The organism is Rhodococcus sp. NPDC059968 (assembly GCF_042738615.1).
Taxonomy (GTDB): domain Bacteria; phylum Actinomycetota; class Actinomycetes; order Mycobacteriales; family Mycobacteriaceae; genus Rhodococcus_F.
The window spans coordinates 1-57064 of sequence record NZ_JBHWUE010000006.1 but is presented as its reverse complement, the minus strand read 5'-3'; the positions used below and the strand labels follow the sequence as shown (position 1 = coordinate 57064).

Genomic DNA, 57064 nt, shown 5'->3' with positions numbered 1-57064 from the left:
TCTGTGACTTTGTTTCCCGACTCACGCGGGTGGTCGACTGGCAGCACGCGTCACCCGGTTCCCCGGCGGCGTCGACGAGTCATCGAGGAGCGTGATGTGAGCGGTCTGCATCTTCCCCAGCGCGTACGGCACCATGCCGTAGAACGGCCCGGAGCACCGGCAGTGACGTGTGGTGACACCACGCTGACGTACGCGGAGCTCGACTGGCGGACCAACCGGATCGCAACCGCGCTGTCGGCGTTGACATCCGACGGCGGCCGGGTCGGGGCACTGCTCCGGATGCGCACCGAGGGTGTCGAGACGTTCGTGGCCGCCGCCAAATCGGGGCTGGTGTTCGTCCCGCTCAACTGGCGCCTCCCCGCCGCCGAGGCCGCCGCGATCGCGGTCGATGCCGAGCTCCAGGTGCTGATCGTCGAATCCGAATTCGCTGCCGCCGCGGACGCCGTCCGCGACGCGCTCCCGAGTGTGGTCGTGGTGGTCGTCGACGCTGCCGGCGGCGACGTTCTTCCGCCTGGGACCTGGACGTGGGACCGGCTGGTCACGTCGGGCACCGCCACCGATCCGGGTCTCGGGGACGGCCCCGACGCCGAGGTGCTGCAGCTCTACACATCGGGCACGACAGGCTTCCCGAAGGGCGTGGTGGCGACGCATCGCAACCTGCACAACGAGCCGGAGGGCCTGCTGATCTACCGTTGGAAGCCGGGCTCGGTGGCCCTCGATGCCATGCCGCTGTTCCACATCGCGGGGGCCGGCTGGTTGAGCACCGGTCTGTCGGCCGGCGTCCACGTGGTGCTGCTCGGCGCGTTCGACGCCGGGCAGGTCGCCGAACTCGTCGAACGGCACCGGATCACCCATGCCTTCCTGGTTCCGTCGACCATTCAAATGCTCCTCGACGTGCCCGACCTCGACCGCTACGACGTGTCGAGCCTCGAACTGGTCGCGTACGGTTCGGCGCCGATCACCACCACTCTGCTCCGGCGAGCGATCGATCGCCTCGGCTGCGGATTCGTGCAGCGCTACGGAATGACGGAGACGACGGGCTCGGTCACCGCGCTCGCCGTCGAGGACCACGACCCGTCCGGGCACCGCGCTCACCTGCTGCGTTCCGCCGGGAAACCCATGCCGGGTGTGGAGGTCGAGATCCGGGACGTGGTGACCGGTGCCCGGCTCCCGGTGGGCGAGTCCGGGGAGATCGTGTGCCGCTCACGCAACAACGTCGCGGGCTACTGGCGACGGCCGGATGAGACCGCGCAACTCCTCACCCACGACGGTTTCCTGCGCACCGGTGACGCCGGGCACATCGACGAGGAGGGCTATCTGTTCGTCACCGACCGGGTGAAGGACATGATCATCACCGGAGGCGAGAACGTGTACCCGATCGAGGTCGAATCGGTGCTCGCCGAGCATCCGGCGGTGGCCGAGGTGGCGGTGGTCGGCGTGCCGCACCGGACGTGGGGTGAGTCCGTGACGGCGGTCGTCCGGCTCGTCGATCCGTCGAACCAGCCGGACGAGCAGGACCTGATCGCGTTCACCGCCGCCCGGCTCGCGTCGTACAAGAAGCCGCGGGAGATCGTCTACGTCGCCGAGCTTCCGCGCGGAGCGAGCGGCAAGATCCTCAAACGCACCCTGCGCGAAGGTCTCAGAGCCACGGCGGTGTCGTCGTGATCGTCACCGAAGACGTCGGTACCGTCCAGCGCGAGGCGTGGGCCCGCGGCGTCCTGCCACCGGTCGAACAGGTGCGCCCCGGACTGTGGTCGATCCCGGTGCCGATGCCGCGAAACCCGTTGCGCTACGTCCTGATCTACGCGCTCGCGCTGCCCGACGGCCTCGCCCTGATCGACGTCGGCTGGGATTCCGAGGAGTCGTGGCGGGCCCTCGTCGACGGCATCGCCGAGACCGGGCACCACGTCACCGACGTCCGGTACGCCGCCGTCACCCATCTCCATCCCGACCACTTCGGTCTCGCGCCCCGGCTGCGGGAGGTCAGCGGGGCCGCGCTCGCGATGCACGGCGCGGATGCCGCACTGCTCGGACACCATTCGCCGGAGGACGCCGCCGACGACGAAAAACTGTGGAACACCCAGCTCGCCCAACTCGGGGCCCCCACCGACATCCTCGCGGCCGCCCGCGTCGACCTCGTTCGGTTGGGGGCGGGCGAGTCCATGGACGTCGTGCTCGGTGACGGCACTCCCCTGGACCTGCCCGGCTGGGATCTGCGGGCGGTCTGGACCCCGGGGCACACTCCCGGTCATCTGACCTTCGTCGACGACACCCACGGGCTGATGTTCAGCGGCGACCACATGCTGCCCCGCATCAGTCCCAATATCTCCACGGTCCCGGGCGAGCTGGAGAACCCGCTGCACCGCTACCTGCTGTCGCTGCACGCCACCACGTCGATGCCCGACGGTGAGGTGCTGCCGGCCCACGAGTACCGCTTCCGGGGGATCGCCGACCGGGCCCGGCAGCTGATGGGTCATCACGAGGAACGCTTCGCCGAGATCGTCGAAGCTCTGGGCGTGCGCCCCGAATCGACGGCGTGGGAGATCTCGCAACACATCTCGTGGTCGCGTCCGTTCGAATCCATGTCCGACCGCCTGCTCCGCCTCGCGGTCCGCGAAACCCATGCCCACCTGCTCGTTCTGGCCGACCGCGGGAGCATCCACTCACTCGGCGGCCGCCCCGAACGCTGGACCCCGACACCGTAAGGAAGACACCCCCATGAGCGTGGTTCTCACCGAATTCTCCGACGGCGTCGCCGTCATCACCCTGAACCGGCCGGAGGCGAAGAACGCCGTCGACCTCGAGGTCGCCAAGGCGCTCGCCGCCGCGATCGACGAGTTCGAGGCGCGGCCCGACCTGACGATCGCGATCCTCACCGGCGCCGGGGGAACGTTCTGCGCGGGCATGGATCTGAAGGCGTTCACCCGCGGGGAGCGGCCGTCGCTGCCCGGCCGCGGCTTCGGCGGGATCACGGAGGCCCCGCCGACGAAGCCGCTCATCGCCGCGGTCGAGGGCTGGGCGCTGGCCGGCGGCTGCGAATTGGCACTGTCCGCCGATCTGATCGTCGCCGCCCGCGACGCCAAGTTCGGCATCCCCGAGGTCAAGCGGGGGCTCGCCGCCGCAGCAGGCGGTCTGCTGCGACTGCCGAAGGTGCTGCCGTACCCGATCGCGATGGAGATGGCGATCACCGGCGATCCCCTCACCGCCGAGGTGGCGCACGCGCACGGACTCGTCAACCGGCTCACCGAGCCCGGACAGGCCCTCGGCGCCGCCCGCGAACTAGCGGCACGGGTCGCCGCCAACGGTCCCCTCGCCGTGCGCGCCACCAAGCAGGTCGTCGCGATGTCCGCCAACTACACCGACCCCGACGCGTTCGCCGGGCAACGCCGCTTCCTCGATCCCGTGTTCGCTTCCGACGACGCCCAGGAGGGTGCGCGCGCCTTCGCGGAGAAGCGCCCGCCGGTGTGGCGTGGCCGCTAGCCGCATGATCGGCACAGCCCGCATCACGGCTTCCGTACGATGACCGCGTGGACCTGCATCTCGTCACCTACTTCGTCGCGGTAGTCGATCACGGCGGGATCACCAGGGCCGCGCAGTCCCTCTACATCTCGCAACCGTCGCTTTCGCAGGCGATCCGCACACTCGAACGCCGCCTCGGTGTCACCTTGTTCGACCGCACCGGGCGGCGTCTCGAGCTGACCGAGGACGGCCGCACCCTCGACGTCGCCGCTCGGCGCATCCTCGCCGACGTCGAGCGGGCCAAGGCCAAGGTCGCCGCCGTGCGCGAGCTCGTGTCCGGCCGCGTCGACGTCGTCACCTACGCGGCGTTCTCGATCGATCCGATCGTCGACCTGGTGCGCCGGTTCCGGGAGCAGTACCCCCGCGTCACGGTCCGCATCATCGACGCCGACGGCCCCACCGGCGTTCTCGGCGCCCTGCGCCGCGGCGAGGCCGAACTGGGGGTGATCGACCTGTCCGTGGACCACAGTGCGCTGAGCTCGGTCCCCATCGGCGACCAGGAGCTGGTGCTCGCCCTGCCCGACGCACTCGCCGAGACCCTGCCCGATCCGGTGCCCCGCTCGGCCGTCCGCGACATTCCGCTCGTCCAGGATCTCGGGGACAAGAGCGACGCGGCGCTGATCACCGATCTCGTCGGCGAGCCCGCGAACGTGGTCATCGACTGCGCACATCCGGGCGCCACGTGGGAGCTGGTGATGCGTGGCGCGGGGGCCACCGTCCTCCCCCGCCAGGTCGCCGAGGAACAGTTGCGCGGGGTCTCGATCCGGTCGATGACGCCGAAGCTGACCCGCCCCGTCGGCCTCGTCCAGCGGTCCGGGCCGGGATCGCCGGCGGCCTCGGCGTTCGTCGCGGTCGCGCAGGCCACCCGAACACCGGCACCCGAGTGAGGAACTGAGCACATGGAGTTGCGTCAGGTCGAGTACTTTCTCGCCGTCGTGGAACACGAAGGCATCAACGGAGCCGCCGCGTCGCTCGGCGTCGCACAGCCCACCATCTCGCAGGCATTGCGCGGGCTCGAGCGGGAACTGGGCGTGCAGCTGTTCCACCGCATCGGCCGGGGCATGGTGCTCAGCGCCGCCGGGCGCAGCATGGTCGGGCCGAGCAGGCAGATCCTGCGCGACGTCACCGCCGTCGAGGACCTCCTCGCCACCTCCGACGGGGCACTCGCCGGCCGACTGGACATCATGGCCTTTCCGGCGTTGGCGATCGGGCCCCTCGTCGACCTCGTCACCGAATTCCGGCGGGCCCACCCGAATGTGATGGTCCGGTTGGGTGAATTGAAAGACGAGGCGCAGGCCGGGTCGCTGATCGAGGACGGCCACTGCGAATTCGTGGTGGCGCACCTTCCGCTCGACGACGCCCACCTGGACGTCGTCGAACTCGGCGAGCAGGAGTACTGGCTCGTATATCCGCCGGGCACCGACCTGCCGGAAGGGCCCGTTCCGCTCGCCGACCTCCCCGACATCCCGATGGTCTTCGTCCCCCGCGGCCACTCCGTCGCCAACGAGATCGAGGAGTCGATCCGTCACGCCGGGGCACGCCCAACTATCGCGGCGCTGTCCGATCACCGCGAGGCGCGACTTCCCCTGGTACTCGCGGGAATCGGCGGAACCCTCCTCGAACGGTCGATCGCGGAGGCGGCCCAGGACCGCGCGGTGGTCCGCCGCGCGGAGCCGACGATTGCCCGCACCTTCGGGATCGCATTCGATCCCGATATGCTCTCCCCCGTCGGCCACGCGTTCGTCGAACTCGTGCGGGCGGAAGGTTACAGCGCGAGCAGGTAGTTCTTGGCCGCGGCGTACTCGGAGACAAGCCGGTCGACGAGTTCCGCCGTCAGTTGCACGGAGCGCACGGTGCCGATCCCCTGTCCGGATCCCCAGATGTCGCGCCATGCCTTCGTTTTGGCGGTTCCGTCGCGGAAGCTCATGGCGGATGGTCGGATTGGGCGAGGTCGGCTCCTGCGGCCTGCGCGGCGAGGACCGAGCAGCCGTGGGCGATGGAGCCCGACAGCAGGACCGGCCCGTCGAACCACTCGCGGATCTCCTGGATCAACGCGAACGGTGACAGGGTGCCCGCGTGTCCGCCGGCGCCGGCCGCGACGGCGATGAGACCGTCGGCGCCCTTCGCCACGGCCTTCTTCGCGAACGTGTTGTTGATGACGTCGTGCAGGACCATGCCGCCGTAGCTGTGAATGGCCTCATTGACGTCGGCGCGAGCGCCGAGGGAAGTGATGACGATCGGGACCTGGAACTCGACGATGGTGGCGAGGTCCTCGTCGAGACGGTCGTTGCTCTTGTGGATGATCAGGTTGACCGCGTACGGGGCGGAGGGTGTCTCGGGGTTGTTGGCGTCGTGCTTGGCGAGGGCTTCGGTGATGCGGGTGAGCCATTCGCGCAACACCGGCTGCGGGCGGGCGTTCAGGGAGGGGAGCGATCCGACGATTCCGACGTCGACTGGGCGATCACCAACTCTGGACCCGAGACGATGAACATCGGGGAGGCGACAGCCGGCAGGCGCAGGCGATCGGACAGCACGGAGGGTAGAGACATCGGTTCTCCTGATGAGGGGGAGTCTTCTGATGCAAGCACTTTCAGGTACCGACCAGTTCAGCACGCAGTCCAGGCGGGGACAAAGACACATGGCTGATGGTCCGGTTAATCGGAGCCTATGATTCTCGGCGGTAACCATAGGTTTCACCTCATCCGGTGTATCCCAGAACGACATTGCGGCGGAACGTCCCCGGTGATCGACTGACTGGGCGGCACGGCGTCGACCACTCCGGCGTGCGCCGAGAACCGCGCCGACGTCTGGAGCCGCGTATGAGCATCGAAACCGTCACCTCGACCACGGACACCGAATCCCCCGAACACGACGTTCTGGTCAGCCGGGACGGCGCGGTCGCGACGATCACCCTGAACCGGCCCGCACGGCGCAACGCCATGACCCTCGACTCGTGGATCGCGTTGCGCGAGGCGCTCGGCGAACTCGCCCTCGACGACGCCACCCGCGTCGTGGTCCTCACCGGCGCAGGCAACGACTTCTGCACCGGAGCAGACCTCGACAAACGCACACCCATGCACCCGCTGAACCGCATGCGTCAGATCAATGCGACGGCACTGACAGTCGCCGAGTTCCCCAAGCCGCTGATAGCGAAGGTTCGCGGCTACGCCGTGGGAGCCGGCTGGAACCTGGCGCTGCTGTGCGACCTGCTCATCGCCTCGCGCGACGCGCAGTTCAGCCAGATCTTCGCCAAGCGCGGCCTGTCGGTGGATTTCGGCGGCTCGTGGCTCCTGCCGCGCATGGTGGGACTACACCGCGCGAAACGTCTGGTCATGCTCGCCGAGATGATCGACGCCGAGCAGGCGGATGCGCTGGGACTGGTCAACGAGCTCGTCGAGCCGGACGAACTGGACGCCACAGTCGCCCGGTTCGCCACCCGTCTCGCGGCGGCGCCGACGGTGGCCGTCATGCAGTCGACGCGACTGATCGAGGAGAGCACGACGTCGTCGCTGCGGGACGCACTCGAGAACGAGGCGCGTTCGCAAGCGGTAAATTTTGCAACCGACGCTCCGGCCGCGCTTCGCGCATTCATCGAGAAGCGTCCCCCTGCGTTCACCGGGGAGTGGCAGGTGCAGCAACCGTGATGGTCGGGCCGTCGATCGCACAGAAGCTGTGGCACAGCCGGGTGACGATCCGCGGCCCGCGTTCGGGATCGAACCACCGGTCGATGTGCGCCCAGTGATAGGGATGTGTCATATACGGCCCGAGCAGCCCGTCCAGGTTCGCGTACTCCTGCTCCCAGACATGGGTCCACCGCGCGGAACCGGCCGATTCGTGCACCCGGCTCAGCTGCGAGGTCCCGATCGTGCGGATATGGTTCGGCATCGCCCGCGTCTCGGATTCGAACCGCTCCACCACCGCCGGGTCGACCGAATCATCCACTGAGACAAGTAGCGTCCGGTAGACGGTCGGCTCGAAATGACCGCGGGCGGGAGTGGGCACCCCCGTGTAGCAGACGCTGTCGATGTGCCCGATCTCGGGGATACGCAGCTGTGCGGTAATGTCGGGTTCGACGGCGCGCCAGTGGGATTCGTCGTCGAAGTGGAGGTGCGCGATCACGTCGCCCCCGTTGATTCCTCCGGGCAGGGTCGGTGTCACGAGAACGCGCCGAGCCCGCGGAGCAGCGACCTCGTGCAGCCTGCCGGCCAGCACCGCACCGGTGGTGGCATCCGCGTCGGCGACGAGGTGAACGAGCGTGGTCACCTTAAACATCGGTCATCGCCACCACATCCGCGGGCGAGCAGGAGATGGTGCGTCGCCGACTGAGGAGAACCTCGTCGGCGTCGGCCCACCAGCGAAGCACCTCCGCATCGTGGCGTGCGAGAAGGCTCTGTCGCCACCACGCGCCGGCACCCCGCAGCGTCCAGCTGACGGTCAGGGTGTTCGACTGATCCTCCAGCCATACCGGCGGGGAGACGAGCACGCGGTCCAGCGTCAGGCCACGCGCACTCGCGCCGGGCACATAGCGCTCCAGATAGTCGGCGAGAAACGCGCGAGCCCGCCCGGATTCGACCACCATCTCGTCGACGATGTACACGATCGACTCGGCCGATGCCATCTGCGCTCCCTTCTTCCCCCGACCATGACGGTAGGGGGAAGAAGACGCGCCTCACAGAGTTGCGTCCACCCAGCGGGAGGAAGACGCTAGGTCGTCGCGGCGGCGAGTTGCTCCCGCAGCTTCGTCTTGAGGATCTTCCCGGCCGCCGACGTCGGCAGCTGCTCGACCACCACGACGTCGCGTACCTTCTTGTACGGCAGCACCCGCTCGGCGACGAACGCGGACACCACATCCGGATCGATCGTCACGTCCGGCATCGGCACGACGAACGCCACCGGCTCCTGACCGACGCTGCCGGCCTCCCTCCCGACGACGGCGGCCGAGTACACGTCCGGGTGCGAGACCAGAATCTCCTCGAGCTCACGCGGATACACGTTGTAGCCCTTGTAGATCAGCATGTCCTTGGTGCGGTCGCAGATGAACAGGTACCCGTCCTCGTCCAGGTAGGCGATGTCGCCGGTGTCGAGCCAGCCGTCGACGTACTGCTGCGCCGTGATCTCCGGATGGTTCAGGTAGCCGTCCGTGACCTGCGGGCCCCGGACCCACAACTTGCCGCGGGTGCCGGCCACCAGTACGGCACCGGAGTCGTCCTGGGCACGGATCTGCACCTCGGTGTCGAACACCGGCAGCCCCACGCTGCCGAGCCTGTACGCGACGGAGCCGGTCAATGGTGCGGAGGCGACCAGGCAGGTGCCCTCGGTCAGCCCGTACCCCTCGACCACGCTCGCCGACGGGAAGGCCCGGCCCAGCGCCTCGAGTGTCACGTGATCGATCGGCGCGGCACCCGACGACACGACCCGCACCGAGTCGGTGTCGCGAACTGCGGCGTCGGGGTGGGTGGCGACGGCATGCCACATCGCCGGACTGCCGGTGATGTATGTGGCGCGGTGCGTCTCGATCAACTCCAGCATGCGGCCGGGCTCGAATCGTCCGGCGAACACCTGCGTCGCCCCGCACAGCAGGAGGAACGACATGTTGATCAGCGCGTGGGCGTGGAACAGCGGCGACACGACGACGGTCGCTCCGACGCCGGGAACCACACCGCGGTCGCCGAGACTTTCGACGGGCCGCAATTCGATTCCGCCGCCGTCGGCGGCGCGCACCTCGTGGCCCGCCCGCCAGGCGATCATCTGGGTCACGTTGGCGAGGACGTTGCGGTGCAGCACCCGCACACCCTTCGACAAGCCGGTGGTGCCGCCCGTGTAGGCGAGGTGGGCCACGTCGTCACCGGACACCTTCGGGGCGAACGGTGCGGCGGCGTACCCGCGGACGAACTCCTCGAACCCGAACTGGCCGCGACCGACGCCCGCGGGGAGTCCGGCCACCACGATCGTGCGGACGGTGGTGCCGCTCGCCGCCTCGGTGAGGGTGTCCAGCTGTCCGGGCTGGGTGACGGCGGCGACCGCCGCCGTGTCGACGATCTGCGAGCGGAGGCCGGGGCCGGGTTGTAGCGGGTTGACCAGGGTGACGGTCGCGCCGGCCCGCAGTGCACCGTAGTAGGCCACGACGAATTCGATGCAGTTGCCGAGGTGCAGGAGCACCACGTCGCGTTCGGTCACCCCCGCGTCCCGCAGCGCGGCGGCGAACGCGCCCGACCGCTGGTCGAGCTCGCGGTAGGTGCACACCGTGTCTCCGTCGACCACCGCGGCCTTGTCTCCGTACAGGACCGCCATGCCGGACGGGAACGCCGCCAACGTCAGGTCGGGGTAATGCAGTACCGGTGCAGCAGAATTCACGTTCGGTCCCTTACTCGTCAGCGAGGTGCCATGCGGATGGCACCGTCCAGGCGGATGGTCTCGCCGTTGAGGTAGCCGTTCTCGAGGATCTGGCAGGCCAGCTGCCCGAACTCGCTGGGCTTGCCCAGACGCGACGGGTTGGGCACGGACTTCTCCAGCGACGCGCGCACGTCCTCGCGCAGCCGGGCGAGGAGCGGGGTGTCCATGATCCCCGGGGCGATGGTACACACCCGGATGTTGCGGCTGGCGAGGTCGCGGGCCGCGGTGACCGTCATGCCCACGATGCCGGCCTTCGACGCGGTGTAGTTGATCTGGCCGATCTGGCCCTCGAATGCGGCGACGGACGCCGTCAGCACGACTGCGCCGCGCTCGCCGTCGATCTCCTCCTGCCGCGCGATCCGTTCCGCCCCGAGGCGCAGGGCGTTGAACGAGCCGACGAGGTTGAGCCGGATCACGAACTCGAAGTCCTCGACCGAACCGGCCTTGCCGTCGGAGTCGAGGATGCGCATCCGGCGTCCCGCCCCGGCGCAGTGCACGATGCCGCGCAGGCCGCCGCGGTCGTCGGCGACGTCGAGGGCGGCGGCGAACTGCTCGGAATCGGTGACGTCGGCGGGAGCGAACCGGGCGGCGCTGCCCAGTTCCTTCGCCGCCGCCTCACCGTCGGAGTTCGGGAGGTCGATGAGCGTGACCTGAGCGCCTGCGTCGACGAGACGGCGTGCCGTCGCGAGACCGAGACCGGACGCGCCGCCGGTGACCGCGGTCGAGATTCCCTTGAGTTCCATCGTGCGGGTGTTCCCTTCGAAAAGTGTTGTCGAATCAGAGAAGTTCGAGAATGGTGGCGTTGGCGAGGCCGCCCGCCTCGCACATGGTCTGCAGTCCGTATCGAATGCCGTTGTCCCGCATATGGTGGACGAGTCGGGTCATGAGGATCGCGCCGGAACCGCCGAGCGGGTGACCGACTGCGATGGCGCCGCCGAGCGGGTTCAGCCGGTCCGTCGCGGCGCCGGTCTCCGCCTGCCACGCCAGCGGGACGGGAGCGAAGGCCTCGTTCACCTCGAACGCACCGATGTCGTCGATTTTCAGCCCCGACCGGGTCAGTGCCTTCTCCGTCGCGGCGATGGGTCCGGTCAGCATGATCACCGGGTCGTCGCCGGCGACGGCGCAGGTGTGGATGCGGGCCATCGGGGTCAGACCCAGTTGCGCGGCCTTCTCGCTCGTCGTGACGAGCAGCGCACCGGCGCCGTCGGAGATCTGCGAGGAGTTGCCGGCATGGATCACGCCGTCCTCCTTGAACACGGTCTTCAGCTTGCCGAGAGACTCGAGCGTGCCGCCGCGGCGGATCCCCTCGTCGCCGGCGAGGACGTCGGAGAGCGGTGCGAGTTGCCCGTCGAACGCGCCCCGGTCCGCGGCGTGCGCCGCGAGTTCGTGGGATCGCAGCGAGTACTCGTCCAGCACCTGACGGGAGAGCCCCCACTTCGCGGCCATCATCTCGGCGCCGGTGCCCTGGCTGAACCCGTCGACGCCGTACCGGTCGAGGACGGCCGCCGGGAAGTGCGCGCCGTTCTTGCTCGCACTGCCCATGGGAATCCGGCTCATGGACTCCACACCACCGGCGACGACGACGTCCTCGTGGCCGGCGATGACGGCGGCGGCGGCGAAGCTCACGGCCTGCTGGCTCGATCCGCACGCCCGGGTGAGCGTGGTGCCGGGAACCGTCTCCGGCCAGCCGGCGGCGAGCACGGCGGTGCGGGCGACGTTGCCTGCCTGCTCCCCCACCTGACTGACACAGCCCCAGACGACGTCGCCGATCTCCTCCGGGGAGAGACCGGTACGCGCCCCGAGGGCCTCGAGGACGTGCGCCGACAGATTTGCGGGGTGGATTCCGGACAGGGAACCGCCACGCCGCCCGATGGGCGTGCGGACGGCGTCGACGATCACTGCATCGCGCATGATGTGTTCCTTCGATCTGAGGGGGTCACTCGAATCAATCACGGGCGATGTCGTCAGCACAACGACTTTCGGCCGATCACAGGGTTAGTTCGTGCCTATGTCCGCAGCGTCGCCCCGGACGAGTTTCTTGTCGCGTTCGGGGTTCGCGAAGACCAGCGCGCCGACGGCGCACACGGCGGCGACGAGTCCGAGCGCCTGGAACGCGGTGGCGTAACCCTCGGCGGGCGAGGCCGCCGCGTCGACGATCAGACCCGTCGCGTAGGGGGCGATGAGGCCGCCGATCGCCATGACGGCGAGGAAGACGCCCAGGGTGCCCGCGGTCTGGCGGGGCGGGCAGATCTCCGAGATCGCCGCGTTGAGCAGCGGGAACACCGACGCGGCGAAGCCGTAGCCGACGGAGACGACGAGGACGGCGAGAGCGGGTGCTGTGATGGACGGGAGTGCCAGCAGGATCGCTCCGCAGATCAGCACCCCGACGGCGGGGACGATGACGCGGACGACGCGAGAGGTCGAGCCGCGTGCGAGCAGGCGGTCGCCGATCACGGACGAGAGGAGCATCAGGATCAGCCCGGCGATGCTCGGGAACGCGAACATGGAGCCCGCCTGCAGACGGCTGTAGCCGAGGCCCACCTCGAAGTACGAGGGCAGCCAGGTCAGAACCACGGCGACCAGCGCGTACACGCTCATCACGAGAAGCGCGCCGCTGATGAACGTCCGGGTCCGGAAGATGCGACCCCACGGCACCGCCGGTTCCCCCGCATCACCGGCGGCCGCGGAATCGGCGCCCTTGCCGCTGCGAATGTACGGGCCCTCGCTCCAGACGGTCAGCCACACGACGCACCACAGCACTCCGATGACGGACAGGGCGACCAGCGCGTAGCGCCACCCGAACGTGACCGACACGAATGCGAGAGCGGGCGCGACCGCGATCTTGGCGATGGACGCGGCGCCGGCGAGCAGGGCGCTCGGCAGTCCACGTTTGGCGGGTGCGTGCCACGAGTACGCCGCCGTGTGGAGCAGAGCGGAACTCGGACCCTCCGCGAGCCCGAGCAGCAAGCGGCTGACCAGCAGCACCGCGAAAGACGCGACGACCACGAGCGGGAGTATCGCGACGGACCAGGCGATCGCGAGCAGCAGCAGCGCCCACCGCAGCGACATCCAGCGGTTCAGCGCGCCGGCGAAGAACCCGCCGACGGTGAAGGTCAGGAAGAAGAGGCTCCCCACCAGCCCGATCTGCGAGGCGCTCAGTCCCAGCTCGTGGGCGAGGGGTTGGGCGATGATGCCGAGGACGGCCTTGTCGGCGTAGTTGACGACGTAGAGCAGCACGAGGAGCGCGGTCAGGCCCCAAGCGCGGCTGCGGGACTCGGAACCGATGGCGACGGTCCGGTCGAGGATGGCAGTGGAGCGGGTCACGTGGTGATCCCTTCGGAAGCGTGGTGGCGTGGGTCACAGTGTCACGGTTCATTCAACGGACCGGGATGCCCGCGAGCAATACGCACTCGGCGAAGACACCGGCTACGTCTGCCTATGAGTCGACAGTATCGAGGAGCCTCGCGTGCATTGGAGTCCGCTATCCGACCGATAGCCGAAGGCCCCTAGCCGGGCCCCCGGGAATCGGGCATTCTCATCCCATGAGCCGCCTCGCCCAGACTCTCGATCTGACCGAGTTCCAGACCGAGATCGTCGACACCGTGCGCACCTTCGTCGACCGCGAAATAATTCCGGCCGCACAGGAACTCGAACACTCCGACACCTACCCGCAGGCCATCGTCGACAAGATGCGCGACATGGGACTGTTCGGGCTGATGATCCCCGAGGAGTACGGCGGCCTCGGGGAATCCCTGCTCACGTACGCGCTCTGCGTCGAGGAACTCGCCCGCGGCTGGATGAGTGTGTCGGGTGTGATCAACACCCACTTCATCGTCGCGTACATGATCCGTCAGCACGGCACCGACGCCCAGAAGACCCACTACCTGCCGCGGATGGCGACCGGTGAGGTGCGCGGCGCATTCTCGATGTCCGAGCCCGAGCTCGGGTCCGACGTCGCCGCGATCCGCACCAAGGCCAAGCGCGACGCCGACGGCGACTACGTGATCGACGGGCAGAAGATGTGGCTCACCAACGGCGGCAGCTCGACGCTCGTCGCCGCACTGGTGCGCACCGAGGAGGGCGCCGCCAAGCCGCACGACAACCTGACCACCTTCCTGATCGAGAAACCCGCCGGTTTCGGTGAGGTCCTCCCCGGCCTGACCATCCCGGGGAAGATCGACAAGATGGGCTACAAGGGCATCGACACCACCGAGCTCCTGTTCGACAACTATCGAGCGGCCGCCGGTGACGTCCTCGGCGGAACCCCCGGTCGCGGGTTCTCCCAGATGATGGACGGCGTCGAGGTCGGCCGGGTCAACGTCTCCGCCCGCGCGTGCGGTGTGGCGATCCGGGCGTTCGAGCTGGCCGCCCGATACGCGCAGCAACGCAGCACGTTCGGCAAGCCGATCGCCGAACACCAGGCGGTCGCGTTCAGCCTCGCCGAGATGGCGACGAAAGTGGAAGCCGCGCACCTGATGATGGTCAACGCGGCCCGACTCAAGGACTCCGGTGAACGCAACGATGTGGCCGCGGGCATGGCCAAGTACCTCACCAGCGAGTACTGCTCCGAGGTGACGCAGGCCAGTTTCCGCATCCACGGCGGCTACGGCTACTCGAAGGAGTACGAGATCGAGCGCCTGATGCGCGAGGCGCCGTTCCTCCTCATCGGCGAGGGCACCAGCGAGATTCAGAAGATGATCATCAGCAAGGGCGTACTACGCAGTTACGCACTGTAATTCGAAGGAGAAAACCCGTGCAGCGTACGGTGTTCAACGAAGATCACGACGCGTTCCGGAAGACGATCCGCGACTTCATCGCCAAGGAAGTCGCTCCCGTCCACCACGAGTGGGAGGGCGAAGGCCATCCCCCGCGCGACTTCTACCGCCGTCTCGGGGAGCTCGGCGTGCTCGGCATCCAGGTGCCGGAGGAGTTCGGCGGCGGCGGTGAGAAGAGTTTCAAGTTCGCCGCGGTGGTCGGCGAGGAGACGGCGGCCGCCGGAGTCACGTTCGGCAGCTATTCCGTCCACACCAACCTGATCCTGCCGTACCTGCTCGAGTACGCGAACGACGAGCAGAAGCAGCGGTGGCTCCCCGGGTTCGCATCCGGTGACATCATGTTCGCCATCGCGATGACCGAGCCGGGCACCGGTTCGGACCTCGCGAACATCGCGACGTCGGCCAAGCTGTCCGAGAACGGGTCGCACTACGTCCTGAACGGCGCGAAGACGTTCATCACCGGTGGCGCGCTCGCCGACCGGATCCTCGTGGTGTGCCGCACCGCGCCCAGCACCCCCGAGGACCGCCGTGCCGGGCTCACCATTCTGGTCGTCGACACCACGTCCGAGGGTTTCGCGGTGGGTCGCAAGATCGAGAAGATCGGCTTGAAGGCCTCGGACACCGCCGAACTGTCGTTCACCGACATGCAGGTACCCGTGGCGGACCGCCTCGGCGACGAGGGTGCCGGTTTCAGCTACCTCACCCACAACCTCGCCCAGGAACGCCTCTCCATCGCGCTCGGCGGGTCGGCCACCGCGGCCGCCGCGCTGCAGCACGCGATCGCGTACGTCAAGGAGCGCAAGGTGTTCGGCAAGCCCGTCGCCGCATTCCAGAACACCAAGTTCGTGCTCGCCGAGTGCGCCACCGAGGTCGAGGCGATCCAGCTGATGGCCGACCGCGCGCTCGAACTGCACGACGCCGGCGAACTCACGGTCGCCGATGCCGCGAAGGCGAAGCTGTTCTGCACCGAGGCCGCGGGCCGGGTCATCGACAAGTGCCTGCAACTGCACGGCGGGTACGGCTACATCCTCGAGTACCCCATCGCGCGGCTGTACGCGGACACCCGCGTCTCCCGCATCTACGGCGGCACGAGCGAGGTCATGAAGACGATCATCGCGAAGGATCTCGGCCTCTGACCCCACCCACCAACAGTATGGGCGTACTGTTTCAGGCGAGGAGGATTACATGTGGGATCCGGACAAGTACCTCGCCTTCGCGGACCATCGCGGGCGCCCGTTCTACGAGTTGCTGTCGCGAGTCGACGCGCGGTCACCGCGCCGCGTCGTCGACCTCGGCTGCGGCCCGGGAAACCTGACCGTCAGCCTGGCCGAGCGATGGCCGGACGCCGTCCTCGAGGCCTCCGACAGCTCACCCGAGATGGTCGAGGCCGCGCGTGAACGCGGCCTCGACGCCAGCCGGCAGGACGTGCGCGACTGGACGCCGAAGCCCGACACGGACGTCGTCGTCTCCAACGCCGCTCTTCAGTGGGTGCCCGAACACCGGGAGTTGCTACGTCGCTGGCCGACTCGGCTGCCGTCCGGGGCGTGGATCGCGGTGCAGGTTCCCGGCAACTTCGACGCACCCTCACATGCGATCGTCCGGGACCTCGCCGGGAGCGAGCGGTGGTCGCGGTCGCTGCCGGACGTGCCGTTCCGCGAGAGCAAGGTCGTCGACGATCCCACCGGCTACGCGGGTCTGCTCGCCGACGCCGGGTGCGCCGTCGACGCGTGGGAGACCACGTACGTGCAGCAGCTGACCGGGGAGAACCCGGTTCTGGAGTGGATCACCGGAACTGCGCTCCGCCCGGTCAAGGACGCCCTCTCGGCGCCGGAGTGGGACCGGTTCCGCGAAGAGCTCGTCCCGCTCCTCGACGAGGCGTACCCCCGGCGACCGGACGGCAGCACGTTCTTCCCGTTCCGGCGCATCTTCGTCGTCGCCCAGGTGCAGTGATCGACCGGGTGCAGTGATCGACCGGGTGCATTGATCGACCGGCTCAGCCGTGGTGCCTCCGGTACGCCGCGGCCGCTCCGGGGTGCAGCGGCACCCCCGCGGTGACGATCAGCGACTGCCGGTCCAGGAACTGGCTGCCCGTCGCCTGATCCGGCACCAGTTCCGCAGCGTGGTCGATGAGCACCTCGACGATGGCGCCGGCGGCACTGTCCGAGACGGTGGGATCGGCGAGCAGCAGGTTCACGAGACCGATCGTCGCGACCGACGTCTGCTGTCCGTACGTGCCGGGCGGAATCAGCACCGGCTCGTAGCGCGGGCCGAACCGCTCCCGCAGCAACTCCAGTTCGGCCGACAGGTCGAGTAGTCGCAGCGGGATCCCGAGATTCGCGAACGACGGGGTGGGCACCCCGCCGGCCCACAGAACCGCGTCGACGGTGCCGTCACGCAGTGCCTGCCCCGCATCGGTCATCGACAGGTGCAGACGCGTCACGTCTCCCGGACCCGCCAGACCCAGCACCTCGAGGATACGTTCGCCTGTCAGTTCCGCGCCGGAGCCTGTGGCACCAAGACTGATTCGGGCGCCTCTCAGCTGCGAGGTGTCCGCGATCCCGGAGTCGGCGCGCACCGCGAGCTGCATGTAGTTCTCGTACACCTTGCCGATGGCGGTGAATTCGGCGCCGGCCTCCAGAGCCGACACAGCGGCGTCGGCGAGGCTCAGTGCCAGTTCCGCGTCTCCGGACGCCAGCGCCGCCAGATTGTCCATCGACCCCGCGGTGCGGACGGGGACGATGCTTACCGGCAGCGCGGCACGCTCTGCGGCCTCGGCCGTCAATTGGGCGAACTCCCAGAAGAATCCGCCCTCCTCACCGGCGGCGAGTCGCAGCGGATCGCGGCCGCTGTCCGAGCACGCGGCGAGCACCGAACCCGTGGCTGCGGTCGCTCCCGCGGCGACGACGCCGCGCAGAAGTGCACGTCGCGTGATCACGGCGACACCGCCGGCAGTGTCAGCGTCACCCGGAGTCCGTGTGGCTGCTCCGCGGCGATCGTCAGCGCCCCACCGCCGCCCTCGACGAGTGCGGTCGCGATGGACAGCCCGAGCCCGGTGCCCTGCTGCGCCGCCCCGGATCCGCGGAAGAAGCGTGCCGACAGTTTGCCGATCTCGTCCTCGCTCACCCCGACACCGTCGTCGCTCACCCGGATCTCGATTCCCGCGGCGGACCGTCCCGTCTCGATCCGGACCGTCGAACCGCGACCGGCGTACGCGTGTGCGTTGCTGAGCAGGACGTCCAGGACCTGCGCCAGGTGACTGGACCGGAAGTCGGCGACCAACGGTTCGGCCGGTTCCCGGAGCACGAGGTTCATCCCCGATTCCCCGAGGGCCTCCGTCCAGGCGTCGGCACGATCCGCGAGGACGGCACCGACGTCGCATCCGCCGTGCGCGGTCTCGTCGTCGGCGGATTCCGCGGGCGATTCGGCGACAGCCAGCGCCAGCAGTCCGTCGAGGATGCCGCCGAGCCGATCGACCTCCATCCCCGTGCGGCGGTACGTTTCGGCCCCGGCCTCGGAGACGTGCGGGCCGAGGGAATCCAACCGGATGTGCAGGGCCGCGAGGGGGTTTCGGAGCTGATGCGCGGTGTCGGCGATCAGCTGCCGCTGCGCCTGACCGGACGCCTGGACTGCTCCCGACATGGTGTCGAACGCCTTCGCGAGTTCCTGGACCTCGGGCGGCCCGCTGTACCGGCCGGACGGCCGCCCGGTGCTGCGACGCACCCGCGGACGCGGCGACGGGACCGCGTCGGTGAGGGCACCGACCCTGGCGGTGAGCGCCCCGAGCGGACGAACGGTCCACCGGGACAGCGCGATAGCGACCGCGGTGACCGCCGCCAGCGCGACGAGCGCCCCCGTGACGATCACCAGCCACGACGTCCGGATGGACGCACGTGCGGCGCGGGTGGACACGTCCAGGACGACGGCACCGTCCACCTGCGCTCCCGTGCCGACGGGCACCGCCGACAGAACACGGTCCGCCGACCACGGGGTCAGCGAACCGCTGATCCCCTGCTTCTGGTTGCGCAGTCCCGCCGTGATCGCCGCGGCGACGTCGGAGTCGTCCGGCGACAGTCCGGCCCCCGCGCGGAGGTTGCCCCGGGCGTCGACGATGAGGACGCCCTCGCCGTACAACTCGTGGTAACGGGCCACCTCCTCCCGCAGCAGGGTGGTACTCCCGGGCGCCTGGGTCTGCCCGGCGAGGCTGGCGAAATGCGTCGCGTCCGCCTCCCTGCTCAGCCGCAGAGCCTGGGTTCTCCCGGCGCTGGTGGCCAGCGCCAATGGGACGGCGAATGCCACCACCGCGACGGCCGCGAACACGAGCAGAACGGCGAGCACACGGCGGCGCACGTCACGTACCCCAGCGGTAGCCGTACCCGCGGATGGTCGAGATGAGTCCCGGGCGGCCCAGTTTCGCGCGCAACCCGGTCATGTGCACGTCGAGGGTGCGTGAGATGGCCACGTACGCGTCGCCCCACACCGCATCCATCAGTTGCTGGCGACTCACGGCGGCGCCGGGACGGGTGACCAGTACCTCGAGAAGCTCGAACTCCTTGGCTGTCAACGCCACCGGAGCGCCGCCGACCTCCACCTCGCGTGCCGCCAGATCGACCACCACGTCACCTTCGGTGATCGTCTGCGCGGCCGAGGGTCCGGTCGCGCGGCGACGCTGGGTCACGACGTCGAGCCGCGCCAGCAATTCCGCGAGCCGCGCCGGCTTGACGAGGTAGTCGTCCGCGCCGCCGCGTAGCCCCCGCACCACCGACCGTTCGTCGTCGCGGGCGGTGAGGATCACCACCGGAACGTCGCTGACGGCCCGCAGCTGCCGGAGCACCTGCAGGCCGTCCGCGTCGGGGAGACCGAGGTCGAGGATCACCGCGTCCATACCGCGATGGCCGAGAAGGAGATCGGAGCCGCGGCGCATGCGCACCGCCTCGTGGCCGTGGGTGGCCAGTGCTTCCACGAGTGCGTCGCCGACTCCGTCGTCGTCCTCGACCACCGCGATCTGCACTTCTCTTCCCTTCGATCAGCTCCGCGAGTCGACCAGCTCGACGTCGTCGTCCGGGGTGTCCTCCCGGCTGGTCGTCCGGTCGAGCGGCGAACCGTCCGAAGTCTCACGCATGAAGAAGTAGACGACGAGCGAGATGGCGATACACCCGGTCACGTAGTAGAAGAATAGCGATTCGTGGCCGGCCCGCTTCAGGGCGAGGGCGACGGTCTCGACCGTTCCGCCGAAGATCGCCAGTGTGAGGGCGTACGGCAGCCCGACCCCGAGCGCGCGAACCTTCGTCGGGAACAGCTCGGTCTTCACGATCGCGTTCACCGACGTGTATCCGGTGACGACGATCAGTCCCAGCATCATCAGCGCGAACGCGGCGATGGGGTTCGTCGTGGTCCCGAGCACGGTCATCAGGGGCACGGTGAGGACTGTTCCGCCGATCCCGAAGAAGATGAGCAGCTTCCGGCGGCCGATGCGGTCGGACAGTGCGCCACCGATCGGCTGCAACACGATGAACACCAGCAGGGCTGCGAAGTTGATCCACGCCACCGTGTCCTTGGAGATGCCCGACGTGTTGATCATGTACTTCTGCATGTACGTGGTGTACGTGTAGAACGCCACGCAACCACCGAGCGTCAGAGCGCACACCAGCAGGCATTCGCGGGGGTACTGCAGCAGCATCCGGAGCGAACCTTCCTCCGGCCCACCGTCCGAGGTATCGGCGTCCCGCTTCGCCTCCACCTCGTCGGTGAACGCCTCCGACTCGTCCATCGTGCGACGGAGCCACATCACCGCGACGGCACCGGCGGCGCCGATCAGGAACGGGATCCGCCAGCCCCACGACTGCATGGCCTCCGCAGGCAGCGTCAGCTGCAGGATGATCTGCACACCCAGTGCGATCAGCTGCCCGGCGACCAGCGTGACGTACTGGAAGCTCGAGTAGAACCCGCGCCGGCCCGGGGACGCGACCTCCGCCAGGTACGTGGCGCTGGTGGCGTACTCGCCGCCCACCGACAGTCCCTGCAGCATCCGGGCGATCACCAGAAGGACCGGTGCCACGATCCCGATGCTCGCGTAGGACGGCGTGACGGCGATGACGAGGGAACCCGCCGCCATCACGGTCACCGACAGGGTGAGCGCCGATCGGCGCCCGTGCCGGTCGGCGTACCGTCCCATGATCCAGCCGCCGATCGGCCGCATCAGGAACCCGACCGCGAAAACGGCTGCCGTGGAAAGCAGCTGGGCGGTGGTGTCACCCTCCGGGAAGAACTCCTTCGCGAAGTACACACTGAACGCCGCGTAGACGTACCAGTCGTACCATTCGATCAGGTTGCCGACCGAACCTTTCAAAACATTGCCGATGACTCGGCGCTCACCCGTCGATGTCGTGCTCACGCGGGACTCCTCTCGATGCCCTGGATCTCTGCGTTCACACCACAGTGGGTCACGTCACATCGATACGGAAGGGTCGCGGGGGCTTCCTAACACTCCCTTAGGGAAGAGCCCCCGTGAGTACTTGTTAACCGCGGGCGGTTAACAAGTACTCACGGCTGGGGTGTCCTCGCCGAGCCGCGGCGGCGCGCTGCGATAGCTCGCCGGCGTGGCGCTGAGCCGGATCGGGTTCGCCACCTGCCGTACGGGCCGGTCCCTGCGGGGATCGTCGATCTCGACAACCGGATGCAGCCCGAGCCGCTCGGCGAGCGCCACGGCGTCGGCGATGTCGTTGAGCGGACCGCACGGGACACCCTGCGCGGTCAGCTTCTCGAACCACTCGTCCGCCGAGCCCGCGGACAGCGCCGCGGTGATGTCCCGGACCAGTTGCTCGCGATGCGCCACCCGTTGCGTGTTGGTCGCGTACCGCTCGTCGTCGGCGAGTTCGGGCACACCGACAACCTCGACGAGAGAGGCGAACTGACGGTTGTTCCCCACCGCCAGCACCAGCGGACGGTCGCCGGTCCGAAAGACCTCGTACGGCGCGATGCTGGGGTGCCGGTTGCCCATGGCCTGCGGGACGACACCGGCGCCCACATACCCCGACGTCTGGTTCGCGAGGGCGGACAGCAGCGACGACAGCAGGTTCACCTCGACCCGCTGCCCCTCCCCACTCCGGTCGCGGTGACGCAGCGCAGCCAGGATCCCGACCGCGGCGTGCAGTCCGGTGATGATGTCGACGACGGCCACCCCGACCTTCGTCGGAACGCCGGGTTCGGGACCGGTGATGCTCATCAACCCGCCGACGGCCTGGATGAGCAGGTCGTACCCGGGCAGGTTGTTCTCGCCGCCGAACCCGGTCACGGAGCAGTAGACGACGTCGGGATTGATCTCCCGCACGGCGTCGTAGCCGAGCCCGAGCCGGTCCATCGTGCCGGGAAGAAAGTTCTCCACCACCACGTCGGCCCGGGCGACCAGATCCCGCGCCTGCTGCAGGTCGGCGGGGTCGCGCAGATCCCAGGCGAAGGACCGCTTGTTGCGGTTGACGGACTGGAAGTAGGTGGACTCGTCGCCCACCCACGGCGGCCCCCACTGCCGGGTGTCGTCCCCGACGCCGGCGCGCTCGATCTTGACGACGTCGGCACCGAGATCGGCGAGCAGCATCGTGGCGTACGGCCCGGCGAGCACCCGTCCGAAGTCGGCGATCAACAGGCCGTCCAGGGATGCATTTCTCACCGGAACGCTGCCTCGCCCGTCAGCGCCTTGCCGATCACGAGCTGGTGCACCTCGGACGTCCCCTCGTAGGTGAGCACGGACTCGAGGTTGTTGGCGTGGCGGATCACGGGGTATTCCAGCGTGATTCCGTTGGCACCGAGGATGGTGCGGCACTCGCGGGCGATGGCGATGGCCTCGCGGACGTTGTTCAGCTTGCCCGTGCTGACCTGCTCGGGGCGTGCCTCGCCGCGATCCTTGAGACGTCCGAGGTGGTACGCCAGCAGGTGGCCCTTGCCGACCTCGAGGGCCATGTCGGCGATCTTGACCTGCGTGATCTGGTAGGCGGCGAGCGACTTGTCGAAGACCTGACGGTCCTGCGCGTAGGAGATGGCGGATTCGAGGCAGTCGCGGGCGGCGCCCATCGCACCGAAGATGATGCCGAACCGGGCCTCGTTGAGGCAGCCGAGCGGACCGGACAGTCCCGTGGCCTCCGGCAGCATCGCGGATTCGGGCAGCCGGACGTCCTCGAGCACGAGCTCCGAGGTGACGGACGCCCGCAGCGACATCTTGTGCTTGATCTCGGGAGCCGAGAAGCCGGGGGTGTCGGTGGGCACGACGAATCCGCGGATGCCGTCGTCGGTGCGCGCCCACACGACCGCGACGTCGGCGACGGATCCGTTGGTGATCCACATCTTCGTGCCGTTGAGGATCCAGTCGTCACCGTCCCGCTTGGCGTTGGTGCGCATCCCTGCGGGGTTGGAGCCGAAGTCGGGCTCGGTCAGGCCGAAGCAGCCGATCGCCTTGCCCGCCGCCATGCGGGGCAGCCATTCCTGCTTCTGGTCTTCGCTGCCGTAGTGGTGGATCGCGTACATGGCCAGCGAGCCCTGGACGGACACGAGGCTGCGGATTCCGGAGTCGACGGCCTCGAGTTCGAGACAGGCCAGGCCGTAGGCGGTGGCGCTCATGCCGGCGCAGCCGTATCCCTCGAGGTGCATGCCGAGCACGCCGAGTTCGCCCAGACCTTCCGCCAGTTCGCGCACCGGCAGTGCCGCCGCTTCGAACCATTCGCCGATGTGGGGCCGGATCCTGTCGTCCGCGAATCGGCGCACGGTGTCGCGGATCGCGATCTCCTCGGTGTCGAGCAGCGAGTCGAGGGCGAACAGCTGGGACAGGGTCTGCGGGTCGGACATTGTTCCTCCACGGGGCCGGTGGGGCTGATGTGCAAACGTTCGCGAGAACGATTGCACGAACGATTTCGTCACGTAGACTAAGGCGCGTTCCAGCGGCCGTCAACCACGACGCCCGCCGGCCCCCGTCCCCGAGCGCGAGGATTGCCCGTGAACCTGCCGGATCGCCCGACACGCACCTCCGGGCGTCCGCCTACCCTCCGCGAGATCGCCGAACGCGCCGGCGTCCACGTGTCGACGGCATCCCGAGTGCTTCGCCAGCCCGAACCCGCCGACGGCTGGTCCGAGGCCGCGCTGCGGGTTCGTGAGGTGGCGGTGGAACTCGGCTACCAACCCAACCTGTGGGCTGCGAGCCTGCGGACCCGCAAGACCACCACCCTCGGCGTCGTCATGCCGCGACTGACCGACGGGGTGGTCGCAACCATGTTCCAGGGCATCGAGGAGACGGCCACGCAGGCGGGCTACTCGGTGCTGCTGTCGAGCCCACCCGACGACCTCGACGCCCAGCGCCGCGCCATCGAGTTCCTGGTCAGCAGGCAGGTGGACGGCCTGCTGCTGAGCAGCCTGCACAGCCCCGGCCGCGAGTTCGTCGACTCGCTGTCGGTGGGGGCGCTGCCGATGCTGCAGCTCAACCGGCACGCCGACGTGGGTCTGCCGTTCGTGTCCGGCGACGACCACCGGGGCGGTTACCTCGCCGGACGCCATCTCCTCGACCGCGGCTTCACCGAGGTTGCCGTCATCGCAGGCCCCGACCATGCGAGCACCTCCCGCGACCGCCTCGCCGGATTCCGCGACGCGCTGGCCGAGGACGGCATCGAACTCCGGCCGGATCGCATCGTCCGCTCCGACTTCGACGTGTCCGGCGGTGTCGCCGCGGCCACCGTTCTCCTCGAGTCGGATTCGCGTCCCGAGGCGATCTTCACCGTCAGCGACACCATCGCGATCGGCGTCCTCGGCGTCGCCCGCGACCTCGGACTGCGGATCCCCGAAGATCTCGCGCTCGTCGGGTACAACGACATTCCGGTGGTCGCCCAGCTGCCGGTGCCGCTGACGACCGTCCGGTCACCCGCGCGCCTGATCGGCGCGACAGGTGTGCGTCATCTCCTGTCGATCATCGCGGGCAACGACGTGGAATCGGTGAAGCTCCCGGTCGAGCTGATCGAGCGGGCATCGACACGGAAGTAGTCAGAGCGTCGCCCGCAGTTCCCGTTTGAGCAGCTTCCCGCTCTGGTTGCGGGGCAGCTCGTCCACGAACACCACCTGCTTGGGCACCTTGAACGGCGCGATACGCTCCTTGACGTGGGCGATCAACCCGTCCGGTGTCACGCCGGCCGCGTCCTCCCGCAGCACCACCACCGCGGTGATCGCCTCGATCCACTTGTCGTCGGGCGTCCCGATGACCGCGACCTCGGCCACGTCCGGATGCGTGTAGACGGCGTCCTCGACCTCCCGCGACGCCACCAGGATGCCGCCGGTGTTGATGACGTCCTTGATGCGGTCGACGACGGTGATGTACCCCTCCGGGTCCCGCGTCACCAGATCGCCCGAGTGGAACCAGCCGTCACGGAACGCCTCCGCGGTGGCGTCGGGGTTGTCCCAGTACCCCAGACACAGCTGGGGCGAACGGTAGAGCACCTCACCGGGCGTGTCATCCGGAACGTCGTTGCCGTCGGGGTCCACCACCCGCGTCTCGACGAAGAACACGGCCTTCCCGCACGACGACGGCCGGTCCTCGTGTTCCTCCGGCTGCAGCACCGTAGCGAGCGGACCGATCTCGGACTGCCCGAAGCAGTTGTAGAAGCCGAGGTCGGGGTAGCGTTCGCGCAGCCTGTTCAGCACTGTCACCGGCATGATCGACGCGCCGTACTGGGCCTTCTTCAACGACGACAGGTCGCGGGTCTCGAGATCGGGGTGCCCGGCGAGCGGCACCCACACCGTCGGCGCCAGGAACAGCGAGCCGATGCGATCCGCCTCGATGCGCCGCAGGATCTCCGGAATGTCCGGGGTCTGCATCAGATTCACCGAGGCGCCCACCGACAGGTACGGCATCATGAACACGTGCATGCCGGCCGAGTGGTAGAGCGGCATGCAGATCAACGGATTGTCCCCCTCGCTCAGCGCGAGGGCGATCACGGAAGACACGTACTCGTGCACGAGGCCGCCGTGAGTCATCATGGCGCCCTTCGGCTTCGACGTCGTCCCGGACGTGTACAGCAACTGCGCCACATCGGTGGACGCGACCGGCTCCGCGAGCACGGGGACGTCGCCGGAGCCGCTGTGGGCGAGCAGCGAATCTTCGGCGTCGCGCAGGGGAACCACGTGACGCAGGTCGAGGGCGCCGCGGACCGAGTCGAGCGTGCCCCTCAGCGCCGGGTCGACCAGCACGGCCGCGCTTCCGGACTGCGACACCAGATAGGTCAGCTCGTCGCCCTTGAGCGCATAGTTGACGGGGACGTGCACGAGACCCGCACGCGCGCAGGCCAGAAACCCGATCGTGTACGCGTCCGAGTTGGTGCCGTACGCGGCGACGCGCTCACCGGACGACAGTCCGAGCGACTGCAGGTAGGCGGCCGCTCGGCTGACCGCGTCGTCGAGTTCACGGTACGTCCACGTGCGGTCCTCGAACGTCAGCGCCCTGCGGTCGGGGAACTTGGCGGCCGAGCGCCGCAGCACTCCGTCGACGGTATCGGTACGCGCATCCAGACTCATGCACGAAGGTTATAGGACGTCCAAGTACCTTGCCAGAGGGTTCGTGCTACCGCCCTGCAGGCACCAGCATCGGCGAATGCATGTCGTAGTACGTCACGTCGTCGGTCAGCCGGCCCTCCTCCTCGAACAGCGATCTCAGATCGTCCGGCACCTCCAACTTCTCGTGGGAACGGGCCTCCGCCTCGGACGTGAAGTACACCGCCTCGACGTACCCGCCGTCGCCGTACGTGCACAACGTTCCACCGAGGATCTCCGGACGCAGCTCATGAAGCTGGGGTTCGGCCTGTTCCAGCAACTCCCGCATCCGACTCGCGTCGGTGGTGTGCCCTTCCATGACCTGAACGAATGTCGCGTCGTCCGAACCGCCACCCATCCACTCCATCACGTCTGGGCAGTCCATGAACGACACGGCACCCTCGAAGCACCGCTCGGTCTCCGCCCACCACGCGCCCTGCTCCGGACGCTCGCTGTTACGCCGGGCGGCTTCGGCCGATTCGAACCGCGCGAGTGCGATGAACGTTCCGTCGTCGCACAATCCCTGGGTGCAGCCCAGGAAGCCCGTCGCTCCCGGGCGCACATCCTCCGTCCAGCGGTCCATGCACCGGCGTAGGCCGGCCTCGTCGGACACCTTTCCTTGAATAACCTGGATGAACATCGATAGTCACCTCCCGCGGGACGGTCGCCCCGCAGTGAGAACGATCTCGGTGACCGACCCGTCGCGGTCCACCGTCAGCGGGCACCGACGGCCCGCGGCCGCAGCCACTGCACACTTGATCCTTCGCCGGTTCGCTGGACCGCGCAATGCAGACAGCGTGCGCTATTTCCCCTGCCATTGCGGAGTGCGCTTCTCGACGAACGCCTGCATGCCCTCCTGGGCGTCGCACGTGATCGCATTCGTGGCCATCGTCTCCGCCATCGCCGCGTAGGCCTCGTCCTGAGGGAGCTCGATCTGCCGGTAGAACGCCTGCTTGCCGATCTTCACCGTGAGCGGGCTGGCCTTCGTGATCTTCGCGGCGAGCGCCCGGGTCTGCGCATCGAGCTCCTCGGGCGCGACGACCAGGTTCACCAGCCCCCAGTCCGCGGCGGTCTCCGCCCCGATCGTCTCCCCCGTGAGCAGCATCTGCAGCGCGCGCTTACGTCCGATCGCGCGGCTGAGGGCCACCATCGGGGTGGAGCAGAACAGTCCGATCTTCACCCCCGGCGTCCCGAACACGGCGTTCGACGACGCGACGACGAGATCGCACGAGGCGGCGAGCTGACAGCCCGCCGCGACGGCCGCGCCCTGGACGGACGCGATGACCGGCTGCGGGATGTCCTGCACCGCCTGCATCATCTCGACGCAGGTGTCGAAGATGGCCTGCTCGTCCTCGAGTGTGCGGCCGATCATCTCCTTCAGGTCGTGGCCCGCGGAGAACACCGGTCCTGCAGCCCTGATGACGACGACGCGGGTGGTGTCGTCGTCGCCCAGCTTCCGGAGCGCCGCGGTGACGTCCCGCATGGCCTCGGACGACAGCGGATTGCGCTGTTCGGGGCGGTTCAGGGTGAGGAACGCGACGCCGGTGTCCGGCTCGGCAGTGATCTCGACGAAGTTCTCGGCAGTGGTCTCGACTAAGTTCTCGGTCATGACTACTGCCTACCACCCGTGAGTACTTGTTAACCGCCCGCGGTTAACAAGTACTCACGGGCGGAGCAATGCGGGCCCGCACCTCACCGAAGCCGATGCGGGTGCCGTTCGGGCCCGGTGCGGTGGCGGAGATGGCGATCTCGTCGCCGTCCTCGAGGAACGTGCGCTTCTCGTCCCCCACGACGACGGGCTCCTGACCACCCCACGTCAGTTCGATGAACGCGCCGCGCTGGTCCTTCTCGGGTCCGGAGATGGTGCCCGACGCGAACAGGTCGCCCGTGCTGGCGGCGGCGCCGTTGACCGTGGTGTGCGCGAGCATCTGCGCCGGCGACCAGTACATCTGCGCGTACGGCGGACGCGACACGACGTGCCCGTTCCACTCGACGGCCAGGTCGATGTCCAGGCCCCACTTCTCCTCGCCGCGCAGGTACGGCAGCGGCTGCGGATCCTGCATCGGGGTGTCGATGCGGGCCGCCTGGAGAGCGTCGAGGGGAACCACCCACGGAGAAATGGACGTGGCGAAGCTCTTCCCGAGGAACGGGCCGAGCGGTACGTACTCCCAGGCCTGGATGTCGCGGGCGGACCAGTCGTTCACGACGACCGCACCGAACACATGCTCCGCGAACTGATCCGGGGTGATGGTCTCCCCCAGCTTCGTCGGGACGCCGACGAGGAAGCCCATCTCGGCCTCGATGTCGAGGCGGCGGGACGGCCCGAAGTCGGGGGCGTCCTGAGCCGGGGTCTTGCGCTGCCCGCACGGCCGGATGACGTCGGTGCCCGACACGATGACGGTGCTCGACCGCGCGTGGTATCCGACCGGCAGGTGCTTCCAGTTGGGCATGAGCGGCTCGGAGTCGGGGCGGAACAGTCGTCCGAGGTTGGTGGCGTGATTCTCGGACGCGTAGAAGTCGACGTAGTCGGCGACGGCCACCGGCAGGTGCATCGTGACGTCGTCGACCGCGAACACCGCGGTGTCGGCGACGTCGCCCTGCACGAGTTCGGTGATCTGACTGCGGACCTCGGTCCAGCGGGCCCGGCCCTGCGCCATGAACGCGTTGAGGGTGGGCTGCGCGAAGACGTCGTCACCCAGTGTGGCGGCGAGATCCACGACGGAATCTCCCACCCGCACTCCGACCCGTGGGGCCGAGTCGGCGGTCGAGAACACGCCGTACGGCAGGTTCTCGATCCCGAAGAGGGAATCGGCGGGGATGTCGAGGGCGGTCATGCGTGGGCTCCTTGATCTGCGGAGGCGAGGGCGGAAGACGGCACAAGGTGCAGTGCGACGAGATCCTCGAGCGGCTCGATGATGCTGCACGTGCCGAAGGATCGGAAGGCGGTGCGAACGGCGCCGACGACGTCGACCGGGAGGTCCCCCAGTTCGCGGGCGAGCAGTGCGCCGTCACGTTGGGCGAGAGTGGCGGCCACTCGGTCGGCGCCGGCGCCGCCGAGTGCGTGCCGGGTGGCGAGCAGCACGTTGAGGAAACCGTGCTGTTCGAATCCCGTGTGCGGATCGGTGTTGCGGACGGCGTGGTGCAGTCCGGCCGTGGCCTTGAACGGAACGCCCGACGCGACGACGGTGACCAGGGCGGACGCGAGTTCGGTCTCGTCCGGGTAGGCCTCGGCGGCAACGCCTCCCGTGCGGAATTTGGCCGCGAACGGGCTACCGACGAGTGAGGCGAGGAAGTCGGGCCGGCGCTCGCCGCGCGGCACCTCGACGAACACGTCGAGTCCGGCGGTCAGCGTCTCGACGGCGTCCATCGCGGCGAAGAACTCCGCGGCCGTCTGTTCGGCGGGCACCGCGATCTCGAGTGCCACCGCGGTGGCACCGTCGATCTGTGCGAGGCGGTCGAGTGCGGGTTCGAGCGTGGCCGGGCCGCCGGGCAGCGTCAGGCTCAGCTCGAGCGCACCGGGTGTCAGTTCGCCCAGCCGGGCGACCGGAAAGACGAAGGGACCGACCAGGTCCGCGTACGGCGCCGACCGGTGCCTGGCGTGCGCGGGGAGCGCGTCGGGCAGGGCTGCGTTCCCGGGCGGGAATACGGCGGCGTCGTCGCAGAGGCCGGCGAACAGGGCGGGGATCACTGCTTCGGCCCCCGCCCTGCCCACGTCCACGCGTAGCCCGAGTCCTCGCAGGCCACTGCGCCCTCGCCGAGTTCGAGCGGACGGAACGTGTCGACCATGACGGCGAGTTCGTCGAAGAACTCGGCCCCGATGCTGCGTTCGTACGCGCCCGGCTGCGGACCGTGTGCATGGCCGCCGGGATGAATCGAGATCGAACCCTGGCCGATGCCGGAACCCTTGCGCGCCTCGTAGTCTCCGCCGACGTAGAACATGATCTCGTCGGAGTCGACGTTCGAGTGGTAATACGGCACCGGAATCGACAGCGGGTGGTAGTCGACCTTGCGGGGCACGAAGTTGCAGATGACGAAGTTGTTGCCCTCGAACGCCTGATGCGCCGGCGGCGGCTGGTGCACACGCCCGGTGATGGGCTCGTAGTCGGAGATGTTGAACGTGTAGGGGTAGAGGCACCCGTCCCAGCCCACGACGTCGAAGGGATGCTGCGGGTACACCATTCGCGTGCCGACGATCCCGTGCGACGTTCGGTGTTTGACGAGCACCACGACGTCCGTGCCCTCGACCTGGAGCGTGTCGGACGGCCCGTGCAGGTCGCGCTCGCAGTAGGGCGCGTTCTCGAGCAACTGACCGAACCGGGACAGGTAGCGCTTCGGCGGGACGATGTGGCTGTTGGCCTCCATCGCGTAGGCGCGCAACGGTTCCGGGCCCTGCGGGATCCAGCGGTGGGTCGTCGACATCGGGATCAGGACGTAGTCGCCCTGCTTCGCCTCGAGCGCGCCGAACACGGTTTCGACGGTGGCGGCACCGGATTCGACGTACACCATCTCGTCGCCGATCGCGTTGCGATACAGCGGCGACTCCTTGGCAGCGACCACGTAGGAGATGCGGACGTCCGCGTTGCCGAGGATCAACCGGCGTCCGGTGACCACGTCGGTGTCGGCCCAGACCGTGTCCGGGAACAGCTCGTGCAACTTCAGGTGCCGCGGCTTGAGCGGATGATTGGGAGTCGTGCTCTGGTCGGGCACCTCCCACACGGTGGCATCGACGATCGCCGACGGGATGTGGCGATGGTAGAGCAGTGAGGAATCGGAGGAGAAGCCCTCTTCTCCCATCAATTCCTCGAAGTAGAGCTGACCGTTGTCGTCACGGTGCTGGGTGTGCCGCTTGGGCGGGATGTTGCCCACGTGCCGATAGAACGCCATGACCGGCCTCCCTAGAAGTGCGTGTTCGTAGTAGTAAACACATTAACTAAATTGTAGGCGTGATGGCAAGCACAGATTTTCAGGGAGGCACAGCTGGGTCAGTTACGCCCGCGCACGTCGAACTGGCTGCGATTGGTGATCAGCTTGTCGAGCAGCATGACGAGAATGCGCTGCTCCGGTTCGGTGAGAACACTCGCCCAGGCATGTTCCCGCTCGTTCTGCTCACGGTAGATCTCACTGATCTCACTCCGGCCCTTCTCGGTGAGCGACAACTGGACGGACCGGCCGTCCCGCTCGTCCGGGGTCCGTTCCATCAGACCACCACCGACCAGCGTCTTCGTCAGATTCGAGACGGCAGCCCTGCTCATACCGGTGAGCCTGGCCGCAGTCTTCGACTCGACGGGTCCGGCCAGCCACGTCACGAACATCAGCCGGAACGCCGACCACGACAGGCCACGCGGACGGTGGATCGACGATTCCAGGTCGTATGTCACCACGTTCGACGCGCGGTTCAACGTCAGGAGGACCTGGGTGGCGAGTTCGTGCGTCGAGCCGTATTCCGTGCTCAGGCGCCTGTTCGCCAGTTCGATGAACGACCAGAAGTCGAGGCTGTCGGGCACCTCGACGGGCGCCGGCACTGCGTCATCGGTCATGGAGGAACCCTATCGCCAGCGGGCGGCGGGCCCAGCGCCCGCCACCTCCGCTTTTAGTATATCTATGAACTAGATGATGCAGTTGCTTCTTCCAGTTCGACCGGTTCCTTCTTCGGGATCTTCAGGAACGCGAGCATGACGGCACAGATCAGCAGGCACCCGATCGGGAAGTTCAGGCCGATGGTGACGTTGTCGGCGGTGGCGTTCTTTCCGATGACGTACGGGCCGAAGAATCCGCCCATCGCGGCGATCGTGTTGATGGCCGCGAGACCGACGGCCGTCTCCGCCCGGGTGAGCACCTGCGCCGCCATCGCCCAGTACGGCGCCATGTATCCGAGCACACCGACCGCCACCATCGACAGCGACGTCAACGCCAGCACCGGCGAGTGCCGGAAGAGGATGGTACCGAACAACCCGACAGCGGCCAGGATCATCAGCCCGATGACGACGAGCTTCCGCTCGCCCGTTCGATCCGAGTAACGGCTGATCAGCAGCATTCCGGCAGCACCGACCACGAACGGGATCGCGCCGAGGAATCCGATGTTGGTGGCAGAGTAGCTCGGATCCATCTGCTTGACGATCTGCGGCAGGAAGAACGTGAAACCGTACAGCCCGCATGCTGCGAACAGGTTCGCGACGGCGTTCAGCGGTCGTCGACGCCGCCCGCGCGCTCGGCAATCTGCTGCGCTGACCCGTGAGTACTTATTAACGCCCGGCGGTTAATAAGTACTCACGGGCGCGTCAGCGCTCGTAGCCCTTCCGCATGTCGTCGACGATGCGCGGGCGGTCGAGGGACGAGGGCTCGAGTTCGCGGCGGGGACGGTCGCGCGGGAAGATCGCGGACGCGGCGAGGGTCGGCTCGTCGAGGAAGCGCAGTTCGGGGACGTCACGGGGTAGGCGCAGGGCCGGTGGTTCGGGTCCGCGCCGGGCGAGGACGTAACCCCAGTCCCCGAAGCTCGGCACCAGCACGTGATACGGGGTGACGGCCAGACCCGCGGACGCGACCGTCGACGTGGTGCGCCAGTACGCGTCCGGCGTCGAATAGGGGCTTCCCGACTGCACCACCATCAGTCCGCCGGGGTTCAGTGCGGCGGCGGCGAGACCGTAGAACTCGGTGGAGTACAGGCGCCCGAGCGCCGGGGTGTCCGGGTCGGGGAGGTCCACGATGACGGCGTCGAATCCGGATTCGGGTGCGTCGCGTAGCCACCGGAACGCGTCGTCGAGGACTACGTGCACGCGCGGGTCCTGCAATGCTCCCTGATTCAGCCCCGACAGCCGGGTGTTCGCGAGTTCGATGACCGCTGGATCGAGTTCCACCTGCACGATCTCCTGGACCCCGGGAAGTCGCAGGACCTCTCGTGCGGCGAGGCCGTCGCCTCCGCCGAGGATGAGTACCCGCTTCGGGTCGTCCGCCATCGCTGGGTACACCAGCGATTCGGTGTACCGATGTTCGTCGACGCTGGAGAACTGGAGGTCGCCGTCGAGGAAGAGCCGCACGTCTCCCCCACGCTCGGTGACCACGATCTCCTGGTACTGCGACCTTTCCGCGGCAATCACCGGATCGGTGTAGAGACGTTGCCGCGACGTGGTCTCGATGCCGTCGGCGCGCACCAGGAGCACCGCGATGCACGCGGCGGCGACGAGTAGCGCCACGACGGCGAGCAATCGGGTGCGCAGACTCAGCTGCCACCGCAGCAGGATCAGCGCCACGACCGCGGCGGCAACGAGATTGACGATGCCGGTGATTGCGGCGCCGCGGATCATTCCGGCGATCGGCAGCAGGACGAACGGCCAGAGCAGGCCCCCGACCAGGGCGCCTGCGTAGTCGGCGGCGTTGAGGTTTGCCAGGACCTTTCCGGTGCTCTCGGCGTCGGTGTCGCTGCGGCCCGATTGCAGCAGCGTCATCAGCAACGGCACCTCGGCGCCGACCAGCACACCGATCAGTGCGGTGGCGAGCACCAGAACGATTGCGCTGGAACCGAAGAACGTGAACGTCACGTACAGCGTCACCGCACTGAACCCGCCGACGAGTCCGAGGACGATCTCGACGACCACGAACGACGCGGCCGCGGTGGAGAGCAGCGGCTTGGCGGCGAGGGCACCCACCCCGAGTGCGGCCACGAACCCCGCGACGATCAGCGACGTCTGGGTGATCCCGCCGCCGGTCAGACTGACCGACAGTGTCAGCAGGGCCAGTTCGTAGATCAGCCCGCACGCAGCACACGCGGCCACCGCGGCGAGCAGGAACGCCCTGGCCCGCCCGCCGAGCGCTCGGGTGGTGGAGGTATTCGGCTCTGCCGCTGTGGTCGTCACGAGATCAGGTGAGTGCGGCGGCGTTCACGAGGCCGATGGCGAAGAGGCTCGCACCGACCGCCCATGCGGCACCGCACATCTGCGGGTTCCCGACCAGGCCGACGAGTTGCCCGGGAAGCAGCACATTCATGAGCCGCAGCGCGATGACCTGCAGCAGTACACCGAAGAGGCCGTAGACCGCGGAGTCGGCGAGTCCCTGCGCGAATCCGTCGGAGCTGGTGAGGATCGCAGTGACCACGACGACGGCGAGGGCGAGATGGTTCGACGCCAGCAGGATTGCCGCGTTGGGGTTCTTGTCGACGTACACCTGGTGCCGGAGATTTCCGGGGGTGGCGAGGTCGAGTACCGCGAAGCCGACTCCGAGGACGGCAATGCCGATGACGAAATACGCCAGGGTGCCGAGCATGCCGACGGCGAGCATTCCGACGTCGACGCTGCCGATTTCCGTTGCTGCCGCCGTGTAGGTGGTGTTCACGCGCTTCTCCCGAGTCGAGTGTTCTCTGTCATTTCGCGCTCCCGGATCCGCCGCTGCCGCTGGCGCCGCCCGCCGGTGAACCGGGGTTGAAACCGGGCCCCAGATAGGCGAACCCGCCGCTTCGGTAGCGTCCGTCGATGTCTTCGACGCGGACGAGGCTGCCGCCACCCGGTCCGGCGCTGACCGTGACGATGTCGTCGTCGTAGCGTAGGTATTCGCTGCCGCCGTCGGCCTTCCGCGCCGCCGGTTCCTCCTCGGCTACGATGTTCGAGACGGTCGTCCCCACTGGATCGGTGGACGTGTACGTCTTCGCCTCGCCTGCGGTGTTCTGCAGGGCGTAGGTGTCGGCGATGTAGTCGCGGACGCCGCCGCCGCACGCGGTCGCGACAAAAACGAGGAGCAGCATCGGGGCGAGCCGCACGCGCGCACTGAACGGGGTCACGGCTGCCACCTGCTTCGAGTTTTCACGATCACCCCACCCTTGTCTCCCGGGTACAGATGCCAGGTCTGCCAGGCCCATCCGCCCGTATCCTCACGCGTTGCCGTGAGCGCTGTCAGTGCGGTGTGGTCGCCGGGGAACGCCCCGCAGATCCACCCGACCACTTCGGTGGCCTGGCGCCGCAGCCAGTCGGCGGTCTGCTCCAGGTGGATGCGGTCGACGGTGTCGGTGGTCGAGTCGAACCGGTACCCGCTCGCGCTGTCGGATACCGGCAGTGGCCTGCCGCCGGCCCGGACCGCGTCGCACGACACCTGTTCGGTGATCCGGCTGCCCGCAGCGGATGCCGTCACCGCATGCGATGCCCCGAGAACTGCGAGTGTCACTCGGTCGTCACCGTGCGTGATGGTGAGTTCGGCAAGCGGAAGGGGTGTTTCGGCGTTCACGACGAGACCGAGCGCCTCGGCAGACACATCGCGCGACTCGATGTCGAGAACGTGCAGTGTCACTGCGACGGACCGGAATGGATCACGGTGAGTTCACCGCGCGTGACGGCGCGCCCCGTGGAGACCTCCCACGACTGCGTCCGCGCCCAGCGCTCGAAGGACAGCAGGCCGGTCTTGTCGGCCGTCTCGTAGTCGGCGTAGTCGACGACGCCCTGGGGTGCGGTTCCGGTGGTTCCTTCGGCGGTGAACGAGGCGGTGCCGCGCTCGATCTGCCGGTGCACCCTGTCGTCGAGGATCACATCACCGTTCGGTTCGAGCCCCGTGCCCTCGCGGCGCATCCACAGCGTCATCTCGAGGTTGCCCTCGTCGTTCTCGACGGTCAGCCATCGCTGACCGGTCGACCCGTCGAGGAGGTGTTCGTGCCAGATGTACCCCTCTTCGTCGAGGGTGATGGTTCCGCGCACGACGTGGTCGATTCCCGCGTACGTGATGATGTCGCCGACCCCGATCTTGTACGGGTCATAGACCTCCGGGTAGTCGGCGAGCGGATCGACCCTGGCAGCACGAGCGGAGTTCTTCCCGCCCCGATTCCGCAGGATCAGAACGATGCCCACGATCACGACGACGATCAGCAGCAGCACTAGCAGCGTGGTCAACAGTCTCTCCTGGTCAGCGGCTCCGGCACGGGAGACCGGCACCTGGCCCCCACCAGTCAGTCACCTTACTGTGCGCCGCAGACCCGCACACCTGGCGATTGCAGACGCAGGTAGCAAAGGCTAGCCTAACCGAATGCGCGAGAGCTGGGGGACGCGGAACGCTGTCGTTCACCGAGATCCGTGCGGCACACGTCCAGGCGTCGACAAGACCGACAGTGAGGAACCATATGGCCATCCCGTCCATTTCGACCTACTCGATCCCGGAGATCCACGAGGTCCCCGAATCGAAGGTGACCTGGCGCCTCGACCCACGACGTTCCGCACTGCTGGTCCACGACATGCAGAATTACTTCATCGACGCATACGACGTGCAGTCGGAGCCGATGTCGACCGCGATGGCAAACATGGTCCGGATCCGCGAACTCTGCACTGACGCCGGGATTCCCGTGATCTACACGATGCAGCCGGGCGACCAGCATCCGTCGCGTCGCGGCATCCTCGCCGACTTCTGGGGCCCCGGACTGACTTCGGGTCGCGACACCGAAGTGGTCGAACCGCTCGCCCCCCGCGAGGGCGACATACAGGTGACCAAGTGGCGGTACTCGGCCTTCCAGCGCACCGACCTCCGGCAGTTGCTCGGCCACCACGGTCGTGACCAGCTGATCGTGACGGGCGTCTACACGCACATGGGCTGCATGCTGAGCGCCGCCGAGGCGTTCATGTCGGACGTTCAGCCGTTCCTGGTCTCCGACGCGACTACGGATTTCAGCCGCGACGAGCATCTCATGGCGCTCACCTACGCGGCGAAGCGCTGCGGTTCGGTGACCACCACGGATGCGCTGGTCTCCGCGCTCTCCCCGCTCGAAGTCGGCTGACCCCACCACTGGGTATGTGGTTAGGCTAACCTGACACGTCGAGTAGCTGCATGCCCGAGCACGCCCGCACGACGACAGCATCAGGAGCGCTTGTTAGATGTCCCTTTCGATTTCGTCACCGTCCGCCGCGGCCACCGGCGAGGACACGGCCGACGCCTGCTTGACCGCTGCCCAGCGCGAGCTGTGGGCCGGGCACCATCTCGACCCGACCCGGTCGGCCTTCAGCACGGCCGAATACGTGGAGGTCGCCGCCCCCGTCGACATCGAAGCTCTCGCCGCGGCAGTACGCACGGTGACCGAGGAAGCCGAGGTGCTCTCGGTCCGCTTCGAGGCCGAACCCGGTGCCGATTCGGCCGACGTCGTCCAGGTGCACGACCGTCGCCACGCACCCGATCTCGAACGTCTCCAACTGGACCGGGCTGCTGCCGTGGAGTGGATGCGCGAGGACGTGCGCCGACCACTCGACTTCGACTCCGCTCCCCTCGTGCGCACGGCACTGATCACGACCGAATCCGGTGTGCTCTGGTATCTCCGCGCCCCGCACGTGTTGCTCGACGCGTACGGGTATTCGCTGCTCACCCGCCGCGTGGCGGCGCTGTACGCGGCCCGGCTCGCGGGCACCGAACCCCGGCCGGCCAAGTTCCCGCCGTTGCGGGCGCACGTCCGGGCCGCACGGGAATTCGATGCGGCGGCCCCGGACACCGGCGCGCCGCAGTCCGCCTCGCGTCCGGTCGGCTTCAGCGACACGGTGCGCCGGGCCGCCCCCGACCCCCATCGGCACACGATCCCGATCGAACCCGGAGTGGCGAGGACTCTGCGCGAGGCCGCCACCGCGCAGGCGACCACGTGGGCGGAAACGGTCTATGCGGCCGCTGCCGCATACCTGGGCGCCCACACTGGGGCCGAGAACATTCAGCTCCGCGTTCCGGTTCTGGCACGTCAGGGCATCGAGCTGGCGTCGCCCGTGACGGCCACGAACATTGTGCCGCTCCGGATTCCGCTCGACGCACGACCGACGTTCGGCGACGTGATCGGCCGGGTGGCCACCGCGCTGTCCGAGACGCGACCGTTCCACCGCGTCCGGGACGCCGGTAGCCGCGCCACCGGCGGAGCGGTGGTGAACGTCAAACCGTTCGCCGCCAGAATCGCTTTCGGTCCCACGTTCGGGGCGGTGCATCAGCTTGCCACCGGTCCGGTGGAGGACGTGGTGATCTCCGTCTCGGGCGCCGGGGACGAGCTCACGCTCGAATGGGCCGGAAATCCCGAGGTCTATACGGACGACGAGATCCGGGAGCACGCAATCCGATTCGCGCACTACCTCCGAACCATCTCCGTGGCAGCAGAACCCGTCTCCGTGGTGGACGTCTGCGCTCCCGACGAACTGCACCTGTGGCGGTCGGCGGCCGGCCTCGACCGGACCCCCGGCATGGCAGCGGTGCTTCCGGACAGCATCGTCACCGCCTTCCTCGCCCAGGTGTGCACCCACCCGGACCGCGTCGCGGTGAACGATCTGTCGTATCGGGAACTCTCGAACCGCAGCGCCGCCCTGGCCCGGCAGCTGAGGTCGGCCGGCGCCGGGCGCGGCGCGGTCGTGGCCGTGAGCCTGCCCCGCGGCACCGATCTGATCGTCGCCATCCTCGCGATTCTCCGCAGTGGCGCGACCTACCTGCCGATCGATCCGTCGTCCCCGGCCGAGCGCGCCCGGTTCATCCTGCGGGATGCGCAGCCGTCGCTGGGAATCGGATCCGCCGATCTGCTCGGCGACCTCCCCCGAGTCGAGGAGGACGCGGAACCGTCGGTCGTCACCGACCTCGAGAATTCGGTGCGCGCGGACGACATCGCGTACATCATCTACACGTCCGGATCCACCGGTGTGCCCAAGGGCGTGCCGATTCCGCACCGTAACGTGATGCGGCTGTTCGACGTGTCCCGCGAATGGTTCACGTTCACCGAGGACGACTGCTGGCCCCTTCTGCACTCGTATGCGTTCGACTTCTCCGTCTGGGAGATCTGGGGTGCGCTGCTGCACGGCGGCCGCCTCGTCACGGTCGACGAGGCCACCCTGACGTCACCGTCCGACCTCGCCGCCCTTCTCGTCGACGAGGGTGTCACGGTGCTGAACCAGACGCCGTCCGCGTTCGGGCATCTCGTCGACGCTCTCGTCCGCGCGGACTCGTTCGACCGGCTGCGACTGCGGTACGTCGTGTTCGGCGGTGAGGCTCTCGATCCTGCCGTCCTGCGAGCCTGGTTCGCCGCGACCGGTCCGGAGGCGGGAACCGAGCTGGTCAACATGTACGGGATCACCGAGACCACCGTGCACGTCACCGCCACGAAGGTCACCGCCGCCGACGTGGTCGACATCGGGGTTCCGCTCGGCGACCTCCGCACGTACGTCCTCGGACCGGGACTGCGTCCAGTGCCGTCCGGCGTCACCGGCGAGATCTACGTGTCCGGTCCCGGACTGTCCCCGGGCTACCTCGGGCGTCCCGACCTGACGTCGGGACGGTTCGTCGCCGACCCGTTCGCACCGGACGGGACGCGCATGTACCGGACCGGCGACCTCGCACGGTACGACGCGACCGGCGCTCTCCACTACCACGGCCGCGTCGACGACCAGATCCAATTGCGCGGTTACCGTGTCGAACTCGGCGAGATCGCCGCCGCCATGACTGCGGTGCCCAACGTGCAGGCGGCGGTGGCCACGGTGCACGAGCAGGCCGGCGGCGACCAGCGGATCGTCGGGTACGTCGTGCCCCGGCCGGGTGCCGAGCACGACGCCGTCGAGGAGCAGGTGCGCGCGCACCTCGTCCGGTCCCTTCCCGGGTACATGACGCCGTCCGCACTGGTGACGCTCGACCGGTTGCCGTTGACCCACAACGGCAAGGTCGACAAGGACGCGCTGCCCGCCCCCCGTTGGCTCGGACAAGTCGGCGACACACCGCGGACCGACACCGAGGCCCGGATCCTTCCGCTGTTCACCTCCGTGCTCGGCGCCGAGCAGGTCGGCGTCCACGACGACTTCTTCGCGCTCGGCGGCAACTCGCTCCTCGCCGCCGCCCTCGTGTCGGCGATCACCGCGGAACTGGGTGTCTCGCTGCGGGTCACGACGATCTTCGAGAATCCGACCGTGGCCGCTGTGGCCGCCCAGTTGGAGGACGCCGGAGAGCGGGTGGCGGCCAGCAGGCCGTCCCCGCGGGACCTCCCCGAGGGAACGCCGGTGCCGTTGTCACCGGCGCAGGAACGCCTGTGGTTCCTCGACAGCGCGGCCGGTGGCGGAACGTACCTGCTGGCGTTGGCCGTCGACTTCGGGGAGGGCATCGAACCCGACGCCCTGTCCGCGGCGCTCGCGGACGTCGTGACCCGGCACCAGTCGCTGCGGACGGTGTTCCCCCTCGTCGACTCGATTCCGCACCAGGTCGTGCTGCCCGCCGCCGATGCGAAGGTCCGGCTCGAACGTGTCGACAACGTCGGCAACATCGAGGGACACATCGCGGCGATGACCACGGTGGGTCTCGGGCTCACCGATCAGCCGCCGCTGCGGGCGGTGCTGTACGAACCGCAGCACACGCTGGTGTTGTTGATGCACCACATCATCGGCGACGAATGGTCGCAGTCGAAGCTCCTCGACGATCTCGCGTTCGCCTACAACGCGCGACGCGCCGGCCGGGAACCGGGGTTCACGCCGCTGCCGTTGCAGTACCCCGACGTCGCCGTGTGGCAACGCGAGCGCATCGGCGCGGGCCCGGACGACGCGACGCGGTTGCTGACCGGCCAACTCGACTACTGGCGTGAGCAACTCGCCGGTCTGCCGCTCGAACTGGGCTGGCGCACCGACCGCCCCCGACCGGCCCTGCCCACCAACCGCGGTGCGAGCGTCCACCGCACGCTGTCGCCGGCGCTGCACGCGGCCGTCGAGTCGCTCGCCGCCGAGCGGCGCGCGAGCTTCTTCATGATCGTGCACGCCGCCGTGGCCGTGCTGCTCGAAAGGCTGGGCGCCGGCGAGGACATCGCCCTCGGCGTGCCCGTCGCGGGTCGCAGTCATCCCGACCTCGACGCCATGGTGGGTTGCTTCATCAACACGGTGGTCCTGCGGACCGACGTGTCGGGCGACCCGACGTTCGACGAACTGCTGGACCGGGTCAGGGCCGTCGACCTCGACGCCGTCGACCACGCCGACGTGCCGTTCAACCGCATCGTCGAACTCGTCAATCCCCCACGCTCATCGGCCCGCCACCCCCTGTTCCAGGTGATGCTGTCGCACTGGAAGCAGGGCGGCGCGGCGGAGCGATTCGACGGGACCACCGCCGCCGTGCGGATGCTCGACGCGACGTCCGCGAAATTCGATCTTGCGCTGCGCTTCCAGGAACGTCCGGACAGCGGCGGGGTCGACGTGACGTTCGAGTACTCCACCGAACTCTTCGATGCCGCGACCGTCGAATCCCTCGCCGACCGCCTCGCCGTGGTGATCGAGCGCCTCGTCGAGCACCACGAGCAGCGGATCGCCCGGCTCGACATCCTGACCCCGCAGGAGCGGGGCCGGGTACTCGGCGAATGGTCCCACGCGGAGCACTCCATCCCGGCCCGCACCTTCGACGAGTACTTCTCGGCGCAGGTAGCGGAGACACCCGACGCCGAGGCCCTCGCCGTCGGCGCGAGTGTGCGGCCCGCGGTCTCCCTCACCTACCGGCGGCTCGACGAGCGAGCGAACCGGATTGCCCACCTGCTGATCTCGCGTGGCGCCGGCCCCGGCGACGTGGTCGCGATCGCCCTCGACCGTTCCGCCGAACTGATCGTCAGTGTTCTCGCGGTGCTGAAGAGCGGTGCCGCGTACCTTCCGGTCGACCCGACGTACCCGGTCGACCGGATCGCGCACATGCTCGCCGACGGCGCACCGGTCGCGATTCTCACCTCCTCCGTCGGTGTGCCCGACCGCACCCCGCTGGGCACCGACGTGCCGCTCCTCGACCTGGACGATCCGGACCTGCAGGCCCTGCTCGACGCCCAGCCGGTCACGGCTCCCACGGACGCCGACCGGAGCAGGTCGCTGCAACTCGACGACGCCGCGTATCTCATCTACACGTCCGGTTCGACGGGCGTGCCCAAGGGCGTCGTCGTCCCCCACCGGGGCATCGCGGACCTGTTGTCGCTGCAGTCGGACGTGATCGGCATGGACCACAGCACCCGTGCGCTCCACTTCTCGTCCATCAGCTTCGACCTCGCGTTCTGGCAGATCATGTGGGGTGTGCTCTCGGGCGGAACGCTGGTGGTCGCGACGGACGCCGACCGTGTCCCCGGTGAACCGCTCGCCCGCGTCATCAACGAACACGACGTGAACTTCGTCGGCGTGCCACCGTCTTTCGCCGCCGCGTTCCCGCCGGAGCATCCCATCCCGGACGGCGTCGACCTGATGCTCGGCGCCGAGAAGCTCACACCTCAGCTGATCGAGCGGTACGCACCCGGACGCCGGCTGTTCAACGCGTACGGACCCACCGAGTGCACGGTCAACGCCACCCTGGCCCTCGTCGAACCGGGACACGAAGGTCCCGTCCCCATCGGCGTCGTCGATCCGGGCAAGCACGCCTACGTCCTGGACCACGCGCTGCGGCCGGTGCCACCGGGCGTGTCCGGCGAGCTGTATCTCGCGGGCGACAGCGTCACCCGGGGATACCGCAACCAGAGCCCCAAGACGGCGGAACGCTTCATCGCCGACCCATTCGCCGAGTCGGGCGGTCGCATGTACCGGACGTCGGATGTGGTGTGGTGGGGCCGGGACGGTCAGATCTACTTCACCGGCCGCGCCGACTCGCAGGTCAAGGTGCGCGGATTCCGCATCGAACTCAACGAGATCGAGGCCGTGCTGTCCGGCGATCCGGACGTCGAGCACATCGTCGTCGTGGTCCGCGAGGACCGCCCGGGCGATCAGCGGCTGGTCGCGTACGCCACGTCGGTGCCGGGCGGGCGGATCGACCCCGACCAGTTGCACCGCCGTGCCGCAAGCCGGTTGCCGGACTACATGATCCCGGCCGCGTTCATCGCCGTCGACGAGTTCCCCACCCTTCCCAACGGCAAGCTCGACCAGTCGTCGCTTCCCGTGCCGCACCTCTCGCTGCAGGTGTCCGAGCGCGGGCCCCGCACGGCGCGCGAAGAGGTGCTGTGCCAGCTGTTCGCGGAGGCGCTCGGTATCGAGCGGGTCGGCATCGACGACAGCTTCTTCGACCTCGGTGGCCACTCGCTGATGGCGGCCGGGCTGATGAGCGCGATCTCGAAGCGGTTGTCCGTGACCGCGACGGTGGCCTCGCTGTTCGCGGCGCCGACCGTGGCCCAGCTGGCCGGCCGGCTCGACGACGATCACGACGCCGACGCGCTGGCCGTCCTGTTGCCGTTCCGCACTGAGGGGTCGAAGCCACCGGTGTTCTGCTTCCACCCGGCCGGCGGAATCAGCTGGGGCTATTCGGGCCTGCTGCGGCACATCGACGACGACTACCCGCTGTACGGCGTGCAGGCCTCCAACCTGTCGACGTCCAAGCGGCCGCCGGAAACGCTCGAGGACATGGCCGCCGAATACATCGAGCACATGCGGACTGTGCAGCCAGAGGGCCCGTACCACCTCCTCGGGTGGTCGCTGGGCGGCGTCGTCGCGCACGCCATCGCCGGTGCCCTGCAGAACCAGGGTGAGGAACTGGGCATGCTCGTCCTGCTCGACTCCTTCCCGTCCGACGCGTGGGCCTCGATGCCGACAGAGCAGGACGCGCTCGCCGCGCTGCTCTACATGGTCGGCTACGACCCGGAACCGCTCCTCGCCTCCAACACCGAGCCGCACCGCGGCGGTGGCCTCGACCGGCAGCAGGTAATCGACATCCTGCGCGGCGAGGGCAGCGCCCTCGCCGGGATCAACGAGCACACACCAGCCGCGATGATCGACAACTTCGCGAACGCCGTGCGCCTCGAATCCGAACCCTCACAGATCGTCGTGGACTCCGACATGCTCTTCTTCACTGCGGCCAGGAATCCTGCCACCGCGGCGACGTACGACTTGTGGCAGCCATTCCTGAACGGCACCATCGTCAACCACGACCTCGACTGCGAGCACAAGGACATGACTCAGCCTCGCTGGATCGGCGAAGTCGGCTCCGTCGTGAACGAGGCTCTCGCCTCGTTCGGCTCGCGCATGAACCCCATCAACAGAGAACAGGGAGATCGATGAAAACGTCCGGAAGATACTGGCGTAGAGCCGGAATCGTGATGATGGCGGCAACCGCGTTGTTCGCGGGTGCCTGCAGCGAGTCGAATTCCGACTCGACCGACGCGGCGGGATCCGCCACCGGACAGGCCGACGCCTCGGCCTTCCCCGTGTCGATTCCGTCGGCGCTCGGCACCGCCGAGATCACGGAGGCTCCGCAGCGAGTCGTCACGCTCGGCTGGGGCAGCGAGGACGCGGCACTGTCGCTCGGCGTCGTGCCCGTCGCCGTGCAGAACATGAAGTCGGACACGGGAACCGACGACGGCCTGCTGCCGTGGTCGCGGGCGAAGCTCGAAGAGCTCGACCCGAACGCGGAACCCACGTTGCTGACGGCGTCGAGCAAGGAGATGCCGTACGAGCAGATCGCGGCACTCGACCCCGACGTGATCCTGGCCGTGCACTCGGGCGTGAACCAGGAGCAGTTCGACAAGCTGTCGGCGATCGCCCCCACCGTGGCGTACCCGGAGCGTCGCTGGGCGACCAGCTGGGAAGACCAGATCACGACCGTCGGCAAGGCCCTCGGCCGGTCGGCACAGGCCGAGGCACTGGTGACCCAGACGCAGGACACCCTCGCGCAGGCGAAGTCGCAGCACCCCGAGTTCGCCGGGAAGACGGTGGCATTCGGTAGCGGCACCGAGCCGGGATCGTACAACTTCTACTTCGACACCGATCCTCGCCTGAAGATGCTGGCAAGCCTCGGTTTCACGGTCGATCCGCTCGCCCAGCAGCTGCGGGAGAGCAGTGACCAGACCAAGTTCGCGGCTCCCGTCAGCCTGGAACTGCTGCCGACGTACAAGCCGGACGTGCTGCTCGCCTGGTACCTGTCGCCCGAGTTGCAGAACGAGGTGCAGTCGAACCCGCTGTTCGCCGGGGTCAAGGCCGTGCGCGACAACGCCTACGTCGGTCTGACCGATCCGCCGCTGGTGTTCGCGTCGAGTTCGCCGAACGTGCTCAGCGTGCCGTGGCTGCTGGACAAGCTGCTCCCGCAGCTGTCGCAGGCCGCGAACAACGCTCAGGCCAGCTAGTTCCCAACTGACCGCGTCACTGTGCCGCTGCCGAGAGGTCGTCCTCTTCGGCAGCGGCACTGCTGTAGGTGCGCAACCCCTTCAACGTCAGCGCGAGCACCGCCAGCACCACGAGGCCGCCCGCCCCGTAGAGGAGGAACGCCTCACGCGGCCCCACGGCGGCGCCGACGGCGCCGGCGACGAGCGCTCCGGCGGCCGAGCCCGTGGAGATCTGGGCACCCCACACGCCGGCGACGCGTCCGCGGTACTCCTCGGGGGTCTCGGTCTGGATGACCGCATACCGGAGGATGTCGCCGAGCACGCGGCCGAAGCCGTGCGCGGCGAGTCCAAGGAACGTGACCGCGATCATCGGGACGGCGCCGACGCCGATCAGCCCGGCCGACGCGATCATGGCCGCGAGGAACACGACCAGGCCACCGCGACGAGCCGTTCCCGTCCAGCCGCTCGTGAGTGATCCGGTGAGGGCGCCGACGGCGGGGGCGCTGTAGAGCAGTCCGGTGGCCGCCGGTCCGGCGTGGAGGACCTGGCTCGCGTAGGCGGGCAGCAGCACGTTCCAGCCGGTCAGCATCATGGCGCAGAATCCGACCAGGAGCGTCCCGCCGACCACGGAGTCCTTGGCGGCATAGGTGAATCCGCTGGCGATCGACCGCAGCGGACTCTCGGTGTTCTTGACCGGTGGCGGCAGCGATGGCAGCCGGGCGATGCAGTATGCGGTGATTCCCGAGGACACCGCGGCCAGAACGTAGTTGGTGCCCACAGATGTCGCCGCGATGATCACACCACCGATGGCAGGCGACGCGACCGTGCCGAGGTCGGCCATCACGGTCATCAGGGCACCGGCGGCGGCCATCTTGTCCTTGGGGAGCAGCGACGGGATCACCGCCATCAGCGCGGTCGCGGAGATACCGCCCGCCAGGCCCTCGATCACGCCACACAGGTAGATGATCCACAACTGGGGTGTGGGGAGGAACGCATTGACCGCGAGGATCGCGAACGCCACGCCCGCCGCGGCACGGGCGAGGGAGATGACCGGTCTGCGGTCGTACCGGTCGGCGATCACGCCGCCGAACAGGGTGCCGATGAACACCGAGGAGCCCACGACGATGCTCGCCGCGCCCACTGCCAGTGTGGAATTCGTCATGTCGTACACCTGCAGCGGCACCGCCACCAGCAGCAGGCCCAGACCGAAGATGGAAATCGTGCGGGCAATGAAGATGTATCGGAACTCGCGACTCGTCCGTAGAGGGGTCAAGTCGATTGCATATCGCGATAATCCGGCCATTGCCATCCATTCACATTCGGTTGCAACAGCTCTCCGTTTCGCCGTTTGCGTGGAGAGCAACTATGCTTAGGCTTCACTAACCCAGCAACCTACCCCATGTCGTCGAATCGGCTCAACGGGCCGTGGTTCGCACGACGCACCGGAGGATGATAGTGAGTTCCGCTCCCAGCACAGTTCCGACCCGCGACCGAATCCGCGCCGACGTAGCCGACGTGCTCGACGTCCCGGTCGCCGAGATCGACGATTCCGCGAACCTCCTCGACGAGGGAATGGACTCCGTACGCGTCATGGCGCTGGTCGAACGGTGGCGGGCGGACGGCGTGCAGGTGGACCTCGTGGACCTCGTCGGCGAGCCGACACTCGACGCCTGGTTCGAGGTGACGGCAGCGCGCTGAGCGGTCCCACCGCCTACTCTTGATCCGGCTGGTCGATCCGCGGGTCGGCCCGGTGACCACACGGCAGGAGGCGAGGGGACATGGCGCACGAAACCAGCGGTGCAGACGAGATGAGTGTGCTCCGGACACCGCGCTTCTGGATCGCGCCCCTGCTCCTCGTCTCCGTCGTCATGTCCCTGCTCGCCGCGCTGTACATGGGGGGAATGCTCAATCCCCCCAAGCACCTCAACCACTTCCCCATCGCCCTCGTCAATCAGGACGAGGGCGACACCATGCCCAATTCCAATCCGCCGCAGCAGCAGAATTTCGGTGACCAGATCGCCGCCGGGCTCGTCGAAGGTGTCGATCCGGACAAGGTCGAACTTCAGCAGATCGGGATCGCGCAGGCCCAGTCCGCACTGGACAACGGGGAAATCTACGGCGCCATTGTCATCCCGAGCGACTTCACCAAGCGCACGTTCATCCTCGCGCAGGCGAGCGTGATTCCCGGAGACGTCGAGCGTCCCGTGATCACGATCTACACGAACCCCCGCGCCGGCACGATCAGCGCGAACCTCGTCCAGAACATCGGTGAGATGGCGATGGACAAGGCCAACCAGACGATGGGCGAGCAGCTCACCACCCAGGTGACGCAGCAACTCCAGGCGACGGCACCCGACCTCCAGTTGTCGGGGGCCAGCCGGCTCGTGCTCGACGACCCCATCGACGTGCGGGTCGTGGCCCACAACCCGCTGCCCGACGGCACCGGTTTCGGCTTGGCGGCGTTCTACTACGCGCTCCTGATCGTCTTGGCCGGTTTCACCGGTGCGACCATCGCGAGCACCCTCATCGACGGCATGCTCGGGTTCACTCCGACCGAGGTCGGGCCGCTGTACCTGCACAACGATGCGGTCCCGATCTCACGTTTCAACACCCTGCTGATCAAGTGGGCGGTGATGGTTCTGCTCGCGATGATCGTGTCGGGTCTGTACCTGTGGATCAGCTCCGCCCTCGGCCTGCCGATCACCGATCCGCTCGCACTGTGGGAGTACGGCGCCTTCGCGATCGCCGCGGTGGGGATCACGGCGATGTCCGTGATGGCCGCGTTCGGCAACCTGGGCCTGCTCATCAACCTGCTGGTGTTCGTCGTCCTGGCGCTGCCCTCGTCGGGCGGCACGATCCCGCTCGAGGCGGCGCCGCGCCTGTACACCTGGCTCGGTGAGTTCGAACCGATGCACCAGATCTATATCGGGGTGCGCGCCATCATGTTCTTCGGCGCCGCGGGCGATGCAGGGCTCATCCATGCGGTGTGGATGACCCTCGCCGGACTCCTCATCGGCCTCGTCTTCGGTGCCGTCATCACCCGGTTCTACGACCGCAAGGGTCTGCATCGCCGCCACAAGGCGCAGAGCGAACCCGAACCGGTGGACGCAGCCGGGACGTAAGTCACGCGGGCGTGGACGACCAGGCCGTGCCGAACTGTTCGTACCAGGGATGCGGGGCGGGCACCGCCGCCAGGATCCGTTCGACGAACCGATCGGGGTCGCCGAGTTCGGCGAGTCCGACTCCCCGGCGCTCGTAGTCCGCAAATTTGTCGTGCAGTCCGGCGATCACCTTGTCGGTCACCGTCTGCTCGAACTCTTCGATGGTTGCCATCGGATGCCCCTCCTTCCGGCGAGAAGCGTCTGCGTTCAGTGTAGTGCCGACCTGCGGGTTTACCCCCGCCCGACGGCGGATTATCGACTGTCGGTGACGCGGAGCAGACTGAGCCCGTGAGAATGGTCCTGGTTCCCGACGCCGACGGTGGCGCGACGACCGTTCGCACCGATCCCGCGGGAGTTCCGATCGAGTCGCCACGTCCTCACTCCGACGTCGCGGCCGCGGTCCGCGACATCGAGGCCACCGAGCACCCCCGCTGGGTCTGGACGAGTACCGCGGCCGTCTACCCGGCACTGCTGCGGGCCGGGGTGCGGGTGCGGCGCTGCCAGGACCTCGCGCTCACCCATGCCATCCTCAGCATGCGCGACGGTGTTCCCGCGCCACCGCCGGACGAACCCGTCGACGAACGTCCCGGCCTGTTCGAGACCGCACCCACCACGGATCCGGTGCAGGTGGTAGCGGACTTCGCGGAACAGCGGAAGACGATCGGTGACGATGCACGGCTCGACCTGCTGGTGGCCGCCGAGTCCGCCGGTGCGCTGGCCGCCGCGGAGATGAGTGTCGACGGCCTGCCGTTCTCCACCAGCGCCCATCGAGCATTCCTCGAGGCGACGCTCGGGCCGCGGCCGGCCGGGTACGACCTGCCGGAGCGCATCCAGGACGTGACCGTGGAGATCGGGGCGGCGTTCGGCCGTCGCATCAACCCGGCGTCCCACGTCGAGGTCGTCGACGCGTTTCGCCGGAAGGGCATCGAACTCGCGTCGACCCGCAAGCACCTGCTGCGCGAGGTCGATCACCCCGCGGTGCCGCTACTCCTACGCCACCGGGATCTGTCCAAGCTGTTCAGCACGAACGGCTGGCAGTGGCTGGACAGTTGGGTCCGCGACGACCGGTTCCGGCCCGTCTACGTTCCCGGCGGTGTGGTGTCCGGCCGCTGGGCGAGCCGCGGCGGCGGCGCACTGCAGATTCCGAAACCGCTGCGGTCGAGCGTGATCGCCGACCCCGGTCACACGTTCGTCATCGCCGACGCCGGCCAACTCGAACCCCGCATCCTGGCCGCCATGTCGGGGGACGCCCGCATGGTCGCCGCCGCGGGCGCCGACGACCTGTACGCACCGGTCGCGGCGGAGACCTTCGACGGCGATCGAGGCAAGGCCAAGGTCGCGATCCTCGGTGTTCTGTACGGCGCCACCGCGGGTGAGGCCCGTTCCCTGCTCACCCTGCTGCGCACCCGCTTTCCCGTCGCCGTCGAATATGTGGAAAGGGCGGCCCGCGCCGGTGAACGCGGCGAGGTCGTGCACTCGTGGCTCGGCCGGGCGTGCCCACCACCATCCGCCGATTTCTGGTCACATGGCGATGCACGGTCGCGCGGCCGATTCACCCGAAACTTCGTGGTACAGGCCACGGCATCCGAGTGGGCGCTGTGCGTGCTCGCGGACCTGCGGCGCCGGCTGGCCGACGACCCGGACAGTGAACTCGTCTTCTTCCAGCACGACGAGGTGATGGTGCATACCCGGGACCCCGAGTCGGCGACGCGGCACGTTCTGGGCGCGGTCGAGGTAGCCACCCGGTTGCTGTTCGGTGAGACGCGGGTGCGGTTCCCGATGGATGTGGCGGTGCGGGACTGCTACGCCGAAACCTCCGACGAGGCCTGACACGCGCGGATTTCCGGTGTCGCGGGTGCGCTCGACATGGTGTACTGGGACGCACTGCTGGCCGGGGGCGGCGAAGGAGAACCCATGACGAAGTTGGATTCGACGGACTCGAGCACCAGCGGCGAGACGCCGCGCCGATTCCGCTGGCCTGCGTTCACCATCGTGGCCATCGCGATCATCGCGTTCTTCGCCGGCGGATTCGGGGGTTCCTTCCAGGGCAAGCTCACCGAAGTCCAGAAGAACGACAACGCCGCCTACCTGTCGAGTTCCGCCGAATCGACGATCGTCACCAACGAATCGTCCAAGTTCCTCACCGTCGAAACCATCCCCGGTTTCGTGCTGTTCCACAGCGACTCCCCACTCACCGAGCAGGACAAGACCGCCGTCGCCCGGGCGCGTGACGCGATCGCGACAGTCGACGGCGTCGACGCCGAAGGCATGGCCCAGACCCAGTTCTCCCAGGACGGCACCACGGCATCGATCTTCGTTCCCCTCGTCGCGAAGGAGGACGGCACGGCGGTCGCCGGCGATGTGCTCGCCGCGACCGAGGAGAATGTCCTCACGGCCGCGAAGAACGCGGCGGCCGGGCTCGAGGTCCTTCCTGCCGGTCCCGGTGGTCTCCTGGTGGCGTTCATCGACGCGTTCGCCGGGCTCGACGGTGCACTGCTGGGCGCCGCACTGCTCGTGGTCGTCCTGATCCTGCTGGTCGTCTACCGCTCCCCGGTGCTGTGGTTCTTCCCGCTCTTCTCGGCACTTCTCGCGCTCGGCCTGGCATCGATGGTCATCTACTTCCTCGCCAAGGCCGAGGTGCTCACGCTCACCGGACAGAGTCAGGGCATCCTGTTCGTCCTCGTGATCGGTGCCGGCACCGATTACGCGCTCCTCCTGATCTCCCGATATCGGGAAGAATTGCACTTCTACCCCAGCCGGTTCGACGCCATGGTCAAGGCGTGGAAGGAATCCGCCCCCGCCATCACCGCGTCGGCGGTCACCGTCATCCTCGGCCTGCTGTGCCTGACGTTCTCCGAACTGAACTCCAACAAGAGCCTCGGTCCGGTCGCCGCGATCGGCATCGCGTGCACGTATCTCGTGATGATGACGTTCCTTCCCGTGGCGCTGTCCGCGGCGGGGCGGTGGGTGTTCTGGCCGCGGAAACCGAAGGTGGACGAGGCCGCCGACCTCACCACACACGGTCTGTGGGGCAAGATCGCCGCCCAGGTCGGAAGCAAGGACCGCTCCCTCTGGATCGGTACGACGGTGCTGCTGGCCGTGCTGTTCCTGGTCGGCATCGGCAGTTTGAAGACGGACGGACTGTCGTCGTCGGAGAACTTCACCAACCGCCCCGACGCCGTCGTCGGTCAGGAGTTGTACGACTCCAAATTCGATCCGGGGGCCGGCGCGCCCGCCGTCATCGTCACCAATGCCGATCAGACGGACGCGGTCATCGCGGCCGTGAGCGGTGTGGACGGGGTGTCGACGGATCCCGGCGCGGTGTGCCCGCAGGTCGATGTCGAGAAACTGTCTGCACTCGTCAAGTCCAACCCTGCCGCGGTGGCCTCGGCGGCCGGGCAGGGGTGCGCACCCGACTTCCTCACGGCCGCACCGATCGACGGACGCATGGTCGTCAACGTGACCCTCGCCGACTCGTACGATTCCCCGGAAGCCCTCGAGACGGTGAAACGACTGCGCGACGCGGCGCACGCCGTGCCCGGTGCCGATGCGCTCGTCGGTGGCAGCACGGCAACCACTCTCGATGTGCAGACGGCGTCGGTGCACGACCGGAACCTGATCATCCCGATCGTTCTCGTCGTCATCTTCGTCGTGCTGTCGCTCCTGCTCCGAGCCCTGCTCACGCCGATCATCCTCATCGCCACCGTGGTCCTGTCGTTCGCGGCCACCCTCGGGGTGTGCGGCCTGTTCTTCACCCACGTCTTCCATTTCGCGAACGCGGATCCGGCGTTCCCCCTGTTCGCGTTCGTGTTCCTCGTGGCGCTCGGTATCGACTACAACATCTTCCTGATGACCCGCGTCCGCGAGGAAACCGAGGAGCACGGCACCAAATCCGGTGTGCTGCGCGGACTGGCGGTGACCGGTGGTGTCATCACGTCGGCCGGTGTCGTGCTTGCCGCGACGTTCGCGGTGCTGGGCGTGCTGCCCCTGGTGTTCCTCGCCGAGGTCGGTTTCGCGGTCGCGTTCGGTGTGCTGCTCGACACGATCATCGTGCGCAGCATCCTCGTCCCGGCGCTCTCCCACGACATCGGCAAGAAAATCTGGTGGCCGTCGGCGCTGGCGAAGGCCAAGGACTAATAAGCTTCGTCCGTCCACAGGTGGAACAGCGCGTAGGCCCGCCACGGTCGCCACGACTCGGCGAGTTCCGCTGCCTGCCTGCCGGTGCTGACACCCAGCGCGCGTTTGAGGACGAGGTCGTCGGGTGTGAACGCGTCCGGGTCGGCCAGCACCCGCACCGTCAGATAGTCCGCCGTCCACGGACCGATGCCGGGGAGTGCGAGCAGACCGGCCCGGAACTCCGCCGGATCGGTGTCCGCGCCGAGGCTCAGTCCGTCGGACGCCGCGTCGGCCAGCGCGAGCACCGTCCTTGCCCGGGCGCCGGTGAGGCCGAGAGTCGAGCGCAACTGTTCGGGTGAGAGCGCCGCCAAGGTCTCCGGTTCTGGGAACGCGAAGAATCCGTCGTGGACGGGCCGGCCGTACGCGGACACGAGTCGGCTGCCAAACGTCCGGGCCGCCGCCAGCGAAACCTGTTGTCCGAGAACGGTCAGAACCGCTGTCTCGAACCCGTCCACGCTCCCCAGCCGCCGCAGACCCGGACGCAGCGCCACCAGCGAAGCCAGTTGCGGGTGGCGGCTCAACGCGGCGTCGATCGGCACCGGATCGGCGTCGAGGTCGAGCCAGCGGCGGACCGCGGCGGTCAGCGCCTCGACGTCTCCGGGATCCGCTGGTGTCAGGTACGCCTCGACGTACCCGTCGGCGGGACGGACGACGACGGACACCAGCGCGGGCCCGTGCGGACCGTTCACCACCCGGGTGTGGGTGCCGTCGGGGTCGTGTCGCTCGAGCCCGGTCACGGTGTGGGCGCGAAGCGCGCCCCACAGCGGCGCATGGGTGAACGGGCCTCGGTACGCCAATTGGACTCTCATGCGTCCTCGAGTCCCGTCACCCGCAGCGTGATGTTCAGTCGGCCCCTGGTCAGTCCGCAGTCCGGATCACTCGTGCCGGGAAACACTTTCGGCACGCCGTGATACGCGAAGCGCGACTCGCCACCGAACACGAAGAGGTCGCCCGACAGCAACTCGACGTCGGTGTACGGCTTGGTGCGGGTGGTGGTGTTGCCGAAGCGGAATGTGCACGTATCGCCGATGCTCAACGACACGACGGGTGCGTCCGATCGTTCCTCCTTGTCCTGGTGCATGCCCATCTTCGAGGTGACGTCGTAGAAGTTGATCAGCGCCGCATCAGGTGTGTACCGGTCGGCGGGCTGCCCGTAGGCCTCGTTCACCGCCCGACGGCCGAGTTCGACCAGCCAATCAGGCACCGGCGCGACACGGCCACCGCCCGCGTCCTCGGCGGTGCGCGAGTAGGAATACGGCTTCCAGTGCCAGCCGAGGCACACCGTCTGCACCGACATGCGGTGTCCGGTCGGCAGTTGCGCGGCCCGCATCGGGACCGGTGCGGTGGCCCAGCGCCGGCATTCGGTAACCAGGTGGCGCTGCTCGTCCAGCGTGAGCCAGTCGGGGACGTGGACGGCGCCGGGCGCCACCACAGTTCGGGGCCGGGGTATCAAGGCGGACATCACGGCTACTCGGCGTCGTGCAGGACCAGGCCGAGGGTCCGGCGGGTGCCGCGCCGAACGGTGCTGACACCGTGCCGTACCGGTCCCGTCGACCAACCGCGGGTCGAGCGCACGGGCCTGTCCCTGGTGGTGAAGATCAGCGCGTGCCCCTGCTGCAGCGTCGTCACCGTGCCCCGGGACTGCGCGCGGGCCCGCTGCTCGACGAGCATGAACTCCCCGCCCTCGTGGTCCACTCCCGGACGGTCGAGGCCGATCACCACCTGCAACGGGAACACCAGGTCACCGTAGAGGTCGCGGTGCAGCGCGTTCCAATCGTTCGCCCGGTAGCTGAGCAGGATCGGCGTCGCCCGTTTCTGACCGGCGTCGTGGCACATGCCCAGCCATTCGTCCAGGGTGTCCGGCCACGGCGAGGGATGTCTCAGCCTGGCCGCCCAGTCCCGTGCCACGGGAAGCAGTTTCGGGTAGAAGGCGGCACGGAGTTCGGCCACGACCTCCGGTAGCGGGTAGTCGAAGTACCGGTACTGTCCCGAGCCGAAACGGTGCCGGGCCATGTCGACGGTCGACCGGAAACGCCCGACCTCCTCGTACATGTCCGCGATCTGCCCGCACTCCTCGGCGGTCAGGATCCGCTCCGATTGCGCGCATCCCGCGGCATCGGTCTCGGTGTGGAGACCCTGCCAATCCAAGTCGTCCACGCGTTGCGTCAAGGTAGTCATGCCGCTGCCTCCAATGTCAGCAGAATCGACTTGGCCTCCGGCCCACCCGCGTACTGGCCCATACTGCCGTCGCTGCGGACCACCCGGTGGCAGGGAACCACGACGGGGAGCGGGTTGAGGGCGCAGGCCGTTCCGACCGCGCGCACTGCTCTCGGACTGCCCGCGGCCGCCGCGACCGCGGCGTAACTTGCGGTGTGCCCGTAGTCGATCTCGGGAAGATGATGAAGAACTTCGAGCCGAAATCCCTTGGACAGCCTGAAATCCAGCGGGATGTCGAAGCTTGTGCGCTCGCCGAGGAAGTATTCGTCGATCTCGTGGGCCACCCGGTCGAGCCGGGCCGGTGCGCGCAGGATCCGGGGACTGATCTGCTCGGCGAGGGTCTGCAGTACGGCGTCGTGATCCTGGCTCGGGAAGGCGACCCGCACCAGCCCGCGATCGGTGGCGGCAAGCAGAAGCGAACCGACGGGGGTGTCGAGTGTCCGGTACGCGACGTCGAGGAGCCCTGCCTCGGCGGCGAGGGCGGCGAGCCGCTCGCGCAGATTCTGCTCGACCGCGGAGTCCGACGTGGACAGGGCGTAGACGATGTCGGGGATGTTCATGTGATGTCTCCACTCACAGAGATCGAGAGGGTCTTGCGTAGCGCGGCAATGCCGTCGGCGGCGGCCCGCCGCGACGCGTCCGGGGAGTTGCCGAGGATCACCGCGATCTCGGCGTACGGCAACCCGGCCAGGTAGTGATACGCCACCGCGGCCCGCTGCTTCATCGGCAGGGCGCCGACCGCGTTCCACAACTCGGGGTCGTGACCGCCGGGAAGTCCGCGGTCGGTGGTCTGTTCGGGAAGCTCGTCGGTGGGGACGGGCCGCCGGTCGCGCGCACGAATGTGGTCGAGCGCTTTCCGGTGCGCGATCGTCACCAGCCACGCCTCGACGTTGCTCCCGGGACGCAGGTCGGGATACGCCCGCATCGCGGCGATGAACGTCTCCGACCAGGCGTCCTCGGCGTCTACCGGACCGACGACGGCCCGGCAGACCCGCAGCACCGTCGGCCCGTGCTCGGCCACGACGTCTTCGAACGGCTTCAGGGTCATCAGCTCAGCCGGAGCCCCGCCCGTTCCGCTTCGCGTTCGAGCAGGAACCGTTTGCGGTCGAGCCCGCCCGCGTACCCCGTCAGGTTGCCGTTGCTCCCGATGACGCGGTGGCACGGAACGATGATGCTGATCGGATTTCTGCCGTTCGCCGCCGCCACCGCTCGAACCGCGGTCGGGGTGCCGAGTGAGTCGGCCAGCTGACCGTACGTCCACGTCTCGCCATAGGGGATGGTGCGCAGGGCGTCCCACACCCGTTGCTGGAACAGGGTGCCGCGCGCAGCGAGCGGGACGGTGAACTCGGTGCGCCGACCGTCGAAGTATTCGGTGAGCTGGGTGGTGGTCTCGTCGAAACCTGCGGTGTCGCGCTCCCCGAACGTCGCGGGATTCGGATGATGCCGGTGTTCGACCATGTAGATGCCGCTCAGCACCCCGTCGACGCTCACCAGCGTCAGGGGGCCGATCGGTGAATCGATGACTGTGTGTGCTGCTCGGTCGGCATTCACGGTGCCAATCCTTCCAGGTGTGCGGGCCTCTGAAAGGTAGACGTATGCCACGACCGAAACGTGAGGTGCGTGAGGCATCAGGCAGGATGGGCCGATGGCTCTCGTACAACTCGGCACCCGCGACCTGGTGCGTACCGTCACCGGGATCGCCCGGTGGTCGGCGGATACCGCTGAACTCGTCGTCTCCCTTCCCGGCCGGATCGGCACCCTCCTGGACCAGGTCGAGGTGCTGATTTCCCGCATCGAGGCGATCAGCGACGGCGCCGAGATCGCGGTGTCGAGGGCGAACGCGGTTGCGGAAGCGGCGGCCACCGTGGTCTCCGCGGCCGGGGACACGTCCGCGTCGGCGCAGACCCTCATCGGTCTGTACGAGCCGCTGGCAACGAAGGCCGCCCCACTGGCACAGCGCTTCGTCGACGACCTCACCGAGGAGGAGATTCACGCCGCGATCGGGTTGGTGAACCACCTCCCGGAGCTGACCCTGCGCATGGAGGGGCTGCTGCCGATCCTGGCCACCCTCGACACCGTGTCGCCGGAGATCCACCAGCTCCTCGAGGAGGTCCAGGGCGTGCGTCAGGCGATCCAGGGCGTCCCCGGGTTCAAGTTCTTCCGCAAGCGCGGCGAGGCCCAGGAGGACGAGGACTAGAGCGTGTCTGCCAAATATTGGCAATTGGATGCTCGAGACTGTCCCTGTGTTGCGTGCCAACGAGATTTCCGATGCCCTGTGGGCTGTGATC

51 protein-coding genes and 1 pseudogene are annotated in these 57064 nt (G+C 68.3%); 18 read left to right on the top strand and 34 right to left on the bottom strand.

Translation table 11 applies throughout. The annotated features are described in order from the left end of the window. Positions 1-96: 96 nt before the first annotated feature. From ACFWAY_RS08390 to ACFWAY_RS08370, 5 genes are read left to right on the top strand one after another with little or no spacing between them, the layout of a single operon-like run. Positions 97-1665: a long-chain-fatty-acid--CoA ligase gene (locus ACFWAY_RS08390; RefSeq protein WP_378510423.1), complete on the top strand. Its 1569-nt coding sequence runs from the start codon at positions 97-99 to the stop codon at positions 1663-1665. Next, positions 1662-2705: an MBL fold metallo-hydrolase gene (locus ACFWAY_RS08385; protein WP_378510422.1), complete on the top strand. Its 1044-nt coding sequence runs from the start codon at positions 1662-1664 to the stop codon at positions 2703-2705. Before ACFWAY_RS08390 ends, ACFWAY_RS08385 begins: the two co-directional genes overlap by 4 nt. A gap of 13 nt (positions 2706-2718) precedes the next feature. Further along, complete coding sequence (locus tag ACFWAY_RS08380; RefSeq protein WP_378457138.1) at positions 2719-3480, top strand: crotonase/enoyl-CoA hydratase family protein; 762 nt, start codon at positions 2719-2721, stop codon at positions 3478-3480. A 47-nt stretch (positions 3481-3527) separates the two neighbouring features. Further along, a complete protein-coding gene (locus ACFWAY_RS08375) occupies positions 3528-4406 on the top strand; it encodes a LysR family transcriptional regulator (RefSeq protein ID WP_378510421.1) in 879 nt (292 codons plus the stop codon). 12 nt (positions 4407-4418) lie between these two features. Continuing rightward, the gene (locus ACFWAY_RS08370) at positions 4419-5303 is read left to right on the top strand and encodes a LysR family transcriptional regulator (protein ID WP_378510420.1); all 885 of its coding nucleotides are present in this window, start codon (positions 4419-4421) and stop codon (positions 5301-5303) included. Here the strand turns inward: ACFWAY_RS08370 and ACFWAY_RS08365 are convergent. Then, a pseudogene (locus ACFWAY_RS08365) lies at positions 5285-6068 on the bottom strand (NAD(P)H-dependent flavin oxidoreductase). The gene ACFWAY_RS08370 and the pseudogene ACFWAY_RS08365 sit on opposite strands and share 19 nt — an antisense overlap. 270 nt (positions 6069-6338) lie before the next feature. On the opposite strand from ACFWAY_RS08365, the gene ACFWAY_RS08360 reads away from it, so the two are divergent. Continuing rightward, the gene (locus tag ACFWAY_RS08360) at positions 6339-7163 is read left to right on the top strand and encodes an enoyl-CoA hydratase/isomerase family protein (protein ID WP_378510419.1); all 825 of its coding nucleotides are present in this window, start codon (positions 6339-6341) and stop codon (positions 7161-7163) included. Here ACFWAY_RS08360 and ACFWAY_RS08355 read toward each other — a convergent pair. The 6 genes from ACFWAY_RS08355 to ACFWAY_RS08330 all read right to left on the bottom strand — a co-directional run bounded on the left by ACFWAY_RS08355 (position 7132) and on the right by ACFWAY_RS08330 (position 13236). After that, the gene (locus ACFWAY_RS08355) at positions 7132-7791 is read right to left on the bottom strand and encodes a Dabb family protein (protein WP_378510418.1); all 660 of its coding nucleotides are present in this window, start codon (positions 7789-7791) and stop codon (positions 7132-7134) included. The two genes, ACFWAY_RS08360 and ACFWAY_RS08355, sit on opposite strands and share 32 nt — an antisense overlap. After that, entirely contained in the window at positions 7784-8137 is a 354-nt protein-coding gene (locus ACFWAY_RS08350) for a hypothetical protein (protein ID WP_378510417.1), read from the bottom strand. Before ACFWAY_RS08350 ends, ACFWAY_RS08355 begins: the two co-directional genes overlap by 8 nt. Positions 8138-8223: 86 nt before the next feature. Further along, positions 8224-9873 carry a class I adenylate-forming enzyme family protein gene (locus tag ACFWAY_RS08345; protein ID WP_378510416.1) on the bottom strand — a complete coding sequence of 550 codons (1650 nt, stop codon included), beginning with the start codon at positions 9871-9873 and terminating at the stop codon, positions 8224-8226. A 17-nt stretch (positions 9874-9890) separates the two neighbouring features. Continuing rightward, positions 9891-10655 (bottom strand): SDR family NAD(P)-dependent oxidoreductase, encoded by a 765-nt coding sequence (locus tag ACFWAY_RS08340; RefSeq protein ID WP_378457145.1) that lies wholly within the window; start codon positions 10653-10655, stop codon positions 9891-9893. Positions 10656-10689: 34 nt separating this feature from the next. Beyond that, positions 10690-11823: a thiolase family protein gene (locus ACFWAY_RS08335; RefSeq protein ID WP_378510415.1), complete on the bottom strand. Its 1134-nt coding sequence runs from the start codon at positions 11821-11823 to the stop codon at positions 10690-10692. Positions 11824-11907: 84 nt separating this feature from the next. Beyond that, positions 11908-13236: an MFS transporter gene (locus tag ACFWAY_RS08330; protein WP_378457147.1), complete on the bottom strand. Its 1329-nt coding sequence runs from the start codon at positions 13234-13236 to the stop codon at positions 11908-11910. Between the two features lie 218 nt (positions 13237-13454). Here ACFWAY_RS08330 and ACFWAY_RS08325 point away from each other — a divergent pair, with 218 nt between their 5' ends. Genes ACFWAY_RS08325 through ACFWAY_RS08315 form a run of 3 tightly spaced genes read left to right on the top strand, consistent with a single transcriptional unit; the run spans position 13455 to position 16637 of the window. Continuing rightward, the gene (locus tag ACFWAY_RS08325; protein WP_378457148.1) at positions 13455-14648 is read left to right on the top strand and encodes an acyl-CoA dehydrogenase family protein; all 1194 of its coding nucleotides are present in this window, start codon (positions 13455-13457) and stop codon (positions 14646-14648) included. A gap of 17 nt (positions 14649-14665) precedes the next feature. After that, positions 14666-15823: an acyl-CoA dehydrogenase family protein gene (locus tag ACFWAY_RS08320; protein WP_378510414.1), complete on the top strand. Its 1158-nt coding sequence runs from the start codon at positions 14666-14668 to the stop codon at positions 15821-15823. 49 nt (positions 15824-15872) lie between these two features. Continuing rightward, on the top strand, positions 15873-16637 hold the full coding sequence (locus ACFWAY_RS08315; RefSeq protein ID WP_378457150.1) for a trans-aconitate 2-methyltransferase: 765 nt from the start codon (positions 15873-15875) through the stop codon (positions 16635-16637). A 43-nt stretch (positions 16638-16680) separates the two neighbouring features. On the opposite strand, the gene ACFWAY_RS08310 is transcribed toward ACFWAY_RS08315, so the two are convergent. The 6 genes from ACFWAY_RS08310 to ACFWAY_RS08285 form a co-directional block, all read right to left on the bottom strand. Beyond that, entirely contained in the window at positions 16681-17622 is a 942-nt protein-coding gene (locus ACFWAY_RS08310) for a TAXI family TRAP transporter solute-binding subunit (protein ID WP_378510413.1), read from the bottom strand. Beyond that, positions 17619-19034, bottom strand: a complete 1416-nt coding sequence (locus tag ACFWAY_RS08305; protein ID WP_378510412.1) for a sensor histidine kinase — start codon at positions 19032-19034, stop codon at positions 17619-17621. The genes ACFWAY_RS08310 and ACFWAY_RS08305 overlap by 4 nt, the downstream gene beginning before the upstream one ends. 1 nt (position 19035) lies before the next feature. Next, positions 19036-19695: a response regulator transcription factor gene (locus tag ACFWAY_RS08300; protein ID WP_378510411.1), complete on the bottom strand. Its 660-nt coding sequence runs from the start codon at positions 19693-19695 to the stop codon at positions 19036-19038. A 15-nt stretch (positions 19696-19710) separates the two neighbouring features. Further along, on the bottom strand, positions 19711-21078 hold the full coding sequence (locus tag ACFWAY_RS08295) for an MFS transporter (protein WP_378457154.1): 1368 nt from the start codon (positions 21076-21078) through the stop codon (positions 19711-19713). 138 nt (positions 21079-21216) lie between these two features. After that, positions 21217-22350: a CaiB/BaiF CoA transferase family protein gene (locus tag ACFWAY_RS08290; RefSeq protein WP_378510410.1), complete on the bottom strand. Its 1134-nt coding sequence runs from the start codon at positions 22348-22350 to the stop codon at positions 21217-21219. Beyond that, the gene (locus ACFWAY_RS08285) at positions 22347-23519 is read right to left on the bottom strand and encodes an acyl-CoA dehydrogenase family protein (RefSeq protein ID WP_378457156.1); all 1173 of its coding nucleotides are present in this window, start codon (positions 23517-23519) and stop codon (positions 22347-22349) included. The genes ACFWAY_RS08290 and ACFWAY_RS08285 overlap by 4 nt, the downstream gene beginning before the upstream one ends. Before the next feature lie 147 nt (positions 23520-23666). Between ACFWAY_RS08285 and ACFWAY_RS08280 the strand changes: the two genes are divergently transcribed. After that, positions 23667-24701, top strand: coding sequence for a LacI family DNA-binding transcriptional regulator (locus ACFWAY_RS08280; protein WP_378510409.1), 1035 nt, complete (start codon positions 23667-23669; stop codon positions 24699-24701). On the opposite strand, the gene ACFWAY_RS08275 is transcribed toward ACFWAY_RS08280, so the two are convergent. The 13 genes from ACFWAY_RS08275 to ACFWAY_RS08215 form a co-directional block, all read right to left on the bottom strand. Continuing rightward, positions 24702-26225 carry an acyl-CoA synthetase gene (locus ACFWAY_RS08275; RefSeq protein WP_378510408.1) on the bottom strand — a complete coding sequence of 508 codons (1524 nt, stop codon included), beginning with the start codon at positions 26223-26225 and terminating at the stop codon, positions 24702-24704. It lies immediately after the preceding gene. A 46-nt stretch (positions 26226-26271) separates the two neighbouring features. Further along, positions 26272-26880 (bottom strand): hypothetical protein, encoded by a 609-nt coding sequence (locus ACFWAY_RS08270; RefSeq protein ID WP_378457159.1) that lies wholly within the window; start codon positions 26878-26880, stop codon positions 26272-26274. Positions 26881-27042: 162 nt separating this feature from the next. After that, a complete protein-coding gene (locus ACFWAY_RS08265) occupies positions 27043-27849 on the bottom strand; it encodes an enoyl-CoA hydratase (protein ID WP_378457160.1) in 807 nt (268 codons plus the stop codon). Between the two features lie 43 nt (positions 27850-27892). Then, positions 27893-29074, bottom strand: coding sequence for a fumarylacetoacetase (gene fahA, locus ACFWAY_RS08260; RefSeq protein WP_378510407.1), 1182 nt, complete (start codon positions 29072-29074; stop codon positions 27893-27895). Next, on the bottom strand, positions 29071-29928 hold the full coding sequence (locus tag ACFWAY_RS08255; protein ID WP_378457175.1) for a hypothetical protein: 858 nt from the start codon (positions 29926-29928) through the stop codon (positions 29071-29073). Before ACFWAY_RS08255 ends, fahA begins: the two co-directional genes overlap by 4 nt. Continuing rightward, positions 29925-31124 carry a homogentisate 1,2-dioxygenase gene (locus ACFWAY_RS08250; protein ID WP_378510406.1) on the bottom strand — a complete coding sequence of 400 codons (1200 nt, stop codon included), beginning with the start codon at positions 31122-31124 and terminating at the stop codon, positions 29925-29927. Before ACFWAY_RS08250 ends, ACFWAY_RS08255 begins: the two co-directional genes overlap by 4 nt. A 98-nt stretch (positions 31125-31222) precedes the next feature. Beyond that, positions 31223-31777 (bottom strand): MarR family winged helix-turn-helix transcriptional regulator, encoded by a 555-nt coding sequence (locus tag ACFWAY_RS08245; protein ID WP_378457163.1) that lies wholly within the window; start codon positions 31775-31777, stop codon positions 31223-31225. A gap of 62 nt (positions 31778-31839) precedes the next feature. Beyond that, a complete protein-coding gene (locus tag ACFWAY_RS08240) occupies positions 31840-32424 on the bottom strand; it encodes an MFS transporter (RefSeq protein WP_378510489.1) in 585 nt (194 codons plus the stop codon). Between the two features lie 94 nt (positions 32425-32518). Further along, entirely contained in the window at positions 32519-34090 is a 1572-nt protein-coding gene (locus tag ACFWAY_RS08235; protein ID WP_378510405.1) for a polyamine aminopropyltransferase, read from the bottom strand. Positions 34091-34094: 4 nt separating this feature from the next. Further along, on the bottom strand, positions 34095-34565 hold the full coding sequence (locus ACFWAY_RS08230) for a DUF350 domain-containing protein (protein WP_378457165.1): 471 nt from the start codon (positions 34563-34565) through the stop codon (positions 34095-34097). A 28-nt stretch (positions 34566-34593) separates the two neighbouring features. After that, on the bottom strand, positions 34594-35016 hold the full coding sequence (locus ACFWAY_RS08225) for a DUF4247 domain-containing protein (protein WP_378510404.1): 423 nt from the start codon (positions 35014-35016) through the stop codon (positions 34594-34596). Then, positions 35004-35510 (bottom strand): DUF2617 family protein, encoded by a 507-nt coding sequence (locus ACFWAY_RS08220; RefSeq protein ID WP_378457167.1) that lies wholly within the window; start codon positions 35508-35510, stop codon positions 35004-35006. The genes ACFWAY_RS08225 and ACFWAY_RS08220 overlap by 13 nt, the downstream gene beginning before the upstream one ends. Further along, positions 35507-36103, bottom strand: coding sequence for a DUF4178 domain-containing protein (locus ACFWAY_RS08215; protein ID WP_378510403.1), 597 nt, complete (start codon positions 36101-36103; stop codon positions 35507-35509). Before ACFWAY_RS08215 ends, ACFWAY_RS08220 begins: the two co-directional genes overlap by 4 nt. Positions 36104-36330: 227 nt before the next feature. On the opposite strand from ACFWAY_RS08215, the gene ACFWAY_RS08210 reads away from it, so the two are divergent. The 3 genes from ACFWAY_RS08210 to ACFWAY_RS08200 all read left to right on the top strand — a co-directional run bounded on the left by ACFWAY_RS08210 (position 36331) and on the right by ACFWAY_RS08200 (position 45243). Next, positions 36331-36978: an isochorismatase family protein gene (locus tag ACFWAY_RS08210; protein ID WP_378510402.1), complete on the top strand. Its 648-nt coding sequence runs from the start codon at positions 36331-36333 to the stop codon at positions 36976-36978. A gap of 97 nt (positions 36979-37075) precedes the next feature. Continuing rightward, on the top strand, positions 37076-44182 hold the full coding sequence (locus ACFWAY_RS08205) for an amino acid adenylation domain-containing protein (protein WP_378510401.1): 7107 nt from the start codon (positions 37076-37078) through the stop codon (positions 44180-44182). Continuing rightward, the gene (locus tag ACFWAY_RS08200) at positions 44179-45243 is read left to right on the top strand and encodes an iron-siderophore ABC transporter substrate-binding protein (RefSeq protein WP_378457171.1); all 1065 of its coding nucleotides are present in this window, start codon (positions 44179-44181) and stop codon (positions 45241-45243) included. The genes ACFWAY_RS08205 and ACFWAY_RS08200 overlap by 4 nt, the downstream gene beginning before the upstream one ends. A 16-nt stretch (positions 45244-45259) precedes the next feature. On the opposite strand, the gene entS is transcribed toward ACFWAY_RS08200, so the two are convergent. Then, positions 45260-46525 (bottom strand): enterobactin transporter EntS, encoded by a 1266-nt coding sequence (gene entS, locus ACFWAY_RS08195; RefSeq protein ID WP_378510400.1) that lies wholly within the window; start codon positions 46523-46525, stop codon positions 45260-45262. Between the two features lie 146 nt (positions 46526-46671). Here entS and ACFWAY_RS08190 point away from each other — a divergent pair, with 146 nt between their 5' ends. Both ACFWAY_RS08190 and ACFWAY_RS08185 read left to right on the top strand, forming a co-directional pair. After that, entirely contained in the window at positions 46672-46920 is a 249-nt protein-coding gene (locus ACFWAY_RS08190) for a phosphopantetheine-binding protein (RefSeq protein ID WP_037205604.1), read from the top strand. Positions 46921-47000: 80 nt separating this feature from the next. Next, positions 47001-48344 carry a YhgE/Pip domain-containing protein gene (locus ACFWAY_RS08185; protein WP_378457173.1) on the top strand — a complete coding sequence of 448 codons (1344 nt, stop codon included), beginning with the start codon at positions 47001-47003 and terminating at the stop codon, positions 48342-48344. A 1-nt stretch (position 48345) separates the two neighbouring features. Here ACFWAY_RS08185 and ACFWAY_RS08180 read toward each other — a convergent pair whose 3' ends face one another. Beyond that, the gene (locus ACFWAY_RS08180) at positions 48346-48555 is read right to left on the bottom strand and encodes a hypothetical protein (RefSeq protein WP_011595096.1); all 210 of its coding nucleotides are present in this window, start codon (positions 48553-48555) and stop codon (positions 48346-48348) included. Positions 48556-48677: 122 nt separating this feature from the next. Here ACFWAY_RS08180 and ACFWAY_RS08175 point away from each other — a divergent pair, with 122 nt between their 5' ends. Together ACFWAY_RS08175 and ACFWAY_RS08170 are read left to right on the top strand one after the other, a co-directional pair. Continuing rightward, the gene (locus ACFWAY_RS08175) at positions 48678-50213 is read left to right on the top strand and encodes a bifunctional 3'-5' exonuclease/DNA polymerase (protein WP_378510488.1); all 1536 of its coding nucleotides are present in this window, start codon (positions 48678-48680) and stop codon (positions 50211-50213) included. A gap of 84 nt (positions 50214-50297) precedes the next feature. Next, on the top strand, positions 50298-52520 hold the full coding sequence (locus tag ACFWAY_RS08170; protein WP_378457174.1) for an MMPL family transporter: 2223 nt from the start codon (positions 50298-50300) through the stop codon (positions 52518-52520). On the opposite strand, the gene ACFWAY_RS08165 is transcribed toward ACFWAY_RS08170, so the two are convergent. From ACFWAY_RS08165 to ACFWAY_RS08140, 6 genes are read right to left on the bottom strand one after another with little or no spacing between them, the layout of a single operon-like run. Beyond that, positions 52517-53368 (bottom strand): DNA-3-methyladenine glycosylase family protein, encoded by an 852-nt coding sequence (locus tag ACFWAY_RS08165; RefSeq protein WP_378458841.1) that lies wholly within the window; start codon positions 53366-53368, stop codon positions 52517-52519. The two genes, ACFWAY_RS08170 and ACFWAY_RS08165, sit on opposite strands and share 4 nt — an antisense overlap. Further along, entirely contained in the window at positions 53365-54021 is a 657-nt protein-coding gene (locus ACFWAY_RS08160) for an alpha-ketoglutarate-dependent dioxygenase AlkB family protein (RefSeq protein ID WP_378510399.1), read from the bottom strand. Before ACFWAY_RS08160 ends, ACFWAY_RS08165 begins: the two co-directional genes overlap by 4 nt. 5 nt (positions 54022-54026) lie before the next feature. Continuing rightward, entirely contained in the window at positions 54027-54737 is a 711-nt protein-coding gene (locus tag ACFWAY_RS08155; RefSeq protein WP_378458843.1) for a 2OG-Fe(II) oxygenase, read from the bottom strand. Next, positions 54734-55336 carry a methylated-DNA--[protein]-cysteine S-methyltransferase gene (locus ACFWAY_RS08150; protein ID WP_378458844.1) on the bottom strand — a complete coding sequence of 201 codons (603 nt, stop codon included), beginning with the start codon at positions 55334-55336 and terminating at the stop codon, positions 54734-54736. The genes ACFWAY_RS08155 and ACFWAY_RS08150 overlap by 4 nt, the downstream gene beginning before the upstream one ends. After that, a complete protein-coding gene (locus ACFWAY_RS08145) occupies positions 55333-55824 on the bottom strand; it encodes an RNA polymerase sigma factor (protein ID WP_378458845.1) in 492 nt (163 codons plus the stop codon). Before ACFWAY_RS08145 ends, ACFWAY_RS08150 begins: the two co-directional genes overlap by 4 nt. After that, entirely contained in the window at positions 55824-56327 is a 504-nt protein-coding gene (locus tag ACFWAY_RS08140; protein ID WP_378510398.1) for a methylated-DNA--[protein]-cysteine S-methyltransferase, read from the bottom strand. The genes ACFWAY_RS08145 and ACFWAY_RS08140 overlap by 1 nt, the downstream gene beginning before the upstream one ends. A 94-nt stretch (positions 56328-56421) precedes the next feature. Here ACFWAY_RS08140 and ACFWAY_RS08135 point away from each other — a divergent pair, with 94 nt between their 5' ends. Beyond that, positions 56422-56973 carry a ribulose 1,5-bisphosphate carboxylase large subunit gene (locus tag ACFWAY_RS08135; RefSeq protein ID WP_378458847.1) on the top strand — a complete coding sequence of 184 codons (552 nt, stop codon included), beginning with the start codon at positions 56422-56424 and terminating at the stop codon, positions 56971-56973. Positions 56974-57064 lie beyond the last annotated feature (91 nt).

Excerpts from the sequence above, each read along its gene's own strand:
- ACFWAY_RS08380 (WP_378457138.1), top strand. The coding sequence starts at position 2,719 with ATGAGCGTGGTTCTCACCGAATTCTCCGACGGCGTCGCCGTCATCACC.
- ACFWAY_RS08370 (WP_378510420.1), top strand. The coding sequence starts at position 4,419 with ATGGAGTTGCGTCAGGTCGAGTACTTTCTCGCCGTCGTGGAACACGAA.
- ACFWAY_RS08360 (WP_378510419.1), top strand. The coding sequence starts at position 6,339 with ATGAGCATCGAAACCGTCACCTCGACCACGGACACCGAATCCCCCGAA.
- ACFWAY_RS08355 (WP_378510418.1), bottom strand. The coding sequence starts at position 7,791 with ATGTTTAAGGTGACCACGCTCGTTCACCTCGTCGCCGACGCGGATGCC.
- ACFWAY_RS08350 (WP_378510417.1), bottom strand. The coding sequence starts at position 8,137 with ATGGCATCGGCCGAGTCGATCGTGTACATCGTCGACGAGATGGTGGTC.
- ACFWAY_RS08340 (WP_378457145.1), bottom strand. The coding sequence starts at position 10,655 with ATGGAACTCAAGGGAATCTCGACCGCGGTCACCGGCGGCGCGTCCGGT.
- ACFWAY_RS08335 (WP_378510415.1), bottom strand. The coding sequence starts at position 11,823 with ATGCGCGATGCAGTGATCGTCGACGCCGTCCGCACGCCCATCGGGCGG.
- ACFWAY_RS08325 (WP_378457148.1), top strand. The coding sequence starts at position 13,455 with ATGAGCCGCCTCGCCCAGACTCTCGATCTGACCGAGTTCCAGACCGAG.
- ACFWAY_RS08315 (WP_378457150.1), top strand. The coding sequence starts at position 15,873 with ATGTGGGATCCGGACAAGTACCTCGCCTTCGCGGACCATCGCGGGCGC.
- ACFWAY_RS08285 (WP_378457156.1), bottom strand. The coding sequence starts at position 23,519 with ATGTCCGACCCGCAGACCCTGTCCCAGCTGTTCGCCCTCGACTCGCTG.
- ACFWAY_RS08275 (WP_378510408.1), bottom strand. The coding sequence starts at position 26,225 with ATGAGTCTGGATGCGCGTACCGATACCGTCGACGGAGTGCTGCGGCGC.
- ACFWAY_RS08270 (WP_378457159.1), bottom strand. The coding sequence starts at position 26,880 with ATGTTCATCCAGGTTATTCAAGGAAAGGTGTCCGACGAGGCCGGCCTA.
- ACFWAY_RS08265 (WP_378457160.1), bottom strand. The coding sequence starts at position 27,849 with ATGACCGAGAACTTAGTCGAGACCACTGCCGAGAACTTCGTCGAGATC.
- fahA (WP_378510407.1), bottom strand. The coding sequence starts at position 29,074 with ATGACCGCCCTCGACATCCCCGCCGATTCCCTCTTCGGGATCGAGAAC.
- ACFWAY_RS08250 (WP_378510406.1), bottom strand. The coding sequence starts at position 31,124 with ATGGCGTTCTATCGGCACGTGGGCAACATCCCGCCCAAGCGGCACACC.
- ACFWAY_RS08245 (WP_378457163.1), bottom strand. The coding sequence starts at position 31,777 with ATGACCGATGACGCAGTGCCGGCGCCCGTCGAGGTGCCCGACAGCCTC.
- ACFWAY_RS08210 (WP_378510402.1), top strand. The coding sequence starts at position 36,331 with ATGGCCATCCCGTCCATTTCGACCTACTCGATCCCGGAGATCCACGAG.
- ACFWAY_RS08205 (WP_378510401.1), top strand. The coding sequence starts at position 37,076 with ATGTCCCTTTCGATTTCGTCACCGTCCGCCGCGGCCACCGGCGAGGAC.
- ACFWAY_RS08200 (WP_378457171.1), top strand. The coding sequence starts at position 44,179 with ATGAAAACGTCCGGAAGATACTGGCGTAGAGCCGGAATCGTGATGATG.
- entS (WP_378510400.1), bottom strand. The coding sequence starts at position 46,525 with ATGGCCGGATTATCGCGATATGCAATCGACTTGACCCCTCTACGGACG.
- ACFWAY_RS08190 (WP_037205604.1), top strand. The coding sequence starts at position 46,672 with ATGATAGTGAGTTCCGCTCCCAGCACAGTTCCGACCCGCGACCGAATC.
- ACFWAY_RS08185 (WP_378457173.1), top strand. The coding sequence starts at position 47,001 with ATGGCGCACGAAACCAGCGGTGCAGACGAGATGAGTGTGCTCCGGACA.
- ACFWAY_RS08180 (WP_011595096.1), bottom strand. The coding sequence starts at position 48,555 with ATGGCAACCATCGAAGAGTTCGAGCAGACGGTGACCGACAAGGTGATC.
- ACFWAY_RS08175 (WP_378510488.1), top strand. The coding sequence starts at position 48,678 with ATGGTCCTGGTTCCCGACGCCGACGGTGGCGCGACGACCGTTCGCACC.
- ACFWAY_RS08170 (WP_378457174.1), top strand. The coding sequence starts at position 50,298 with ATGACGAAGTTGGATTCGACGGACTCGAGCACCAGCGGCGAGACGCCG.
- ACFWAY_RS08165 (WP_378458841.1), bottom strand. The coding sequence starts at position 53,368 with ATGAGAGTCCAATTGGCGTACCGAGGCCCGTTCACCCATGCGCCGCTG.
- ACFWAY_RS08160 (WP_378510399.1), bottom strand. The coding sequence starts at position 54,021 with ATGTCCGCCTTGATACCCCGGCCCCGAACTGTGGTGGCGCCCGGCGCC.
- ACFWAY_RS08155 (WP_378458843.1), bottom strand. The coding sequence starts at position 54,737 with ATGACTACCTTGACGCAACGCGTGGACGACTTGGATTGGCAGGGTCTC.
- ACFWAY_RS08150 (WP_378458844.1), bottom strand. The coding sequence starts at position 55,336 with ATGAACATCCCCGACATCGTCTACGCCCTGTCCACGTCGGACTCCGCG.
- ACFWAY_RS08145 (WP_378458845.1), bottom strand. The coding sequence starts at position 55,824 with ATGACCCTGAAGCCGTTCGAAGACGTCGTGGCCGAGCACGGGCCGACG.
- ACFWAY_RS08135 (WP_378458847.1), top strand. The coding sequence starts at position 56,422 with ATGGCTCTCGTACAACTCGGCACCCGCGACCTGGTGCGTACCGTCACC.